The sequence below is a fragment of the Campylobacter sp. genome, assembly GCF_052170435.1.
Classification (GTDB): Bacteria; Campylobacterota; Campylobacteria; order Campylobacterales; family Campylobacteraceae; genus Campylobacter_A.
In genome coordinates this window covers 1-44375 of sequence record NZ_JBQNAN010000018.1, presented here as the reverse complement: position 1 = coordinate 44375, position 44375 = coordinate 1, and the positions used below count along the sequence as shown (strand labels likewise).

Below are 44375 nucleotides of genomic sequence, written 5' to 3'. Positions count from 1 at the left end.
TTATAATTTTTTCATTTTTGTTAAAATTACCCGCTAGCTTACTTAAGCCGTATTCGTGTAAATTTAAACCTTGCTTATCCAAATCTTTTTTAACTTCGTCGAGAACTACGAGAAAATTATTAAAATCGTAACCTAAATTTGTATAAACGGCAGATACAAAAGCCTTTAACGCCTTTTTAGCTTGTTTTAAATCTTTTGATTTTATGAAATCGTGCTTTGATAATTTAGTGAAACGGTTTTCATCCCAATCGGCAAGTAAATCCCAAAATTTAAGACGCGTTTCATCTTGGTCGCAACGCTGATAAATCATACGATAGCCACTATCTTTAAGGGTATTTGACGAAATACGAGAACGCTCACTATCCGTAAGGTCATACCACTTGCAAATATTTAACCCCGTAGACCAAAACCGGCCGACATTATTTATTAAATATTCAACTTCATCCTTTACATCAATCGGCATTAATTTACGAATACGCAAACGCCCAAACTCCGCCTCGTGCCTAAAAACACACATATCGCGATTAAAATCAAAACCATTTAATTCCCACTTAGTAAAAACAAGAGTTGAGATATTTTTTTGCTCGATCTGCTTTATCTTGTCGTATACGCGAAACATATCAGGATTTTTACCGAAGCTCATACCCTCAAAACGATTGAAACGCATAAAATTATTAACGTTAATATCAGCTAAATTTATCTTTGATAAATCCGTTTCTTCCTCGCTTACTATAACGCTATCATCGCCCGTTTCTTTAATAGTAGCTTGCGAAAAATGGCTTATTTTCTTTAAAGAACGAAAATTAAAGAAATCAACGGGAGTGTATTTTATTCCCGCAACGTCCGAACAAACGTCAAGACGCAAAATTTTTATTTCGTATTTATCCTCAAAAATATCAAATAAAAACTTCTTAACTTGACTAATGCAAAACTCGTGACCGTATTTTAATAAGTATATTGATCGAAATTGTAACTTTATGTGATAAAGACTATTTGCCTCGAAATCTGCGTCAGAAATGGCAAAGAAAACGTCATCATTTTTTACAAATCCAAAATAAGAGCCGCCTAAGCCTTTACTACTTACGAAAAAATCGCCATAAATTAAGCCAAGATCGGTTTTATAAAACTTTTCGCCGAATGTATTAACGGATTGTGCCGCCTCTTTAGCAGTCTTTACTATTGACACGAAACGCTTAAATTTTGTGAGAAATACGGCTTCATCAGTGCAATTTATACCGAACACTAATGTATCGATACCTTGATGAACGATTTTAGGCTCTGATATTATTTGCATTATTCAGCCTCACTGTTAAATATTTCAAGAAACAATTTATTAAATTTAGACGTATTGCCGTCATCAATCAGAAAACTATCGGCTAAAAACATCAACTTAAAATCATAAATATTTATATGGGCAATGCTTAAAAGATAATCCATATAGTCGCGATATAAAGAAACCGTAAAAATAAAAAAATGCTCATTAGAGCTTATATCAACTTCAACGCCGAACGTATCACGAACCGATCTTATAAAACGACTTGCGAAATTTGTAAAATGCGCAAATTTTACAAAATATGGTAAATCGGAGTTTTTAAATATTTGAGAGTAAGTCATTTTATAAAATCCTTTGTTTGTTATTTAAGGGGGCTTTGTCTAGCTTTGTCACGCCCACACCACCTGAGAGGCGGGGCGCAGGCTAAGCCAAACGCCCTAAAATTCAAGCTTTCGCGCCCTCTAGTTTTAACATTGCCGTCACAAAGATATCAACGGCGGGAACAAATTTATCAAACACGATAACGGGTGTAGTGTTGTAAGCGTCAGCGTATAGCCTAAACTCGATTTTACCGCTAGCGATGTATATCTCGTCCTCGTCTAGCTCGTGAAACTGCGCTTGAGTTATGCGGGTTGTATGCTTGCCGCCGCTATTCATTGCTACGTAAGTTAGATGATAGCTATTGTCCCAACGTTCCGGCTCGCCGAAATCGTTTATAATGTCGTGTCCGTCTTTATCCTTTTTAATCTTGCCCTCTACCTCTTTAAGCTTCTTGACCCTTATCTTTTGCTCGAAAAGGTCTTTTGATTGATTAAGCGCGCGGTAAATTTCTTTTGCGTGCTGCTCTTGCTCGGGTGTGTAAAGTGGTGCTGTAGTTTTTGCCATTGTTAATCCTTTTTTGATTTATTTTCGTGTAGTCTGAATTCAGTATCTGAAAAACCTTGTTGTATGTAGAGCATAGGGGCATTTTTTGAATACCCACAAACGAATTTAAGCTCCTGCGCGTCGTAGTCAATCGACATAACCTCGGCAAACTTATCGCCGTGAAACTGCTTTGAATGCGGGGAACGAATTTCAAGCTTTAACATCTTGATTTACTCCTTTGTTTTTAAATTTTGGTTTATTTCGTTTATTTGGTTTTCAAGCAAATAGCGGTCTTGTATTATCCTTGACACCCTGCTTTCGTCTATGCCGCTATCTTTTATAATATCCTTACGAGATATTTTTTTAAACTTGTTAGCTAGCAAGTTATAGGCACTTAATAGAAATTTAGCCTGCGTGAGTGTGATATAAACTTTCATTTATATAGTTTTCATTTAATGGAAATAGAGATTTTAAATATCTTACAATAGCGCACATTACGGCAACTAGCGCAACTTTTTTATTTTTACCTTTGCTTACTAAAGTTTCGTATCTTTGCTTAAATTTAGCGTTATAGCGGGAACTTACAAGGGCAGTAAGAAATAATACGCGCCTTATTGCAGAACTACCGCGTTTATTTATCTTTGGTGATTTGTGAACCGACGACCCGCTCTCATAAATGCGAGGACTTAAACCGAGAAATGAAATAAATTGCTTTTCAGATTTAGCGCGGTTAAAGTGAAGCTGTGGAAACAAATTTAAGGCTAGGTCAATACCAAAGCCTTTATTCTCTTTGATGATTTGCTCGCAGTTTGGAACAAATGATTTTAAAATTTCAAATGCGATAAGTTTTAATTTTTCTTGTGTTTTTTGGACTTGAACCGTAAGAGATTTTATAATTTCGGATAGCTCCGTATCGGCTACGAAGTCCTGAGATTTTTTAAAATTCTTTAACTGAGTTTGGATTTTAGATAAAAGTAGTATTGTAGAATTATAGCTTTTGATTAGGTTGTATTCGTGATTATAAGTGCTAGGGTTTAAATCGGATTTAAATATACGGCAATATAGAGCCAAGCCGTAAGCGTCTGTTATATCTGATTTTTGTAAGGTTAAATGTTTAAGAAAATATGAAGTCTTAGCGGGGCTTAATGCCGAATATTTGATTTTAAGATCGCTTAACGCAGACTGTAGCGGCAAGTGATAGTTATTCGTATATTCAAAGGCAATAAATATATCATCCTTGATAAACGGGTGAAAATAAGCTTTGATCGTTTCCGTATCGTTAGGCAATGTAACAAATTTAGGTTTCACGTTTTCAACCGAAGTTAAAAAGCAAAAATCAATCTTTTCTTTCGAAACGTCAGCACCGACAAAGAAAACTTTTTTCATCTGATATCCCTTATTTATAAAATGTTTTGGCTTTTTAATTCTTTCTTGTATTCAGTGGCTAAGCACTAAGATTTTTAAACGAATCATATTAAGCCCCCGCTAGCCGCCTAATCTTAGATACGGGAAATACCCTAAGTTTTTCAACAGGGAACTAGCGGAAACATTTTAACGAAGTCTTAACGGCTTTAAGGTTAAGGACTTTTACAAGGTGCAATCATACAAGTTTTGCAAAATGTAAGTAATTTTCGAGTAAAATACGACTTTTAAATCAAGGGATTTTATGAAGAAATTTTCATTAGCTTTACTGCTGGCGGTAAATTTATTTGCCGCCGCGCCTATACAATCTACTGTCCAGGAGCTTAGCTGGCCCAAGGGCGATAGCTTTTTGACGTTTTTAGAAAAAAACTCCATCCCGCTAAAGCTTTATTATGATTTGGACTCGGAGGATAAAGAGTTCCTAGACGAGATTAAGGAAGGCATCTCGTATCAAATTTCAAAAGACGAAAAGGGCGGGATATCTCAGGTGCTGATCCCCGTAAACGAAGAGCTTCAAGCGCAAATTTACAAAGACGACGACGGCGGGTTTAAATTTCAGCTCTCTCCGATCTCATATCAGACCTACGACCGCGTGCTTAGTATGCCCGTTAGCGCAAATCCGTCGCAAGATATCATAGAAACCACCGGCAGCGTAGCGCTGGCGCATGGATTTTATCTAGCGATGAAAGGCGAGGTGGGCGACGGCGAGTTTAAAAGGCTAAAAAAAGGCGACAGACTCGCGATGAGTTACAAGCAAAAAATAAGGTTGGGTCGTACTTTCGGTATGCCTGAAATCGACTGGGCGGCGATAGAGATCAGGGGTAAAAGATACACGGTCTATAGACACCAAAATAAATACTACGACAAAAGCGGCAAGAAAAGCGATAAATTTCTGCTCACTAGGCCTATCTCAAACGCCCGCATCACGTCGCCGTTTACGCCCAAGCGCTTTCATCCGATACTAAAGCGCTATAAGGCTCATCTTGGCGTTGATTACGGCGCTCCTAAAGGCACTCCGATAAAGGCTGCGGGCGAGGGCACGGTCAAATTCGTCGGTACCAAAAGCGGCTACGGCAAGGTCGTGATCCTAAAGCATGCCGGCGCCTACGAGACGCTGTACGCGCACACGAACGGCTTTGCTAAAGGTATAAAAACCGGCGTCAAGGTCAAGCAAGGCCAGCTCATCGCCTATGTGGGCAACACGGGCATGAGTACGGGCTCGCACCTACATTTTGGCGTCTATAAAAACGGCACTGCGGTAAATCCTGAAACCGAGATAAAGGTGGCTAAAAGCGTATTTTTCTCAAAAGAAGAAAGAGAGTTTAAAAACCGCGTAGAGCGGCTAGAGCCTGAGATAAAAAAGGCTCTTGGCAAGGATAGAATCCCTGAAAAAGAGTATAGATTTGACGCGGCGATGGACTGGGAGCACCCGATCGCAGAGCCAAAAAGCGAGGCAAATTCGACTTTGGCGAACGATGATTTGAATTTAACGGCGCAGCCGAGTGCCGCGGACGCAAATTTGACGACAGCGGACGCAAATTTGACCAGCGAGCTTGCAAGCGGCAGCGGCGATGCAAATTTGACTGACTCAAATTTAACTAAAACAGAGTCAAATTTGGCCGCGCAGCCAACGGCCGAAAGCAACTCCTCTGGAACCAAAACGGACGCAAACGAAACCGCAAATTTAGCCGCGGCAAAGAGCGCAAAACCAGAGTCAAATTTGACCTCCGCAAAAGCCGCAAACAAGGCGACAAACAAAACCGAGCCGAAAAAATCAAGTAAAGAGACGAAAAAGTCAGAGTCAAATTCGTCCGCTAAAAATAACAAAGACAAATCAAAACAGACGGATAAGAAAAAGGACAAAACAAATAAAGAAACCAAAGCCGAGTCCAAAAAGAAAAAAGACGTAAACGCCAGCAAAGACAAGTCTAAAAAGCAAAAAGACGCCGCCGATAAAAAGGCCAAATCAAAAGGCAAAACCGCCGAGTCAAGCGACAAAAAGAAGTAAATGATGGAAGAAAACGAGCAATTAAACGAAGCCAAAGAGCTGCTAGACTCGCACCTAAACGAGACGATCGATAAGGAACTAAGCCCCGCCGACCTCGCCCAGCACCTAAAAACGCTCAAAAAGCACGATGAGGAGCTTTTTGGCGAATACCTCGAAAAGCTCGACCCCGAGATCCTGGGCGACGTAGCGATCGAGATGCCCGATCACATGCTAAAGGACGTGATCGAGCAGATACCCAGCGACAAAATCATCGAGGCGATCGAGGAGCTAGAGAGCGACGACGCCGCCGAGCTTTTGGAGTATATCGAGGAGATCGACGAACAAAAAGCAAAAGAGCTCTTTGACGGCCTAGACAAGGACGATCAGGAGGAGATTTTACGTATCCGCAGCTACGACGAGGGCGAGGCGGGCGCGTTTATGCAGACGGAGCTTTTTAGCGCGCATATCGACGAGAAGCTAAAAACTGCGGTAGAGCGGCTAAGACGCGAAAAAGAAGAGGGCAAGCTAGAAAACGTCTCGCAGCTTTTTATCACCGATAAAAAGGGTGTTTTGCTCCATGCGGTGCCGCTTGAGGATCTGATACTATTTGACTTTAACCAAACCTTAAGAGAGATCATCGCAAAGAGCGAAGAGGACAAGTATAAACCCAACGTAGCCGTCGATAACGAGCCTATCGAGACGGTCGTAGAAACGGTCGAAAACTACGATATGAACTCGATCGCGGTCGTCGATAGCAAGGGCTATTTGCTCGGTCGTATCACCACCGACGATATCCACGACTTTATAAAAGAAAGCGCCACGGAGCAAATTTATAACCTAGCCGGCGTCGACGACGAAGCCGAGGAAGAGGATACGAGCCTGGTTAAGGCTACCCGCGCGAGAGCGATTTGGCTGCTTATAAATTTATTTACGGCGCTAATCAGCTCATCGATCATCGGGCTTTTTGACGAGACGATAGCTAGCTACGTAGCGCTTGCGGTACTGATGCCCATAGTCGCCTCTATGGGCGGAAACACCGGCACCCAAGCGCTTACGGTTACCGTGCGCCGACTAACTCTGGGAGAAATCGAGTTTAAAAACGCCGCAAATGCGCTAAAACGCGAGGTCGGCATCGCGCTTATAAACGGACTAACCTTTGCGTTTTTGATGGGCGTTATCGCTTCTTTGTGGTTTAACCGCCCGATGCTTGGCGTCGTTATCGGCGCTTCGATGTTGATAAATTTATTTTTCGCCGGATTTTTCGGTACTTTGATACCGCTAACCTTAAAGAAATTTGACATCGATCCCGCCGTCGGCTCGGCCGTGTTGCTTACCACCGTTACCGACACGGTCGGCTTTTTTAGCTTTTTAGGACTGGCAAAATGGATACTTCTGTAAAAAATATCAAAATAGAAAATTTAACCTCCCCGCGCTACGTAAAGCCGTATCAAATTTCCTTTGATCTGTGCGAAAAGTCCGTCAGATGGGAGTGTATCAAGGCTCACGACAGCGTCTCGGTGCTGCTTTATCACGAGGATAAGGACGCGTTTTTGCTAGTTAAGCAGTTTCGCCCCGCCGTTTGGTTTAACTTGCAAGACGGACGCGAGCTAAATTTGACGCAAAAGGGCGACGAGGGCTATACATACGAGCTTTGCGCGGGTCTGATGGATAAAGGCAAGAGCGAGGAGCAGACCGTCATCGAGGAGATCGCCGAGGAGACGGGCTTTGCCGTGAGCAAGGTAGAGCGCATAACATCCACTCGCGGCGCGCTGGGCTTTGGCGGAGCGAAGCAGACGATGTTTTTTGCCGTGATAAACGACGCGATGAAGATCGGCGAGGGCGGCGGCATAGACGGCGAAAATATCGAGCCGGTTTATGTTCCGCTTGAGCGGGCGCGGGAGTTTATGTTTGACGAAACCAAAACCAAGGCCACGGGGCTAATGTTTGCTTTTATGTGGTTTTTCGATAGAATGGGCAGATAGTTTGCGTCAAATTTTAGATTTCGCGAAAAATAATCAAATTTAAGGAAAACAAATGCTGAAGAAAATCGTTTGCGCCGCTTTTTTGGCGTCCGCGGCTTTTGCCGCCGTGCCTGCTTTCGAGGAGGCGAGCGCGGAGCTAGCTCAAAACAACTACGACAACGCCTTAAAGCTCTTTGAGAAGTCTTGCTACGAGGAGAAAAATATCGTAGGCTGCTATGCCGCGGGATTTATAAACATTAACGCCTATTCGCAAAACTCTAGCGAGGCAAAAGGCTTCGAGCAGTTTTCAAAAGCTTGCGATGCGGGCGATATGGACGGATGCAAATCTCTGGGCGACATCTACGAAAACGGACAGGCCGGACAGGAAACCGACTATAAAAAAGCGATGAAATTTCACGAAAAAGCTTGCGAGGGCAAAGTGGGCGCCGCGTGCGCGAGAGTGGCCGGATACTACGACTACAATAGTGGGGGTACCGAGCAAAATTTAGCCAAAGCGTCTAAATTTTACGAAACCGCGTGCAAGTACGAGGACGCAAGCGGCTGCCACGCGCTAGCTGATATGTACGAAAGGGGCGAGGGCGTGAAAAAAGACGCGACGAAGGCGATGGATTTTTACGGGTTAGCTTGCGACTACGGCTCTAGGGGAGCTTGCGCCGATTTTAGAAAACTTTATAAAAACAAAAAATAAGGAGCCGCTATGTTTAAGAAAATTTATCTTGTTTTGATTTTAGCCGGATTGGCGGCCGCGCAGACGAATTTTGAAATCGCTACTAAAAAATACCTACAAGATATGGGCGATAAAAACGTACTCAAACTCTACGAAAAGTCGTGCCACGAGGATAAAAACGCCGTAGGCTGCTACATAGCCGCGCAGTTAAAAGCATATCAAACATACGACCTAAAAGACGATGACGAGCATATGCGAATAAACGGCGAAGTTTTTGACCTTTATAAAAGCGCTTGCGATCTTGGCTACGCTAAAGCTTGCTCGGCGGCGGGCGATTTTTACGACTCTACGCCGTCAAACGATAATTTCGTCGTAGAGCCAGACGACACGGAAAAATCAGCTGAATTTTACGAAAAGGCATGCGAGAGCAAAGACGGGGAGGCTTGCCTAAAGATAGCTAAACAGCACGACAACGCCTCAAAATTCGCCGATGCGCTAAAATACTATAAACTAGCCTGCGAAGCGAGAGAGGCCGAGGGCTGCTACAACGCGGCGGACATCTACGAGTCAGGCGACGGAACGCCTAAAAATAGCGCCGAGGCGGCGAAATATTACGGTCTTGCTTGCGAAAACGGTCTTGGTCGCGGCTGCGCCAAATCTAAAAAATTTAGCAAATAGGAGGATGCGTTGAGAAAGATTGTTTTAGCCGCGATCTTGGCGGCGGCGGCTTTTGGCGGGAACTTTGAACAAGCCACGAAAATTTATCTAAAAAAATCGGACTTCGAAAACGGCGCGCGACTGTTTGAAAAATCTTGTAACGACGATAAAAATGCCGCCGGCTGCTATATGGCGGCGTTTTTAGGCGAGCAGGGGCTCTCGCATGACGACGATGGCGGCGGCGAAAAGACCTTTGCGCTATATAAAAAGGCCTGCGATATGGGCGACATGGACGGCTGCACGGCCGTAGCCGCGGTGTACGAGGGTACCATACTGTGGCAAATCTCTCAGATAGACTACGAAAAGGCGGCGGGGCTTTATGAAAAAGCCTGCGAGGGCGGAGTCGGCGAGGCGTGCTATAGGGCGGCTGCTCATCACAGCGGCGAATACGGCGGCACGAAAGACCCGCAAAAAGTCCGCAAATACTACTCGCTAGCCTGCGAGCACAAAGATTCGCAAGGCTGCTATATGCTTGCGCAAGGATACGAAAAGAGCGAAAATGACATGAAAAAAGCGATGGATATCTACGGGACCTCTTGCGACTACGGATATACGGAAGGCTGCGTTAAATTTAGAGAACTCGTTAAAAAGGCGAAGTAAGATTTCGCGCCTCGCTCGCTTTCGGTTGCGGTGAGGGGCGTAAAACGCGGCGAGCGAACTCTGCTCGCCGTTGTTTTTGATTTATGGACGGGCGTTGATTCGGCTTTCGGCTTTGCGTAGCGCCCGCTTCTAAAACTTCTATCATTTAAAATTTACTATTTTGGCTTTGCTCGGGCGTCTTTTTAAGCGTACCGCGTAACTGCCGCTAAAATATTTCCTTGAATCTGTCTTGGTTAAATGTGTCGCCGTCTCGCTCGCTAAAATCAAATTTGGCCAAATTTAACGCTCTGCAGTTTAAAATTAACGGCGAAATAGCGTGTCAAATTTGACGTTAAACTAAATTTCCAGCCTCTAAATCCAAGCCGCAAATTCAAGGAACAAAGTGCAAAATCAAATCAGGCAACGATGTCGTTAGATTTGGCGACTGCAAGGCGGCTTCCAAATTTACCGCCCGGTAAATCGTAAATTTAACCGCCTAGTCAAGCGACCAAATTTAGCCGAGCAGCAGCTCAAATTTGACGCGCCGAGCAAACGGGTTCTGGCTTTAAATTTGCGAACTTATTTTGCTCAAATTCGGTGTCAAATTTACCGCCGCGCTTAGCTCAAATTTACCTAAAATAGCCCCTTGAGAAGCCCTTTTATCGCATCTTTTTTGGCGTCTTTTTTCGCATCGCCCGTGGTGCCGTTTTCGTCGTCCTTGCCGAATTTCTTATCCAAAAATCTATCCAGCTCTTTGACCGCCTTACCCTTTAGGTAGTCTGAGCCGATCGTGTATTTCGGGTTGTCGCTAGTGCCCGTGACGGTGATGTCGATGTCGGTTTTTTCGTAGTTCATTTTTATCGGCACATTTACGGCCTTGGTTGCCATATCGTATTTGCCGCTAGTTACCCAGACGCGGCTTCTAGTCGCGTTCATATCGGCGTTAAAGTCGATGAGGTTTTTGTTTATCGTGCCTTTTATTTTGCTGTTTTTATAGATTTCGCTCGTGATGTCGCGCCCCGTGAAGGTTCTTACCTGCTCGGTAAAATCGGTCTTTGCGAGCTTGCCTTCGTCTACGATGACGTCAAATTTACCTTTTTGCGAGACGAGATTATAGTCCATCGTCATATCGCCAGTGCCGTCATAGACGTGCGAGAGACCCAGAAAGTCGGTAAGGCCTTTGGCGGTAAAGCTTTTTAAATTTGCGTTTAGGATGTCGTCTTTTAAGACCGCTTTAAGATCGCCGTTAAAGAGCCGCGAATTTACATTCGCACTTAGCTTTTCGCCCGTTTTAGTCGCGTCGCCGATAACTAGCAAAGGCCCGTAAAGCGGCCTTCCGACCAAAAACTCGATCTCTTTTAGCTCCCTTATGCTAAGCTCAAAATCCGCCTTTGCAGAGCCGCTTTCAAGCTCGTAGTCGCCTTTTAGATTTTTTAGCGCGATTAGGTTTTTGTTCGCGTTTGAGACGAGGTTTGCTACCGCGTCAAATTTAGCCTTGCCGCCGTTTATAGCGACGTCTGCATTGGCGTCAAATTTCGTGCCGCTTGGGAAGCGTTTATCCAGCTCCTTTGCTACGACGGCGCTGTTTACGATACCGTTTTTGACGTTAAATTTAGCCGTACCGCTGAGATTTTTGGGATCCAGTCCGTTTAGATTGACGGAACCGTCGATCACGGCGTCGGCGTAGTTTGGCAGCGCAGCCAGCGTAAATGCGTCTTTGAGCGAAAGCGCGCTTAAATTTGCCGTGAGTTTTTCGTTTTTTAGGATCGCATCTATCTTGCCGCCTAGCGCGTTTGCGTTTAGATCTAGCTCGCTAAGCGCGCCCTTTGCGAGTTTTGCCGCGCCTTTGACGTCCACTTTGCCCGATAGTTTTTTGCCGATTAGCTCTTCAAATTTACCCAGATCATCGATGCCCGCGTCAAATTTGACGTCCGCGTTTTTGTCGTCCAGTCCGTAAACGCCGCTTAGGCTCTTTAGTTTTAGAAGCTCGGAGTTTAGCGAGGCGTTAAATTTGGCTTTCGAGCTTGCCACGTCGGCGTTTGCGTTTAGTTCAAAGGCTAGAGGTTTGCTTAAATTTATCTCCTTTGCGACCTGTTTTAGCTCGGCCGGATTTAGCCGCGCGTTTTTGGTGGCGAGCTTAACCGAGCCCGAGATATTTTGCGTGTTGTGCACGTTGTTTAGCACCGCTTCGCCGCTGATCGTTCCGCCGATAAATGCCGGGAAAGCGGCAATTTTAACCAGTTCGTCAAGCTTTAGCGAGCTGATTTTGGCTATGAGTTTGCCGCCGTTTAGCACCGCATTGACGTTACCGCCAAATCCCTCGATCTTAACGTCGAAGTTTTTTAGCTCGCCGGCGGTGGCGATGACGTTGCCGTTTGCTTTAAACGCGCCGCTAAGCTTTTGCTTTATGACAGGCTCAAATTTGGCTAGATCGTCCACGATGAGCTTGACGTCGCTGCTTAGGGTATTTGAGTTTGGATCGTAGATCGTCTTGTCGCTGCCGATCGTCGCTAGCGGCGTGATCACCGCACTTTTGGCGTTTACGATGCCGTCTTTGACGTCGGCTAGGACTTTGCCGTTTGCGGCGAAATTTGACGGCAGAGTGACGTTAAAATCCTTTGCGATTAGCGCGTTGTCTGTTTTAACGTCCAAGATATCGATATTTGCGGTGCCGTTTGGCTTGCCGCCGCTTTCTACTATATTTGCGACGGCGGAGATTTTACCGTGCGCATAGATAGGCTGACCGGCTAGCGCTAGAGCTTTTTCGACCTGTAAATTTTTAGCGTCTAGCTTTAAAGAAAGCGGCTTGTAGTCCTTTAAATTTGCGTCGAAGCTGACGTTTGAGCCTAGCATTTGGCCTACTCCGCTAGCGGTAAAATCGCTAAATTTGCCCTTTGCGATGCCTGAGATTTTCATAGCTTCGTTTAGCTTGACGCCCAGGCTTTTTAGATCGCTAACGGCGACGTCGTATTTTAGATCAAGGCTTTGAGAGAAAATCGAAAGCCCGCCGTTTACGTTTGCCGCGATCTCGCCGTTTACGTTCGCTACGATATCTACGCTCGTCGGACGGATCTGAAATTTGTCAAATTTGACGTCAAATCCGCTTTTTTCTTTGATCAAATTTTGGACATACGGTTTAACCAAACCGTTGCCAAAATCCGTAAAGGCCGCAACGTAAACCGCGATAAGCAAAGCAAAAACCAGTCCGAGCAGAGCGCCTAAAATTTTCATCGTCTATCCTTTTAGATTTAGTTTAATTTTATTATGAAACTTGAGCCGATTATACTAAGACTTATTAAGAATTTTAGCTAAATCATTGACAAATTCTAAAAATTTGACTATAATTTCATCACTCAAAACAAAAGAGTGCTAAAAAAGTAAAATCAAACCATAAAGGATGAATCATGAATTTTCAACCGTTAGGCAAACGAGTCTTAGTCGAGCGTCTCGAGGACGTCAAAACGACCGCTTCGGGCATCATTATACCCGATAATGCAAAAGAAAAACCTTTAAGCGGCAAGGTTTTGGCGGTATCAAGCGAGGTAGAAGGCGTGAGCGTGGGCGATAGCGTGGTTTTCGCTAAATACGGCGGCACCGAGGTCGTGCTTGATGGTAAAACATATTTGGTTTTAAAAATCGAAGATGTTTTAGGCGTTTTAAAATAATCTAAATTTAAAGGAAAAAAGATGGCAAAAGAGATATTTTTTTCAGACGAGGCTAGAAATAGACTATACGAAGGCGTTAGAAAACTAAACGACGCGGTAAAAGTAACGATGGGGCCTCGCGGCAGAAACGTGCTAGTGCAAAAGAGCTTCGGCGCTCCTGCGATCACTAAAGACGGCGTGAGCGTAGCTAAAGAGGTCGAGCTAAAAGACGCTCTAGAAAACATGGGCGCAGGCCTAGTAAAAGAAGTCGCTAGCAAAACAAACGATGAAGCGGGCGACGGCACGACTACGGCTACGGTTTTGGCGCACTCCATCTTTAAAGAGGGCTTAAGAAACATCACCGCAGGAGCAAATCCTGTCGAAGTAAAACGCGGTATGGATAAAGAGGCCGCAGCTATAATCGCCGAACTAAAAAGCCTATCGCGCAAAGTAACCGATAAAAAAGAGATCGCGCAAGTAGCGACTATCTCGGCAAACTCAGACTCTGCTATCGGCGGACTGATCGCTGACGCGATGGAAAAAGTCGGCAAAGACGGCGTAATAACCGTAGAGGAAGCAAAATCAATCCACGACGAGCTAAACGTGGTTGAGGGTATGCAGTTTGACCGCGGATATCTAAGCCCGTACTTCATCACAAACGCCGAAAAGATGCAGGTCGAGCTAAGCAATCCGTTTATCTTGCTGTTTGACAAGAAGATTACAAATTTAAAAGATTTGCTACCTGTGCTCGAGCAGATCCAAAAAACAGGTAAACCGCTGCTAATCATCGCTGAAGATATCGAGGGCGAGGCGCTTGCAACGCTAGTGGTAAACAAGCTTCGCGGCGTGCTAAACATCTCTGCGGTTAAGGCTCCGGGCTTTGGCGATCGCAGAAAAGCGATGCTTGAGGATATTGCGATACTAACCGGCGGCGAAGTAGTGAGCGAAGAGCTAGGCAGAACGCTAGAAAGCGCGACTCTAAGCGACCTTGGTCAAGCTTCAAGCGTCATCATCGATAAAGATAACACGACTATCGTAAACGGTGCAGGCGAGAAATCGGCAATCGACGCTAGAATCATCCAAATAAAAGCTCAAATAGCGGAAACTACGAGCGACTACGACAAAGAAAAACTACAAGAGCGCCTAGCTAAGCTAAGCGGCGGCGTAGCGGTTATCAAGGTGGGCGCTGCTACCGAGACCGAGATGAAAGAGAAAAAAGACCGCGTGGACGACGCTCTAAGCGCGACTAAAGCGGCCGTAGAAGAGGGCATCGTGATCGGCGGCGGCGCTGCGTTTATCAAAGCTAGCGCAAAAGTAGATCTAAAACTAAGCGGCGACGAAGCTATAGGCGCTGATATCGTAAGACGCGCTCTAACCGCTCCACTCCGCCAGATCGCTGAAAACGCGGGATTTGACGCGGGCGTAGTAGCAAACTCCGTAAGCGTTAGCAAAGACGATAACTACGGCTTTAACGCAGCTACTGGCGAGTACGTGGATATGTTTAAGGCAGGTATCATTGACCCGGTCAAGGTCGAGCGCGTGGCTCTACAAAACGCGGTCAGCGTGGCGAGCCTGCTTCTAACCACGGAAGCTACTATAAGCGAGCTAAAAGAGGATAAACCGATGCCTGCGATGCCTGATATGAGCGGAATGGGTGGCATGGGCGGAATGATGTAATACGCCTTTATCTGCGGGAGGCCTTGGCTTTCCGCAGGTTTTTCTTCAAAATTTCATTATTAATTTTACAAGTAAAAATCTACAAAATATTTAAAAATATTCTTAGACACTACGGTAATTAAGATTTAAAAACCTTGACCTATGGGCTCAAATTTAGCGGTTTACTTTGCTAGAGTTGAGGAGAAAATTTACCATTTTTGTTTTAAGAAGTAAAAGCAAAATTTACTTATTGTCTATTCTGGACGCTTAAATTTTGCCTCTCATTATAACGTGCTTAAAAATAAAATTTAGTCATATGTGAAGTATTGCAGCGATAGATTATGTGGTTTTTTAAATTTGTTTAGTATTCTAAATTTTAAAATGATATAGAAAGAAAAAGTCGGAATTTCTTCCGACTTTGGGCTTTACAGTTTGCCGCCTTCGACGACGAGAGATTCTGGATTTACGCTATCGCCATAGATCGGTTTTAGCGTAGCGTCATAGTTCTTGTGGAAGAAATTTTCCTTGCCTAGTTCCACGATCTCGTTATTTAGCCACTCAAGTAGCGCTTTGTTGCCTTTTTTGACCGCAGGCGCGATGACGTCGACCTCGCCTAGGGCTTCGATACCGACGGTAAAGCCTGGATTTTCTTTAGCCCACGCAAAAAGCAGCGCGTTATCGTGCGCTAGCGCCGCGCCTCTTTTATCGACCAGGGCGGCGAAGGTTTCCGTGTTTTGGTCGTATTTTATAAGCTCGATGTCGGGGTGATTTTTCGTGAAATACGCATCCGCGGTCGTGCCTTTATTGACGATTAGTTTTTTGCCTTTTAGCTCGTCCACGCTTTTTATGACCGCGCCGTCCGGGCTAACTACGCCTAGCGACACCTTCATATACGGAAGCGCAAAATCAACGACTCTAGCGCGCTCAGGGGTTTTGGTGAAATTTGCCAAAGTGATGTCGACCTTGTCGGCTACTAGCACTTCTACGCGGCCCGCTGCCTCTACGAGCTCAAATTTTACCTTGCTCTCGTCGCCTAGCAGATCCTTTGCGATGCGTTTGGCGAAGTATATGTCGTAGCCTTGGTTTTTGCCCTCTTTATCGACGTAGCCAAATGGCGGTTTGTCGCTAAAAACGCCCACGCGCACGTATCCGCGCTCTTTGATTTTAGCCAAAGCGTCCGCTTCGGCAGCCTGCAAATTAGCCTGACCCGTTAGAAAGACGGCGGCGAATGTTGCCAAAAATGAAAACAGAAGTTTTCTCATTCTTTCTCCTTTAAAATAAAGTGCGCAAAATATACAAAAGCTTGACTAAAATGCGACTAAATTTGTACTTTTTCGGACGACGGGCGCAGAGAATAATCAAATTTTGTATAAAAACGTAACGCTAAATTTAAAATAGAGTGTAAAATTTACTCAAAATAAATTTACAAATTTAATTTTAGATTTAAGAAACGGCTAGAGGATTAAATTTGCGCGGGTTATTTTGAGTAAATTTGAGTTAAAGTAAAATGATAAATTAAGTTATTTAAATTTGACGAAAAGCTTTCAAATTTAGCCTAAAAACGTCAAATTTAAAACCCCTAAAACGAAAATAAATTTAAAAACTTCTTCGCACGTTCGCTTTTTGGATGCGTGAAAAACGCCTCGGGCTCGCTCTCCTCGACGATTTTACCTTCATCCATAAATACTATACGATTTGCCACCGAGCGAGCAAAGCCCATCTCGTGAGTCACGATTAGCATCGTCATGCCCTCTTTGGCGAGGTTTATGACGACGTCTAGCACCTCGCGCACGATCTCTGGATCCAGCGAGGCCGTTATCTCGTCAAATAGCATGATCTCGGGCCTCATGCAAAGCGCGCGTACGATAGCGATGCGTTGCTTTTGCCCGCCGCTAAGCTCCTTTGGATAGGCGTATTTTTTGTGTTTTAGGCCTACTTTTTCCAGCCACGCCTCGGCCTCTTTTTCGACCTCTTCGCGGCTTCTTTTTTGTGCTTTTACCGGGCCTAGCACGATATTTTCGATGACGTTCATATGGTCAAACAGCTCGTAGTTTTGAAAAACCATACCCACTTTTTGGCGGATTTTGATCCAGTCTTTGTAGTCTTTATCGATCTTTTCGCCGGCTATCTCTATCTGCCCGCCGTCAAAGGGCTCAAGGCCGTTTATGCAGCGCAGGGTCGTGCTTTTGCCACATCCTGACGGCCCTAGGATCACGACTACTTCGCCGTTTTTGACGCTAAGGTCTATGCCTTTTAGCACCTGCAAGTCGCCGTAAGATTTGCTTAAATTTGAGAGTTTTAAAATTTCGCTCATTTGGTTCCTTATGCCCATCTGTTTTCAAGTATCTTGGATAGTTTTGAGATAGGATAGCAGACGAGAAAATATAATAAAAATATAAAGCCGTATATCCAAAACGGCACGGTCGGGTTGGCGGTTAGGCTCGCCGCCTCGATCGTTTGCTGTCCGACTTTTAGCAGGTCGGGTACGCCGATGAGGGCGACGATCGGGGTGGTTTTGATGATACGGCTTAGCAAATTTACGCCCGCGGGCACCAGGCGGCGCGTGGCTAGCGGGATCACGACGTAAAGATAAATTTGAGTCTTGCAAAGCGCTAGAGCCGCCGCGCTCTCAAACTGATGCCTCGGTATCGAGACGATCGCGCCGCGCACGATATCCATCATCTCAAATACGCCCCACAAGCTAAATACGATGAGCGAGGCGTTAAATTTGGAAATATCGAGCCCAAATGCCTTGCTTGCGCCGTAGTAAAACAAAAATAACCAGACGATTTGAGGCATTATACGTACGATTTCGAGGCAAATTTTGAGCACGAAAAAGATAAATTTGTTTTTCGAGCTCATCAGCACGCCCAAAAACGTGCCTAAAACAAGAGAGATGGCGATCGAGATGGCTGAAATCTGCACGCTCATCCACAGCCCCTCGAAAATCAGCCGCTTTAAGACCAGCGGGTCGAATAAAATACTAACTCCGTCCAACTCTCATCCTTTTTTCAAGCCAAAATAACACCAAAGATATCGGCAAAATGATAATCAAATAGCTAACGACGAGCATAAAAAGCGCCTCGTCGGTCATGTAGTAAAGCCCGATGATATCCTTTGTCGCGTAAACTAGATCGGGTAGGGCGATGATGCTGATGACCGAGGTTTCTTTGATGAGAAAGATGACGTTGGCCGCGATCGAGGGGATCGAAACGCTAAAAGCCTGAGGCAAGATAACGTAGCGTAAAATTTGCCCCTGCGTGAGCGCGACGCTAAGCGCGGCCTCGATCTGCGTCTTTTTTACAGCCTCAAAGCCAAGCCTAAAGCTTTCAGCCATATAGCTGCCGCCCAGAAACGCAAGTCCCGCGACCGCGCAGGTAAAGGCGCTCAAATTTAGCCCAAATTTGCTAAGTCCGTAGTAGAGGAAAAAAAGCTGTATAAGCAGCGGCGTGTTTCTAGAAACCTCGATGTAGCCGTTTACGATAGGCATCAGGATCTTGACCTTGTAAAATTTAACCAGCGTGCAAAATATGCCGATAACAAGCGAGAGCAAGATGCCGTAAAGCGAGAGCTTGACGGTGAAAATGCCCGCTTTTACGAACATCGGCGTAAATTCTTTTATAAACTCAAAATCCATAAATTTTTTAGCTTCTTTTTGATAATTTCGCGAGATTGTAGCGAAAGCAAACTAAATTTAAAACTAATTTTGTATGATTTATTTTAAAATTTAAGCTTGCAAAAGGTATCATAACCCCTAAATTTTGATAGAAATTATTTAAATAAAGGACGAATTTGAGAGCGTTTGCAGAGTGGGAAAAACAAGAGCTGATATTTTTATCGCTTCCGCACGAAAACACCGACTGGAAGCCGTATCTGGATGAAATTTTAGACGCTTACGAGAGGCTCGTGGCAGCTATCGTGCCGTTTCAAAAGGTCGTTTTGATCTGCCCTAATGAGAGGATTTTTGCGGAGCGATTTGCTAAATTTGATAACGTAGAGTTCGTAAAAATCGACACCGACGATACGTGGATACGCGACTACGGTATGATAGACGTAGAGGATGGCGCTAAAATCGTCAGCTATGATTTTAAATTTAACGCTTGGGGCGGTAAATTTGAAAGCTCGAAAGATAACGCCGTAAATTTGGAGCTAGCTAAGCGTTTTAAAAGCGATTTGCGAAGTATCGATCTCGTGCTTGAGGGCGGCAGTATCGATTTTAACGGCCACGGCACGCTACTAACGACTGAAAAGTGCCTACTAAACGACAACCGCAACGCCCATCTAAGCAAAGAGCAGATCGAGGCGCGGCTTAGGGAACTTTTTGGCCTTCGGCGCGTAGTGTGGCTTAAAAACGGCTTTATAAAGGGCGACGACACTGATAGCCACGTCGATACTCTGGCGCGCTTTATCGCTGCTGATACCATAGCATACGCCTCCTGCGATGACCCTGCCGACGAGCATTTCGAAGAGCTTGCCGCGATGAAAAAAGAGCTTGAAAATACGGGCTTTAAGCTCGTGCCGTTACCACTTCCGAAGGCCAAATTTTATGGTGGCAAGAGGCTTGGGTGCACGTATGCGAATTTTATCTTTATAAACGGCGCCGTTATCGTTCCGACGTACAATGATGACAACGATAAAATCGCGCTTGATCGACTAGCTCGGGAGCTGCCGAACCATAAGATAATCGGCGTGGATTCGCTCGTTTTCGTACGTCAAAACGGCTCGCTGCATTGTTCTTCGCAGAATAGATTTGTAGGCGCAAGAAGCGAAAGCGAAATCTAAATGCAATTAAACAATGCCGACATAAAAAGGCAAAATGAAATTTTAGGCCGCAGAGCCGTGATAGTCGCGGGCGCGACGGCGTTTACACTAGCCGTGGTTAAATTTGCCGCGGGTTTGATCGGCGGTTCGGTGGCGGTGCTTAGTTCGGCGATCGATTCGATGCTTGACCTGCTAGTTTCCGCGCTAAATTTCTTCGCCATCCGTAAATCCCAAGCCGCGCCCGATGCTAAATTTAACTTCGGCTACGCCAAGCTAGAAGCGCTTGCGGCGATGTTTGAGGGCGTTTTGATCGTAGGTGCGGGTGCGTTTATACTTTACGAGAGCGTGCGTAAGCTACAAACGGAGCAAGTGCCTGTAGATACGGCTTTTTCGCTCTATGCGATGGCGCTATCGGTCGCGGTTACTGGGCTACTGGTCGCCTACCTCTCCCGCGTCGCTCGCCGCACGAGAAATTTGATAGTTAGAGCCGATGCGCTGCACTATAAAAGCGACCTTTTTAGCAACCTAGCCGTTATCGCCTCGCTTATCTTGGTCGAATTTACGGGATTTGCCGCGATAGACGCCGTTTTTGGTATAGTGATTAGCGGCTACATCGCCGTTAGCGCGATAAATTTGATGAAAGAAAGCGTAGGCGTGCTACTTGACCGCGCGTTAGATCCCGAGATGACGGCGCAAATCGAAGAGATAATCCGCTCGCGCCCTCAGATAGCAAGCTATCACGGCCTAGCTACCAGAAAGAGCGCAAACATCTGCTACGTCGCTGTTCATCTAGTCTTTAACCGCGAAATTTCGCTTTACGACGCGCACAAAATTTCAGACGAGATAGAAGCCGCTATCAGGGCTAAATACGGCGAGTTTGAATGGCAGATCACGACGCACCTTGATCCGTGCGACGATCAAAACGGCTCGTGCGAATGCTAAATCAAAGGAAAAATATGAAAATTTTATTCGTTTGCCACGGAAATATCTGCCGCTCGACTATGGCGCAGTCGGTTATGCAAAATTTAGCCGAGAATGCCGGTCTAGCCGGGCGTCTTAGTATCGACTCGCGCGCCACGCACGAGGACGAGATAGGCGAGCCGCCATACTACGAAACCGTGCGGGTTTTGAAACAAAACAGCGTACCCGTGACTCCTCATAAAGCGACCTTGATAACGCAAAAAGATTTTGATAGCAGCGATCTTATCTTGATAATGGACGATGAAAATTTAAGGACTTTGAAGCGTAAATTCGGTGCTGAGGCTAAATTTGACGAAAAAGTAAAATTCCTGCTCGAATTTAGCGAGGCCTCAAGCGGCAAAATAATCGCCGATCCATACTACACCCGCGATTTTGAGCGGTGCTACGAGGACGTTTCTAGCTCTTGCGCAGGGCTGCTTGAAAGGCTGAAGCAAATTTTATGAGTCGGCTGGAGCGGTAAATTTAGCTTGTAGGCCGTTCAAGCCCTATTTTATCCCCGCTTTGATATAATTTTGAAATTTTAAATCGTAAGGAAAAATATGAAAGTAGCGCTAATCCAACAAAAATTTCACGGCACTAAAGATGCGACCGTGCAAAGGACGCTCGAGCTCGTGCGCGAAGCTAGCGGCGGCGGGGCGGAGCTCGTCGTGCTTCAGGAGCTACACCAGACGCAGTATTTTTGCCAGAGCGAGGAGACGAGGTTTTTTGATCTTGCCGAGGGCTGGGAAAACGACGTCAAATTTTGGGGCGAGGTAGCGCGGCAAAACGGCGTCGTGCTCGTTACTTCGCTCTTTGAAAAACGCGCGGACGGCCTATATCACAACACCGCATTCGTCTTCGAAAAAGACGGCAGCGTCGCGGGCAAATACCGCAAAATGCACATCCCCGACGACCCCGGCTTTTACGAGAAATTTTACTTTACTCCCGGCGACATCGGCTTTGAGCCCATCGATACGAGCGTAGGCAGGCTCGGACTTTTGGTGTGCTGGGATCAGTGGTATCCCGAGGCTGCGCGCCTCATGGCTCTGCGCGGCGCGAAGCTACTCATCTATCCGACCGCGATCGGCTGGTTCGAGAGCGACGAGGAAGAGGAAAAATCGCGTCAGCTAGAGGCGTGGGTCGCCGTGCAGCGCGGGCATGCGGTCGCAAACGGCCTGCCCGTGATCGCCGTAAACCGCGTGGGCTTTGAAAAGGACGAGAGTGGTGTGATGGACGGGATTAAATTTTGGGGCAACAGCTTTGTTTTCGGAGCGCAGGGCGAGGAGCTTTTCCGCGCCGATAGCCAGAGCGAGCAGTGTCGTATCGTCGAGATCGATATGACCAGAAGCGAAGAAGTGCGCAGGACTTGGCCGTTTTTGAGAGACCGAAGGATAGATGCGTACGCAAATTTAACAAAAAGATTTATTGATTAAGGCTCGTCTTTTTGCCCTATACTTCGTTGCTTTTAAATTTGGCTCGGTCATTACCTATATGGTAACTCCCGTCGCCAAATTTAAAAGCGCCTCGTCTAGCTCAAAAATACTTCGTCTTAACTTTTTCTATTCAAATTTGAACCCAAATTTGCAAATTTGGCTCGCCGAGACCCACACCCTGAAAATGCTAAATTTAAAGCCCCTATAAAAAGAAATCAAAGCTGTAACCTCAAATTTAACTAATCCAAATTTAGCGTCTTAAAGGTGCAAGTCTCGGCCGGTAAAATTTAAAAAATTATTCAAATTTGACCACGCCCAAACGGTACGCGAAAACACCCCTACTTAAAGCCAAATTTAGCCTTTCTTAGTAAAATACCGCCCAAGAGTTGCGGGACAACTATTATTTATACAAGGCATTTCATGCAAAGACGCGATTTTTTAAGAAGCACTGCGATTTTAGGCGCCGTTATGGCAACTCCGAGCACCGTTTTTGGAGGGAGCAAGGCTGTGGGCAACAAGAGGGTTTTTGACGTAACTCTAAATCACGAAATTTTAGAGGCAGGCAAGAAAACCAGGCTGTGGATACCGCTGCCGTTCATCAGAGAATATCAAAGCGTGAGCGACATCAAATTTGACGGCAACTTCGCTAATCCGTCGGTGAACTACGACGCGATCCCGACGCTTTACGTGGACTACGCCGAGGTGGCAAAACCGACGCTTAGCGTTAAATTTAGAGTCGAGACCTTCGAACGAAACACCGACTTTAGTAAGGTTAAATTTAACCCGAACGAAAAGCTAAGTCCTGAGACGGAGTTTTATCTAAAACCTACTCAGCACATCCCAAATGACGGCATCGTAAAGCAAAAAGCCGAAGAAATAACTAAAGGCGTAAAAGGCGATCTGGAGCGCGCAAAAGCGATCTACACGTGGGTGGCAAACACCATGCAGCGCGACAACAGCGTCCTAGGCTGCGGCACGGGCGACGTAAAAGCGATACTTGAAAGCGGCAAGCTGGTGGGCAAATGCACCGACATAAACTCCGTATTTGTGGGGCTTTGCAGAGCCGTAGGCATACCTGCACGCGAGATTTTCGGTATCAGGGTAGGGCAGAGTAGATTTTCAAACGAGATGGGAAAAGCCGATGAAAAGGGCCTTGCGGCGATCTCTGGCGGTCAGCACTGCAGAGCGGAATTTTACCTAAAAGGCTACGGCTGGATCCCTGTAGATCCCGCAGATGTTGCAAAGGTACGCCTAGGCGAGAAGCTAAGCAACGACGATAGCAAGCTTGCTAAAGTGCGCGAGTTTTTGTTTGGCAACTGGGAGATGTGCTGGATCGGCTTTAACGACGCGCGCGACTTTGTCCTATCGCCGAAACCTGCGGAATTTCCGCTAAATAACTTCGGCTATCCTTACGGCGAAGTTGATGACAACGTGCTAAATTACTATTCTCCGAAAGAATTTAGCTACGACTACAAGTCGCAAGAGGTCAAATGAAGGGCTTTTGGCTAGCTCTGGCGTCGGTCGCGAGCGCGCTGGCGGCGACTCTTTGTTGCCTGCCCGCGCTTTTGTTTTTGATTTTCGGCGCTTCATTTAGCCTGCTTAGCTCGGAAGCGATAGAGAGCCTAACCGAGCTAAGGCCTTATTTTACTGCACTTGCCGCGATCTGCTTTGCAGCGAGCGCGTTTTATTTTTTCAAAAAGCCAAAATCCTGCGACCTCGCAAATCGCCGTAAAAAGTGGATCTTGATCTACGTTTTTTTAGCTGTTTTTGTGATTATTCTGCTATCATACCCCGAAGTTTTAGGAAAAATTTATGAATAAAATTCTATCTATTTTACTGCTTGCAAGCGTGGCGTTTGCAAATCAAAATTTTGTTATCAAAGTCGAGGGGATGCACTGTCCGCTGTGTACGGCGATGGTGCGAAAAGCCCTGCTGAAGGTGGGCGGCGTTATCAGCGCTAAGGCTAGCCTGCACGATAAAACCGCCCGCGTCGAGACGAAAGACGGCGTGAGCGAGAAACAGCTGCTAGATGCGGTGGCAACGACGGGCTACACGGGCGAGATAGTTAAGTAAATTTAAGGAGCAAACATGCAAAAAAACGAGGTTATGAACGATTTTAAGAAGCTGTGCGAGATACCGCACTGCAGCTGCGAAACGGAGCAGATGAGGGAGTTTTTGGCGGATTTTGCGCGCTCTCAGGGCTTTAGCGTGAACGTCGATCAGGCGGGCAATATCCACGCCGTAAAGGGCGAGCCTAAAATTTGCCTGCAAAGCCACTACGATATGGTTTGTGTGGGCGCGGCGCCGAATCTAGAGCTCATCGAAGAGGACGGCATCCTAAGGGCGAAAAACTCGACTCTGGGCGCTGATGATGGCATCGGCGTAGCGATGATGATGGGCGCGATGCGGGAGTTTGCAAATTTAGAGTGCCTCTTTACCAACGACGAAGAGGTCGGGCTCGTGGGCGCAAACGCCTTTAAGGGTAAAATTTTATCGCCCAATTTGCTAAATTTAGACAGCGAAGAGGACGACCGCGTAACGCTGGGATGCGCCGGCGGCATAAACGTAAGCGCAAAAATCGGCGCGCAGACCGTCAAAAAGAGCGGTAAAATTTACGAGATCGGAGTAGCCGAGCTTAGCGGCGGACACTCTGGCAATGAGATACATAAAAATATCCCAAACGCGACCAAGCTGCTAGCGAAATTCCTCGCTGAGGAGGGCTGCGAGCTCATCAGCCTGGACTTTGGCGAGAGGAGCAACTCGATCCCCGCAAACGCCGTTTGCAAGGCGCTGTGCGCGCATGAACCGAAGCAGCGCGGCCTGGCGTGGGTAAAGAGCCTGGGTGAGGGCGAAGCGGACGTGCTGGTAAATAGCGGTAAAATTTTGGCGCTCATCAACTCATTCGCTCAGGGCGTGCGCAGCTACGACACGCAGCTTGGCATGGTAAACGAAAGCATAAATCTCTCGACCGTCAAGCAAAAGGGCGAAGTGATTGAATTTGATTTTTTCGGGCGCGCGATGAAGCGAGAGGGGCTAGAAAATCTTGGCTTTGAGACCGCTACGCTAGCTAGCGCGCTGGGCTTTGAGGTTAGAGTAACCGACCGCTCGGCGAACTGGGCACCGTGCATCAGCGACTTCGCGCATCTGGTGCTTGAGGAGCTGCAAAAACAAAAGCCTCAGGCTAAATTTGCCGCCGTGCACGCAGGCCTTGAGTGTGGCGTACTGGTCGCAAAACAGCCCGAGCTGCAAGCCTGCTCCATAGGCCCAAACATCCACTCGCCGCACTCGGTAAACGAGCACTGCGAGATAGCGTCGGTGGAGATGATGGCGGAAGTCGTAAGAAATATAATCGCTAGATTGCAGTAAATTTAGCGGCTCGTCTTTTTGTCCTATACTTCGTTGGATTCAAATTTTACTCGGTCACTACCGACTAGGTAGCTCCCGTCGTAAAATTTAAATCCGCCTCGTCTAGAACAAAAATACTTCGCCTTTAAATTTTCGGCGGCTTGTCTCGCGAGTGCTTTTATAGAAACCCCGCCTGCGGCGTCGCTACGTTGTTTTTGAATTGGTTTGAAATTTTAAGTCTGCAGCAGACTACCTTTGCTTCGCTTTGCTGCAACTGCAAGCAGAGGTCTAGCCTTGACTTAAAATTTCTACACAACATTCAAATCCATCTCAAAAATACTTCACCTTGGCTTCTTGCATTCAAATTTAATTTAAAATTTGTAGCGTTTTTATAAAATGTAGTTCATAATAAACACAGCTACCAAGAATCAAATTTTAAAATTCCGTCAAATTTAAGTGCGTAAATTTAAGCCCGCGTTCTTGAGTTAAAATTTTACGAAAAATTCTTATCCTTGCTGCTACACAGCTCGTTTAAAAAGCACTCTTTGCAGTTTGGCTTTATCGCTTTACAGGTGTAGCGACCAAAAAGCACCATCGCTTGATGAAGCGTGTTTAGCTGCGTTTTAAAGGCTTTGGTTAGATCAAGCTCGACGGCTTCGGGCGTCTTGCCCCGGCTAAGGCCAAGCCTATGCGCCACGCGAAAGACGTGCGTATCCACCGCCATCAAATTTGATCCAAAATGCTCGATCAGCACGACGTGAGCGGTCTTTTGACCCACGCCTGCTAGACTCATCAGTTCTTTTTCGGTCGTCGGTATCTCGCCGTCAAATTCGCTCATCACGCTCTTTGCCATTTTGATCAAATTTTCGGCCTTGTTGTTAAAAAAGCTACAGGAGCTTATGAGCGCCTTTACGCTAGCTAGATTTGCCTGCGCTAGGCTCGCGACGTCCGGGTATGCCTCAAAAAGCGAGGGCGTGATCAAATTTACGCGCCTATCGGTGCACTGCGCACTTAACATCACGCACACGAGCAGCTCGTAGAGGTTCTGAAATCTAAGCTCGCTGCCCGCGTCTTTAAAATTTTCTAAAAATAAATTTTTGATAGCGTTTATATCTTTTTTCGTTCTCATAGCGCCGATTTTAGCCGTTTTTATTTAAATTTTCGATGAATTATAACTTATATTTAATGACTTTCCTGCTATAATCACCCTCGCAAAAATCTAAATTTAAGGAACAAAGATGAATAAAATTTTATTCGCATCTCTTAGTTTGGCTGCGGCTCTAAGCCTAAACGCGGCGGAGTACGCCACCGTAAACGGAACTGCCATAACCGATAAAGACGTGGCTTTCACGCTTGCTGCTATGCCTGGCGTAACTTTAGAGCAACTACCTAAAGACACTCAAAAAAAAGTGATCGATGAGACTATCAACAGAAAACTACTTCTAGACGAGGCTAAAAAGAGCGGACTAGAGAAGACTGACGAATACAAAGCTGCGCTTGAAGAGCTAAAAAATAACCTCGCGCTTGATCTTTGGATGAAGAGAATTTTCGACAATATCAAAGTTAGCGAAGGCGAAATCAGCGACTTTTATAACAAAAATAAAGCCGAATTTGCCGTGCCTGCACAAGTAAGAGCCAAACATATCCTAGTGGCTACTGAAAAAGACGCAAACGACATAATAGCTGCGCTAAAAGGTCTAAAAGGCGACGAGCTGGTTAAAAAATTCGAAGAGCTAGCAAAATCTAAATCTACCGATCAAGGCTCTGCGGCTAACGGCGGCGAACTAGGTTGGTTTGGCCAATCTCAAATGGTAAAACCTTTCGCGGACGCTGCATTTGCGCTTAAAAAAGGTGAAGTAACTCAAAAGCCTGTTAAATCAAATTTCGGCTACCACGTAATCCTAAAAGAGGATAGCAAGGCTGCCGGTACCGTAGGTCTAAACGAGGTTAAACCTCAAATCGAGGGCAACCTAAAGATGGAGAAATTTAGAAACGATATCAGAAAAAGAGGCGACGAGCTTCGCGCAAAAGCTAAAGTAGAATATAAATAAGGTCGATAAAATGGGTGTTTTAGACGTAGTAAAGGCCGGCGTTTTAAGCGGCGATGACGTAACTAGGCTATATAAATACGCAAAGGAACATGGTTTTGCCATACCTGCGGTAAACGTGGTCGGAAGCGACTCGGTAAATGCTGTTTTAGAGGCGGCGAAGACGGCTAACTCACCCGTTATCATCCAGTTTAGTAACGGCGGAGCCGGCTTTTACGCCGGCAAAGCCTGCGGTAATGCCGACGTACTAGGAGCGGTAGCGGGTGCGCAGCACGTGCACTTACTAGCCAAGGCTTACGGCGTGCCGGTGATCCTTCACACCGATCACGCGGCTAGAAAACTACTGCCGTGGATCGACGAGCTGGTTAAATTTAGCCGCGAATACAAAAAAGCTCACGGCGTGCCGCTTTTTAGCTCACATATGCTTGATCTTAGCGAAGAGAGCCTCAATGAAAATTTAAGCACTTGCGAGAAGTATCTAAAAGAGCTTAGCGAGCTTGGCATCAGTCTAGAAATCGAGCTTGGCGTAACCGGCGGCGAAGAGGATGGCGTGGATAATACGGGCGTTGATAACGCGCTTTTGTATACGCAGCCTGAAGACGTCGCGCAGGCATACGAGCGACTAAGTAAAATCAGCGATAGATTTAGCATAGCGGCAAGCTTTGGCAACGTTCACGGCGTGTATAAGCCGGGCAACGTCGTGTTGCGACCTGAAATTTTGAAAAACTCGCAAGCATATGTCGCGGATAAATTTCAAACTACAACCGATAAACCAGTAAATTTCGTATTTCACGGCGGTAGCGGTAGCGAGCTGCAAGATATCAAAGACGCCGTCAGCTACGGCGTTGTAAAAATGAACATCGACACCGACACGCAGTGGGCGTTTTGGGACGGCGTGAGAGCGTACGAGCTAAAAAACAGAGCCTATCTACAAGGTCAAATCGGCAACCCCGAAGGCGACGATAAACCGAACAAAAAATACTACGATCCGCGCAAATGGCTACGAAGCGGCGAGGAGTCGATGGTAAAACGCCTACTAACCGCATTTGAAGATTTAAACTGCTTAAATAGAAATTAAGGCTCACGATGGAACCCAAAAAAGAAGCGAGAAGCGATAATTTCACCGATTTGGCGCTACCTGAAGTAAAAAGCAGGCGGTCTTTTTTCGTATATGCGAAAATCGTATTTTTGCCGACGGCGATTTATCTCGTCGCGCTTCTTGGGTATTTTGGATACATAAATTTCCAAATCGGCCTACACACGGTTATTATGATGGGCGTTATTTGGGTGATTTCGCTAATCTTTGCTAAAAATAGCGCCGAACTTGCTTGCTGCTATTTTGAGCAAAGCGGAGCTGATTTCAAGCGAAATTTAAAAGAATACATCATCAAACATCTTTTGGTTATCGGCAAAGATACGAAATCAAACGCCGGTTTTGATGAATTTGTCGCCTATTACACAAGAAATTTACGTAACGAAAATTTTGCTTCTGTGGGCGCTGGCATCTTTCCGATGCTGGGTATTTTAGGAACGTTTATCAGTATCGCGGTTTCTATGCCGGAGTTTAACTCATCAAATACGATGGAGCTTGAGGCTGAAATTTCGACCCTTCTTAGCGGCGTGGCGACTGCGTTTTACGTCTCTATCTACGGTATTTTTTTAGCGCTTTGGTGGATATTTTTTGAAAAATACGGAACGAGCAAATTTGAAACGCTGGTGCGAAGACAAAAAAACGCTACGAGCGACTTTTTTTGGACGAAAGAGGAGCTTGATAGAAGGTATTTGCAAGAGAATTTAAGACACTTTGAGAAGATCGGAGTGATATTTGAGCACGTTAGTAACGCTGAGTTCTTTGAGGAGTTGGATAAGACTATCGAGGCTAAATTTAAAACTTTTACAAATATCTTGAAAAATGAAGAGGAGGCCGTCAAACTAAGCGGCGAGCACATCAAACAAACGATGAATACGCTGCTAAAATCCTCAAAAGATCAAAAAGATTTGATCAAGGTCCATGCCGAAATCTTAAACGTTATCAATAAATTTAACGGCAACATCAAAGACATGCAGTTAAAATTTGCCGAGCAGTACAACCGTCTATACGACGTGGGCGGCGAGCGCATGGCAAGGCTCGAAAAGAGCGTGGGCGAGCTTGAGTATAACATCAAAATTTTTAGCGAGTCGCTTTCTAAATTTAGCGGCGAAATTTTAGAAAAACAAAAGCTAGCGATGGAGGGCTTTAAAGAGAGCCTGATCGAGGGCGTGCAGGCGTTTAAAAAGGCTTTTGACGCCGAAGCCGGCGAAGTTTACGAGGATAATAGCGCGCTCATTGAAGGGCTAAGGCAAGACATCGACGAACTCGACAAAGAGGCAAACGAAGTCTTGCAAACCATCGAAAAGGCGAGTATGCTAGATGAAAACGCGTAGCGAGGGCAAAAGCGGCGACCAGACCTTTTGGATATCGTATGCGGACCTGATGGCCGGGCTGATGTTTGTTTTTATGCTCATCATCGGCGCCGTCGTCGTAAAATACGTCCTTAGCCAAAGCGATCTAGCAAAACTGCAAAAAGATTTGAGCGAGCGCGAAAAGCAAATCGTCTCATCTCAAAGCGAGCTTGTGCGCAAAGAAAACGTCATAAAAGAAATTTTTTCAAATTTGGACCGCGCAAAGAGCGAAAATAAAGAGCTTTCCGATATAAACAGACTCGTAAACGAGATGCTTGAAGGCGTCAAAAAAGAGAAAAACGAACTCACGAATCTAACCCAAACCTACGAGATAAATCTAAACGACGCAAACAAAACTATCGCGGATTTGCAAGATAGAGTGGTGCAGCTTGGGCAAATTTTAGCGCAAAAAGACGAGGCGCTAAATGAACTAAACGCAAAATACGGCGATGAAATCTCAAAATTTGCCGCGCTGGAAGAGGATTTTAATAAAACAAAAGACAAGATCAAAGACATCAGCTCGCTTCGCTCAAACGTCATATCAAATTTACGCGCCAAGCTCGGAAACAAGGTCAGTATAGATCCTAGCTCGGGCGTCGTATCGCTGCCTGAGTCTATACTTTTTGACACGGGCTCGTACGAGCTAAGGGACGAAGCAAAAGCGCGCCTAAAAGAAATTTTGCAGACTTATTTCGAGGCGATTTTAAACAACGAAGAGATCGCAAAACACATCGATAGGATCGTGATCGAGGGGCATACGAACTCCGTAGGCAGCTATATGTACAACCTTGATCTGTCGCAAAAGCGCGCGTATTCGGTGCTGGATTTTATCTACTCGTGGAACAAGGACAAGCGCCTAGAGCACTATCTCATCGCTAGCGGGCGCAGTTTTAGCGATCTGGTGATGAAAAACGGCAAAGAAGACCCCGACGCCTCAAGGCGCATCGAGATCAAATTTTCGATCTCGGACAAAGAGTCGATGAAAGAGATGCAAGATCTCTTGGAGCGGCAAAATCAAAAGTATTCAAAAGACTAAATTTAACGGACTCGAGTTTTACGTACTTCGCGACGATCTGATGGACGGCGAATTTAACGGCAATAAAGCTAGAAAGCTAGAGTATTTCTTGCACGCTGGTCTTGGCGGTATAAAGCGCGTCGTTAGCTACGGCTCTAGCCAGTCAAACGCGATGTATAGCCTAAGCGTTTTTGCAAAGATGAAAGGCCTCGAGTTTCACTACGTAGTTTCAAATTTAAACTCAAATTTAGCGGCAAATCCGATCGGAAATTTTAAATTCGCCCTTGAAAACGGGACGAAAATATATGTAGATAAAGATAGACGGGCGCGAGCTAGGGCTTTAGCCTATGAGCTAGCCGGGCTAAAAGAGAGTGAGATTTGCGGCGGCGAGATGTTAAATTTAACGGACAATCGCAGCCAAAACGGGTCAAATTTAAAAGACGCCGGCGGGTTAAATTTGAGCAAATTTGACGAACAAATGGAGCTCGCGGGCGTAAAATCCAGCAAATGCATAAGCCATAAAAGCTCAAATTTTGAAAAATCCGCAGATCAAACAAGCTCAAATTTACCCGCCGCGCAGGATTGCTTCATCGGCGATTCGCTTTTTATAAACGAGGGCGTTTGGCAGCCGCAGGCGGAGACGGGCTTTATCTCGCAGGCTAGGCAGATAGAGCGCTGGGCGGATGCGGAGGGTAAAACCGTGGATATATTTTTGCCCTCAGGTACCGGCACGTCCGCGGCGTTTTTGGCTAAGCACGTCAAATTTGACGTTTTTACCTGTCCTTGCGTGGGCGACGTGGACTACCTAAAAAGCGAGATCGAGGCGTTGACGCCAAACTCGAAGGCGCGCATTTTGCAGCCGCCCAAAAAATATCATTTCGGCGATCTAAAGCTGGAGCTTTATCAAATTTGGCGCGAAGTATGCGAGCAAACGGGGATAGAATTTGAGCTTATTTACGATCCTGTGGGCTTTTTAACGATTGTGGCAAACCTGGGCGCGTTTAAAAACGAGATTTTATACATCCATCAAGGCGGCGCGCTCGGAAATATCAGTCAAAAACTAAGATACGAAAGAAAATTTAAGGAGACGAGATGAAGTTTTTACTCACTAGTAACGAAAATTTTAAGGACTATTTCGCGGCTTTGGTAAACCGCTCAAACGGCGATATGAGCGCGGTTATGCCCGCCGTTTCGCAGATACTTGAGGACGTGCGCGCTAGAGGCGACGAGGCGCTCTTTGAGCAGATAGAGAAATTTGACCGCTGGAAATCTGACGCAAATAGCCTAAAAATCGGTACCGACGAGATGCAAAAGGCCTACGACGGTATAGATAGCTGTCTGCGAAACGCGCTAAATTTAGCCTTTGATCGTATCAAAAGCTACCACGAAAAAAGCCTGCCTAAAACATGGATGGAGCACGATGAGCACGGCGTTTTGCTAGGTGCAAAATATACCCCGCTAGACCGCGCCGGACTATATATCCCCGGAGGCAAGGCTGCCTATCCTAGCTCGCTTCTCATGAACGCCGTACCGGCTCTGGTCGCTGGTGTAGGAGAGATCGCGGTCTGCACGCCTGCCGTCGGAGGCAAGGTAAACGCGCTGCTGCTAGCCGCCATGCATGTCTGCGGTATAAAGGAAGCCTATAAAGTCGGCGGCGCCTCGGCGGTAGCGGCGATGGCCTACGGCACGCAAACGATCAAAAAAACCGACGTCATCACGGGTCCCGGCAATATATACGTCGCGACGGCTAAAAAGCTCGTCTACGGCGAAGTAAATATCGATATGATCGCCGGTCCTAGCGAGATCTGCGTCATCGCCGACGAGAGCGCCGACCCTCGCCACATCGCCGTGGATCTGCTCTCGCAGGCTGAGCACGACGAGATGGCTAGCGCCGTACTCATAACGCCTAATCAAGCCTTCGGCGCGGCCGTGCAAAGGCATATCAACGAAGAGATCAAGACTCTAGCTAGGCAGCCGATCGCGCAGGTTAGCATCGATAAAAAAGGCGCTATCATCGTAGCTAGCGACCTTGATGAGTGCGTGAGGCTGGCTAACGAGCTAGCGCCCGAGCACCTGGAGATCGCGACAAACGACGCGATGGAGCTAGCTAGGCAGATCAGGCACGCCGGAGCGATATTTATCGGACACTTCACTCCTGAAGCGATGGGCGACTATCTAGCCGGGCCGAACCATACGCTACCTACGGGCGGTAGCGCGAGATTTTACTCGCCGCTCGGGGTTGAAAATTTCATGAAGCGCACCTCGCTCATCTCGCTAAACGCAAAAGGCATAAGCGAGCTGGGAAATGCGTGCATGAAGCTAGCCGATGCCGAGGGGCTGGGGGCGCATAAGCGTTCGGTCGCGGTTAGGCTCGAAGCTCTTAAATAAATTGCGGCGTTATCTCTTGGACGCTTTTTGAAGGGCTAGTAAAAATAAATACTCACGGACAACCAGTCCGCTCCGTTTTATTTTTACGTCGCGACTTCAAAAATCATCTCAAGATATAACGCATTTTTGTTTAAAGTCGGTTTTGCCCGTCGATGGACTTCGCGTCAAAAGGCTCATACGGCGCTGTTTATGAAAGCGACGATAAGACTTATTGTATCGGCGCTATGGTGCGGGCACGCGACAAACCCGTAGCGGAGGCAGTTAGCGAGCACAACAATAGCTATAAAAATTTATGGTTTTTGATATTTTTGATAGTTTTTGGCATTGCTTTTTCGGTTTTGGCTTCTTATACAAAGGCTAAGGAAAGGTTATAAGAAATTTTATGAAAATGAGTAAGAAAAAGTGGGTGATATTACTTGTCGCGGCTTTTGTAGCGCCATATTTGATACTTATTTTTTTCTACTACGTAGCACAGAGTCAGAACAAATTTGAAAATATCGATAGAAGCGGCTTTTACCGCTCGCCCGAGGGTGAAATTTACGCTGAAATCGCGCATAGCGGTAGGTATTTGCTAAAGGGCGCGGATAAAGATAGCTTTCGCGTCTTAAATTTGCCCCATCTTTACTACTACTCAAACGTTGGCGCCGATAAAAACAACGTCTACTGCTCGACAAAGATCTTGCAAGGTCTTGATCCTAAAAGCGTTCGTCTGCTTGGCAACGGCTATCTAACCGATGACAAGATAAGCTACTTTTGCAGCGCAAAAAGCGAGAAAAAGCCCGGATTTAACGAGTTTGTCGCCGTTATGAAAAGCGTTGCTAATCTTTTTATAAAAAGCTATGATGACAGCTCTTATTTTTATAAAAACGTACGAGTCGGTAGCGTAAATTTAGAGCCTATTTTTGACATGGGCTTTGCAAAAGACGGCAACACGCTTTATTATAAGGGCGAAAAGCTAGACGCAAACGCTAGCGGGTTAAAATTTATAAAAACTACAAAAGAGCAAAAAACGGACTATTTCACAGACGGCAAAAGCGTATTTTTGGATGGGGTGAAGCTTGACGTGAGCTACACGGACGAGATGCGGGAGATAGCGACCGATCTTTCCCGTGAGACGCACTATCTTTTTGAGCCAAAGAGCGGAGCTGTCTTTGCAAACGGGCATAAATTTAGCGAGCAGGCGATGCCTTTTACGCCTATTTATAACGAGGGCGACTCATATATCTTTTGGCCTATTTTTGCGGGCAAAGACGGGGTTTACTTTTGGGACAGGAGTAAAAGCGAGCTTGAAAAGATTTCAAATTTTAAGCCCAAAGGCGAAATTTACAGATTTTACTCCGATCTATTTGCCGATGATGAGAGCATCTACTTCTTGCAAAATAGCGAAGAGTGGACGCGTTCTAGACACGGCAGGCAAGTTAGCGCGCGCTTGGTTGGGCTTTATAGGCTAGCTAGCAAAAGCGAACTTCGCAAGATCGGCGACGTAAACGGCGGCGAATACGGCGCAGTCTTTGCGGATAATAACAAGAGCTATTTTGTAGGTAGCTACTACGACGGGTTTTATATGGAGGAGGGCGTTTACGAGATAGCAGACCTTAGAGCTGTTGAAATTTTAACCAGACCGCCGTACTTTCAGGGTAAAAAGCTAGAGGCAAAAGATATTTACGAGCTTATAAAAACCGGCGCGCTAGTACCTGCTAGCGGCGAGGAGGCGGCGCTATCTCGCATTGAGGTAGAGAAGCCGACCGTTATACTTTATATCGCATTTGGTATCGTTTTTATCCTCGCGATCATCTTTGGCGTTTCAAAAGCCAGAGGCGCAAAGAGGGATTACGGATAAATTTAACGTAAATTTTTTAAAGCGCCTTTTTTAGGTGTTTTACTCCTTAAATTTAGTCCAAAATTTAAGGAACAAATTTGACCCATTTACTCTTTTTTGTTATTTTGAAATGAAGCTGAAATTTACAAAAAAAGGAGAAAAATGATCAAATTTCAAAGGTCAAAATTTAACAATTCGGTGTTTATCCCATCGCTTGTTGTAATATTTTTAATAACGGCATTTGCAGCGATATTTCCAAATTTCTCAAATGAGTTTTTTAAAGGTATGCAAAACTACATCGCGGCGAAATTTGGCTGGTTTTACATCCTGGCCGTCGCCGTCATACTTCTAAGTATCATTATCCTTGGCTTTAGCAAGCTTGGCGAGATTAAGCTCGGAGCCGATCACGTAAAGCCGGAGCACAAAAATATCTCATGGTTTTCTATGCTTTTTGCCGCCGGCATGGGCATAGGTCTGGTATTTTTTGGTGTGGCCGAGCCGCTCATGCACTATCTAAACCCGCCGGTCGGCGACGCACAAACTATCGCAGCGCAAAAGCTTGCTATGAACATTACCTTCTTTCACTGGGGTATGGGCGCATGGTCGGTCTATGCTATCGTGGCGCTAATCCTTGCCTTTTTCTCGTATAGACACGGCTTGCCGCTCACGCTTAGATCGGCGTTTTATCCGATCATCGGCGATAAAATTTACGGCAAGATAGGTAACGCTATCGACACATTTGCCGTCGTGGCGACGCTTTTTGGCGTAGCGACCTCGCTAGGATACGGCGTACTTCAGGTAAATGCTGGCCTTACGCACGTTTTTGGCCTGCCGACTATGCACATCACGCTTCTTATCGTGCTTTGCCTGGCTGCGACCGTTTCAGCGGCAAGCGGCGTGGATAAGGGCATCAAAATATTATCAAACGCAAACATCGCGCTAGCTATATGTTTTATGTTTTTGATACTATTTTTGGGCGATACGACGCAGCTTTTAAAGTCGTTTGTACAAAACAGCGGCGACTACGTCTCGACTCTGATCTCAAACACCTTTAATCTCTACGCCTACGAGAGGCAAAATGAGAGCTGGCTTGGCGGTTGGACGCTGCTGTACTGGGCTTGGTGGCTCTCTTGGTCGCCGTTTGTGGGGCTTTTTATCGCCAAAATTTCAAAGGGTAGGACGATAAGAGAATTCGTCATAGGCGTGCTTCTCGTGCCAACCGGCTTTACTTTTGCTTGGATGAGCTTTTTTGGTAACTCGGCGATCGCGCTTGTGCAAGGCGGCTTTAGCGAGCTTGCGACCACGGTAAATTCCGACTCGGCTTCGGCGCTTTTTATGTTTTTGGAGAAATTTAGCTTTTCAGGCGTGCTAAGCACGATCGCAGTCTTTATGATCGTCATATTTTTCGTCACTTCAGCAGACTCTGCGGCGATCGTGATGAACATGCTTTGCTCAAACGGCAAGGACGATACGCCGGTTTGGCAAAAGGTCTTTTGGGGTGTTACAGTGGGCGTCGTGGCGGCATTTTTGATGCTAGCCGGCGGCCTTGGCTCGCTTCAAGCTCTCACGATCACTACGGCGTTACCGTTTGCGATCGTGCTACTTGGCGCCATTTACGGGCTATTTAAGGCGCTGCGAGTCGATGTAACCAAAAAAGAGACAAATAACTTTAACAACATGCCTCTTGGCGATCTTTCAAAGCCGTGGCAAGAGCGACTAAGCGCTATCATCACGCTACCAAGCAAAAAAGACGGCAGTAAATTTCTAAACGAAGTCGTGCTAAAAGCCTTTAACGAGCTAAAGGAGGAATTTGCCAAAAACGGCCTTGAGGCAAATGTCGCAAAGGCTGAAAATTTCGTAAATTTAAACGTAGGACTTGGCGACGAGATGGACTTTAGATACGGCGTCTATCTCACCAAAAGCCAGAGCCCGGACTACACCAGAGAGCTTGAGGGCGACGATCTTTACTACAGGGCCGAGGTATATCTAAAAGAGGGCGGTCAGGACTACGACGTGCTTGGTTGGAGCGAGGCCACGCTGATAAACGACGTCATCGAGCAGTACCGCAAACATATGCAGTTCTTGCATGTCGTTAGAAAATAATAATTTGGCGTAAATTTATAGAAATTTACGCCTTTAAATTTATGCCAAGTAGCCTTTTTCTAATAATATTTACAAATTTTAATCCAGATTTGTTTTAAATTTCAAAGATGGTTCTAAAAACTTTAAATAAAATTTTTATATAATCTCTCTTTTTCACAAAGGTATACATATGGATAGAAAATCGTGGAGTTCAAAGCTCACATACATTTTAGCCGTTGCAGGAGCTACGGTCGGTTTTGGCGCGACGTGGCGCTTCCCGTATCTGGTCGGGCAAAACGGCGGCGGCGCCTACGTACTCGTGTTTTGTATCGCGATGATCGTGATCGGTATACCGATGATTTTGGCTGAAAACGCGATCGGCAGACGCCTAAAATGCAATGCCGTGGACGCATTCGGCGGTAAAAATATAAATCCGGCGTGGAAAATCGTGGGCTGGATGGGGCTGCTTGGGGCATTTGGCATCATGGCCTACTACATGGTTATCGGCGGCTGGGTGCTAAACTACATCGCGCAGATCGCATTTGGTATGCTCGATCTCTCGCAGGTGCTTAGTTTTGAGGCCACCAGCGCGTTTTATGAGCAAAATATCGTGAGCGATCCGCTGGCTATCAGCTTTGCGACGCTCGTGTTCGTGCTCGTAAACTACGCGATCTTGGTGCAGGGCGCCGTCGGCGGGATAGAACGCTCGGCGAAGTACCTCATGCCGCTACTTTTCGTACTGATGATCGTGATGATCGTAAAAAACTTGACCTTAGATGGCGTGGCACAGGGGGTCAAATTTTACCTCACGCCCGATTTTTCAAAGATAAGCTTAAAGCTTTTCGTCGATGTTTTGGGACAGGTATTTTTTGCGCTCTCGCTGGGTTTTGGCGTGATGATTACGCTTTCAAGCTTTGTTAAAAAGGACGAAGGGCTGGTTAAAATCTCGATCATCACGGGCATCCTAAACACCCTCATCGCCGTGCTTGCGGGCTTTATGATATTTCCGTCGCTTTTTAGCTATGGCGTATCGCCCGATAGCGGCCCAAGCCTCGTGTTTAAGAGCTTGCCGATCGTTTTTTCGCATATGCCTTTTGGCGGATTTTTTGCGGTGGCTTTTTTTGCGCTGCTGATGATCGCCGCGCTCACGACCTCGCTGCCGATCTACGAGGTCATCATCACGACGCTTCAGGAAAAATTTAAAATCAGGCGCAAAAGCGCGATTTTGCTGGTGCTTGGCACGATATTTATATTTGGAAATTTACCGTCCTTGATGGCTACGAACCTGCTTGCGGACGTTAAAATTTTCGGTAAAAATATCTTTGACGCATACGACGCCATCAGCGCTACGATATTTTTCGTGCTGACTTCGCTAGGATGCGCGATATTTGTCGGCTGGGTGCTAAAAGACGAAGCCAAACGCGAGATAATGCAGGGCAGCGAAAAATACGCAAAACTCGTAAATATCTGGTTTTGGTATATCAAATTCGTCGTGCCGTTTATCATTTTGGTGCTTTTTATCAGCTCGTTTTACGATAATTTTTTAAAGTAAATTTGATGGTAAGTCTCGTAAATTTAGCTAACGGCGACCGCCTAAATTTGCGCGTAGAGAGTCAAATTTTACTCAGCGAGAGCGTCAAAAACGGCAAAACGAGGCAGACGCAAAAGGAGTTTGCCAGCATAGACGAGGCGCAAAAAGCCTGCGCGAAAAAAGAGTGGGAAAGCCTAAAGAAAGGCTACGTCCTGCAAAACGCGGGCGCCAAAGCGGGCGAGGCTAGTTTGCACGTCTATATCGGCGGCGGATATACGGGCGCGCTGGCCTTTGCGGGCGCGGAAGGCGAGCTTTTCGTCTATAAATGCGGCGGCTATAAAGAGGGCGGCACGCTGGATGATTTTCTCATCAGGCTGAACGCGAGCGGCGCCGTAAAGCAGCAGATCGTCCTGCCAAAGCCGCTTGCATGGCGGGCTGAGCCCGCGGGCGAGGTTTTGCTTTTGGATCTGGATCATTTTATCTTTAAATTTGATCCCGCAACGGGCGAATTTAGCGATCTTTCTCAATGGCTGAGCTTTAAAAACAGCAAAGAATTTACGAGCTTTGTTTGCGCTACGAAAGATACGGTGGCGTTTGCGATGTTTGGTCAAATTTTTACTTTGCGCGGCGACGAGATTTCGCCTCTGGCCGAGTATAAATCCGAAATGAAAAATTATACGCCGATCTTGTGTGCCGCGATTAGCGATGAGGGCATGCGGCTGGCGCTTCACTGCAAGCAAAACGAGATCAAAATTTTAAGCACGATAAACGGCGAAATTTTAAACGAGATCGGAGGCGATTTCGGCATTTTTGATAAAATTTGCTTTTTGGCGGACGGCTCGGTGTTAGGCAAGGAGCGCTACGCAGGCAAGCTAATTTGCCTTGACGCTGCAAACGGCGAACGGCTTAAGCCTGCGTGGCTGCACGGCGAATGCGCCGAGGCGGACGAGCTTTGCGTTAGCGCGGACGGTTCGCGGCTTGCATTAATCAGCTACGACAAGGCTCACATCATCGATCTAAAAAGCGGAAATTTGCGGCTTAGCTTTGAGCTCTCGCACGTTGTGAAGCGCTGCGAGGCGAAATTTGAGCGCATAAACGGCGAGGAATTTTTGGCCGTGCGCACCGACTACGGTTGCTTTAGTCTTTATAAAATTTAAGGGAAGATATGTTTTATTTTTTACTCGGTATTTACTTTTTTTACGTCGCCGCAAAGGCGATTTTGGCGATTTTGCAGATAGGCTTTATCCGCGCAGAGGCTAAAAAGCCGGCCGTCGTACTAGAGCAGAATGAATACGAAACCGCCGCCGCCGCAGCGATAACGAATCAAAAATTTGAGATAGCAAGCCTTTTTTATCACGCAGCGATATTTATGATGTGGGCGTGCTGGGGGCTGGGCGAGCTGTATGAAAGCGCCTATAAAACGGGAGAATTGCGAGATCATATCATCTTTGTGATGAGCTTTATGATCATCTCGTCGTTGCTGGAGCTACCGCTAAACATCTACGAAACCTTTGTCAAAGATAAAAGGCTCGGCTTTTCAAACGTAACGCCTAAAATTTTCGCGCTCGATCTGCTTAAAACGCTCGTGCTAACGCTGGTGTTTGGCACGCTATTTGTGTGGCTGGTGTTGCTTTGCATTAGATTTTTGGGCGATTTTTGGTGGTTTTGGGCGTTTTTGCTGAGCTTTGGCGTCGCGCTCGTGATAAATCTTATCTACCCGACGCTCATCGCGCCTATCTTTAACAAAATGCAGCCGCTAGAAGAGGGCGAGTTAAAAAGTCGTATAGAAGGGCTTTTAGCGCGGTGCGGGTTTAAAAGTAGCGGCGTTTTTACGATAGACGCTAGCAAGCGCGACAACCGCTTAAACGCCTATTTTGGCGGCCTTGGCGCGACTAAACGCGTGGTGCTTTTTGACACGCTCGTTAAAAAACTAAGCTTAGAGGAGATAATCGCCGTTTTGGGGCATGAGCTGGGACACTTTAAGCACAAAGATATCCTAAAAATGATCGCTCTAAGCGCGGTTATGCTTTTTGCGATGTTTTTTATATTTGGCAACATCCCTGACGCGGCGTACGGCGCTCTAGGGCTTAGCCCGGTAGGCGGCGGAGTGATCGTGTTTTTACTGCTTTTTTCACCGATTTTTGGGTTTTTATTTTCGCCTATTAGCTCGTATTTTAGCCGCGCGAACGAATTTGGCGCCGATAAATTCGCTGGCGAAATCTCAAACAAAGCCGACATGATAAGCGCGCTAAAAAAGCTAGGCTCCGAAAATAAGGCCTTCCCGAAGGCTCATCCGCTCTACGCCTTTTTCTATCACTCGCACCCGAGCCTTTTTGAGCGTATAAACGAGCTCGAAAATGACGGTAAATGACGCGCTAAAAGCCGCCGCCTCGCAGATAGCTCCAGCGTGCGAGATAAGCGGCGCAAATCCGGCGCGCGTAGCCAAGGCGCTTTTAACGAAGCATCTTGGCGTAAAAATCGAGTGGATATTTTTAAATTTAACCAGCGAGCTTGATGATGCGGACGGATATTTCGCGCTCGCAAAGCGTTTTGCAAATCACGAGCCGCTAGAATATATCACGGGCGAGGCAGGCTTTTACGGGCTTAGCTTTAACGCAAAAAAGGGCGTCTTGATCCCGCGTCCGGAGACTGAAATTTTAGTCGAAAAATCGCTTGAAATTTTATCAAATTTACCCGCGCTAAAGGGGCCGCCTCTAGTTGCCGAGATAGGCGCGGGAAGCGGGATAATCAGCATCTGCCTGGCACTAAACTCAAACGCTAAAATCATAGCCTCCGATATCAGCGACGAGGCGTTAAATTTGGCTAGGCAAAACGCGGCGAAATTTGGCGTAGAGGATGGGATAGAGTTCGTAAAATGCGCGTATTTGGATCAAATTTACGGGCGATTTGACCTGCTCGTTTCAAATCCGCCTTATATCGCACATGACTACGAGCTTGATAAATTCGTACTAAACGAGCCGCACGAGGCGCTGTTTGGCGGCGCGGCGGGCGACGAGATCTTAAAAAACATTATCCTCGTCGCTAAAAATCGCGATGTAAAATACCTAGCCTGCGAGATGGGCTACGACCAAAAAGAAAGCATGCAAAGCGCGCTTAAATTTAACAGGTTCGAGGCAGAGTTTTACAAGGATTTAGCCGGATTTGACCGCGGATTCGTCGCGCGAAATATATTTGCGAATTTTTAAATTTGCACGCGATTTGGGCTTTTGCGATAAACCAAATTTGACCGAGCTTGCGTCAAATTTATAGCTTGCAAATTTCCGCCCTTCTAACTCAAATTTAGCGGATTTTAAATGCTATAACCCTAAAATGCGTGCAGTAAATCAAAAAAAGGAAAATTATGAAAAGCGTTTATTTTTTGCTTCTTGGCGCGCTCATCGGCACGGAGCTCGCTCTGGGCGCTCTGGTTGCACCCACGATTTTTTATCCGCAGAGCATTCTGGGTGGCGGCGTGCTTACGCATTTTCAAAGCGGTAAACTGATGGCTACGATATTTGTTAAATTTAACTACGCCTTGCTAGCCGTTAGCGTCCTGATCGCGCTTTGTGAGCTTGCCTCGTTTAGATCTAGCGTCAAATTCGCCGCTAAATTTAGCATGGGTATGCTTTGCGCGATAAATTTAGCCCTCGCACTCTCGTTCGTATTTTACTTCACGCCTTTCATCATGGACGCGCAGGCTGCGGGCGAGGCGGCGACGCAGACGGCCGAGTTTGCGCAGATGCACGCGGCTAGCGAGTGGACGATGAAGCTGATGCTGTTTGCGCAGCTTGCTTTGTTTTTTATCAAATTTAAAACCGCCCAAAAATGAGCGCAAAGCCCGATATCCAAATTTTAACCGATTTTCTCTCTGATTACACGACGGCGATGGTGAGCGCTGGCACCTACACTGCGCGCGTCGAAAAGTGCGTAGACCGCGTGGCTAGGTGCTACGGATACGACGTTAGCGTGACGATTTTCGTGAAGTATTTTACCATTAGCGTCATGGACTCGGCCGACAACTCCCTGCGCAGAACCTACGTGAAAAAGATCCCGCTAGGGCAGGTGAGCTTTAGCCGCATTTCCGAGCTTTCGTCGCTTAGCTGGCGGATCTTGGATGAAAATTTGAACCTTGATGAAGCCAAAGAGCAGTTTGAGGGCGTCATGCGTATAGGCGCAAACAAATTTGCCAGCTCGCTTGTCTTGATCAGCTTTGCAAATGCGGCGTTTTGCAAGCTTTTTGGCGGCGATATGGGCTCGGTGGCTTGCGTGTTTTTTGCGACTTTGGTCGGCTATAGCCTCAAATTTGCGCTTGCTAAAATGGGCGTAAATTTAAAAATCCAGTACGTCCTAGTCTCGTTCGTCGTCTCGTTTATCGCCTATCTTGGCGTATTTTACGGCTTTACGCACACTAGCGACGTGGCGATCGGCTCGTCGATACTCTTTTTGATGCCGGGCGTTTTTCTCATAAACTCGGTCTTTGATATCCTAAACGACAACACGCTTGTAGGCATCAGTAGAGCCGTGAGCACGGGCATCCTGATACTTTGCATAGCAGTGGGCGTCTATATCACGCTCTCGCTTAGCAATGCGGAGATTTTACATGTTTGAGCTTTTTACTGCAACTCTTATAGACGGCGCTTTTGCGGCGGTGGCGGGGCTTGGCTTTGCCTACGCTAGCTCGCCGCCTAAAAGGACTCTCGCATTTTGTGCGCTGCTTGCGGCATTTGCGCACGCTAGCCGCTTTTGGATCATGCAGATGGGATTTTTTAACATCAGCGTTGCCACTCTCATAGTCTCTTTTTTGAGCGGGATTTTAGGTATGCTCTTTGCCAAACGGCTCAAAGTGCCCGCCGAGATCATCGCGTTTCCCGCACTTTTGCCGATGGTGCCCGGAGTTTACGCGTATAAAGGCATTTTGGCGCTGTTTTCGTTTCTAAACGAGCCCGATATCGCTAAGAAAAACGAATATCTAATCATATTTTTCGATAACGCGATCACGACTACGACGGTCTCGCTAGCGCTTGGCGTGGGCGTTTCGGTGGTGCTTATTTTGTTTTACGATCAGTCCTTGATGATAACTAGAGGCGCTAAGTGCGATCTAGCGACGAAAAAGCCCGGCGAAAAGTAAAATTTGTGCGGCGTCTTTTAAGCGTCTTTAAATAAGCTAGAAAATTTCGCCCTGCGACAGACTGCACGCCTAGTCTTGGGACAAAATTTTCGTCGCAGCATTTAAATCCGTCTTAAAATACTTCCGCTAATTGTTTTGTTAAAATTTGGCAATCCGTCAAATTTGGATCAAATTTAGCTCTCGAAACGGGGGCTAAATTTGATAGCCTTTCTTATCTTTACCCTAAATTTTTTCTCAAATTTGCCGATATAGCTTAAAACTCGTTTTAAAGGATTAAAATGATAAGCGGCTCAAATTTAAATATTTCTACGGCAAATTTCAAGTCAAATTTAACTCCTGCAGATAAAACCGCTAAGACGAACCTGGCGAACGAGCAAACGCAAGTTTCAAAAAGCAAAGAAGGCGTAAAAAGGCAAATTCAGATATATCAAAGCAGACCTATCAAGGAACTTGCGGACGAAGTTATCAAGGTGGACGAGAGCGAGGAAGGCTGGATAACTAAAGCCATAAACCAAATCGATGACATATTGTCTAAGAAATATACGCCTGAGCAGATAAAAACCCTGCGAGCCAAAGATCCCGAGACCATGGACGAGGCAAAAGATTTGGTGTTACAGCTTTATGCGAATACT

Annotated in this window: 43 protein-coding genes and 1 pseudogene; 33 read left to right on the top strand and 11 right to left on the bottom strand. The window is 46.2% G+C overall.

Annotated features, from left to right (window positions below):
- The 5 genes from ACTTJF_RS07895 to ACTTJF_RS07875 all read right to left on the bottom strand — a co-directional run.
- Positions 1 to 1294, bottom strand: a 1294-nt coding sequence (locus tag ACTTJF_RS07895; RefSeq protein ID WP_442551479.1) for a hypothetical protein, incomplete at its 3' end; no start/stop codon positions are given.
- The gene (locus ACTTJF_RS07890; RefSeq protein ID WP_442551478.1) at positions 1294 to 1614 is read right to left on the bottom strand and encodes a hypothetical protein; all 321 of its coding nucleotides are present in this window, start codon (positions 1612 to 1614) and stop codon (positions 1294 to 1296) included. The genes ACTTJF_RS07895 and ACTTJF_RS07890, both read right to left, overlap by 1 nt.
- Positions 1615 to 1717: 103 nt before the next feature.
- Positions 1718 to 2158: a hypothetical protein gene (locus ACTTJF_RS07885; protein ID WP_442551477.1), complete on the bottom strand. Its 441-nt coding sequence runs from the start codon at positions 2156 to 2158 to the stop codon at positions 1718 to 1720.
- Between the two features lie 2 nt (positions 2159 to 2160).
- Positions 2161 to 2361: a hypothetical protein gene (locus ACTTJF_RS07880; protein WP_442551476.1), complete on the bottom strand. Its 201-nt coding sequence runs from the start codon at positions 2359 to 2361 to the stop codon at positions 2161 to 2163.
- A 181-nt stretch (positions 2362 to 2542) separates the two neighbouring features.
- On the bottom strand, positions 2543 to 3523 hold the full coding sequence (locus ACTTJF_RS07875; protein WP_442551475.1) for an IS110 family transposase: 981 nt from the start codon (positions 3521 to 3523) through the stop codon (positions 2543 to 2545).
- Between the two features lie 280 nt (positions 3524 to 3803).
- Between ACTTJF_RS07875 and ACTTJF_RS07870 the strand changes: the two genes are divergently transcribed.
- From ACTTJF_RS07870 to ACTTJF_RS07845, 6 genes are read left to right on the top strand one after another with little or no spacing between them, the layout of a single operon-like run.
- The gene (locus ACTTJF_RS07870; protein ID WP_442551474.1) at positions 3804 to 5567 is read left to right on the top strand and encodes a peptidoglycan DD-metalloendopeptidase family protein; all 1764 of its coding nucleotides are present in this window, start codon (positions 3804 to 3806) and stop codon (positions 5565 to 5567) included.
- A 3-nt stretch (positions 5568 to 5570) separates the two neighbouring features.
- Positions 5571 to 6944 carry a magnesium transporter gene (gene mgtE / locus ACTTJF_RS07865; RefSeq protein ID WP_442551480.1) on the top strand — a complete coding sequence of 458 codons (1374 nt, stop codon included), beginning with the start codon at positions 5571 to 5573 and terminating at the stop codon, positions 6942 to 6944.
- Positions 6929 to 7528, top strand: a complete 600-nt coding sequence (locus ACTTJF_RS07860; RefSeq protein WP_122873697.1) for an NUDIX domain-containing protein — start codon at positions 6929 to 6931, stop codon at positions 7526 to 7528. Before mgtE ends, ACTTJF_RS07860 begins: the two co-directional genes overlap by 16 nt.
- Before the next feature lie 52 nt (positions 7529 to 7580).
- Positions 7581 to 8216 (top strand): tetratricopeptide repeat protein, encoded by a 636-nt coding sequence (locus tag ACTTJF_RS07855; protein ID WP_442551473.1) that lies wholly within the window; start codon positions 7581 to 7583, stop codon positions 8214 to 8216.
- 9 nt (positions 8217 to 8225) lie between these two features.
- A complete protein-coding gene (locus tag ACTTJF_RS07850) occupies positions 8226 to 8873 on the top strand; it encodes a tetratricopeptide repeat protein (RefSeq protein WP_442551472.1) in 648 nt (215 codons plus the stop codon).
- Positions 8874 to 8882: 9 nt separating this feature from the next.
- Complete coding sequence (locus tag ACTTJF_RS07845) at positions 8883 to 9512, top strand: tetratricopeptide repeat protein (protein WP_442551471.1); 630 nt, start codon at positions 8883 to 8885, stop codon at positions 9510 to 9512.
- Between the two features lie 612 nt (positions 9513 to 10124).
- Here ACTTJF_RS07845 and ACTTJF_RS07840 read toward each other — a convergent pair.
- On the bottom strand, positions 10125 to 12722 hold the full coding sequence (locus ACTTJF_RS07840; protein WP_442551470.1) for a hypothetical protein: 2598 nt from the start codon (positions 12720 to 12722) through the stop codon (positions 10125 to 10127).
- Between the two features lie 173 nt (positions 12723 to 12895).
- Between ACTTJF_RS07840 and groES the strand changes: the two genes are divergently transcribed.
- Together groES and groL are read left to right on the top strand one after the other, a co-directional pair.
- Positions 12896 to 13156: a co-chaperone GroES gene (gene groES / locus ACTTJF_RS07835; protein WP_002946739.1), complete on the top strand. Its 261-nt coding sequence runs from the start codon at positions 12896 to 12898 to the stop codon at positions 13154 to 13156.
- A 21-nt stretch (positions 13157 to 13177) separates the two neighbouring features.
- Positions 13178 to 14812, top strand: a complete 1635-nt coding sequence (gene groL / locus ACTTJF_RS07830) for a chaperonin GroEL (RefSeq protein ID WP_314089690.1) — start codon at positions 13178 to 13180, stop codon at positions 14810 to 14812.
- A gap of 404 nt (positions 14813 to 15216) precedes the next feature.
- Here the strand turns inward: groL and ACTTJF_RS07825 are convergent, their stop codons facing one another.
- From ACTTJF_RS07825 to ACTTJF_RS07810, 4 genes are all read right to left on the bottom strand, one after another.
- The gene (locus tag ACTTJF_RS07825) at positions 15217 to 16053 is read right to left on the bottom strand and encodes a cysteine ABC transporter substrate-binding protein (protein ID WP_122863555.1); all 837 of its coding nucleotides are present in this window, start codon (positions 16051 to 16053) and stop codon (positions 15217 to 15219) included.
- A gap of 317 nt (positions 16054 to 16370) precedes the next feature.
- Entirely contained in the window at positions 16371 to 17105 is a 735-nt protein-coding gene (locus ACTTJF_RS07820; protein ID WP_002950871.1) for an amino acid ABC transporter ATP-binding protein, read from the bottom strand.
- 8 nt (positions 17106 to 17113) lie between these two features.
- Complete coding sequence (locus ACTTJF_RS07815; RefSeq protein WP_442551469.1) at positions 17114 to 17788, bottom strand: amino acid ABC transporter permease; 675 nt, start codon at positions 17786 to 17788, stop codon at positions 17114 to 17116.
- Positions 17775 to 18428, bottom strand: coding sequence for an amino acid ABC transporter permease (locus tag ACTTJF_RS07810; RefSeq protein WP_002946746.1), 654 nt, complete (start codon positions 18426 to 18428; stop codon positions 17775 to 17777). Before ACTTJF_RS07810 ends, ACTTJF_RS07815 begins: the two co-directional genes overlap by 14 nt.
- 155 nt (positions 18429 to 18583) lie before the next feature.
- Between ACTTJF_RS07810 and ACTTJF_RS07805 the strand changes: the two genes are divergently transcribed.
- From ACTTJF_RS07805 to ACTTJF_RS07770, 8 genes are all read left to right on the top strand, one after another.
- Positions 18584 to 19573 (top strand): agmatine deiminase family protein, encoded by a 990-nt coding sequence (locus ACTTJF_RS07805; RefSeq protein WP_442551468.1) that lies wholly within the window; start codon positions 18584 to 18586, stop codon positions 19571 to 19573.
- Complete coding sequence (locus tag ACTTJF_RS07800; protein WP_442551467.1) at positions 19574 to 20494, top strand: cation diffusion facilitator family transporter; 921 nt, start codon at positions 19574 to 19576, stop codon at positions 20492 to 20494.
- Between the two features lie 14 nt (positions 20495 to 20508).
- A complete protein-coding gene (locus ACTTJF_RS07795) occupies positions 20509 to 20976 on the top strand; it encodes a low molecular weight protein-tyrosine-phosphatase (protein ID WP_442551466.1) in 468 nt (155 codons plus the stop codon).
- Positions 20977 to 21072: 96 nt separating this feature from the next.
- Positions 21073 to 21945, top strand: coding sequence for a carbon-nitrogen hydrolase (locus ACTTJF_RS07790; RefSeq protein ID WP_442551465.1), 873 nt, complete (start codon positions 21073 to 21075; stop codon positions 21943 to 21945).
- Between the two features lie 420 nt (positions 21946 to 22365).
- Positions 22366 to 23439, top strand: coding sequence for a transglutaminase-like domain-containing protein (locus tag ACTTJF_RS07785; protein ID WP_442551464.1), 1074 nt, complete (start codon positions 22366 to 22368; stop codon positions 23437 to 23439).
- Positions 23436 to 23765 (top strand): aryl sulfotransferase, encoded by a 330-nt coding sequence (locus ACTTJF_RS07780; protein WP_442551463.1) that lies wholly within the window; start codon positions 23436 to 23438, stop codon positions 23763 to 23765. The genes ACTTJF_RS07785 and ACTTJF_RS07780 overlap by 4 nt, the downstream gene beginning before the upstream one ends.
- Complete coding sequence (locus ACTTJF_RS07775; protein ID WP_442551462.1) at positions 23758 to 24018, top strand: cation transporter; 261 nt, start codon at positions 23758 to 23760, stop codon at positions 24016 to 24018. Before ACTTJF_RS07780 ends, ACTTJF_RS07775 begins: the two co-directional genes overlap by 8 nt.
- A gap of 15 nt (positions 24019 to 24033) precedes the next feature.
- Positions 24034 to 25311, top strand: coding sequence for a M20/M25/M40 family metallo-hydrolase (locus ACTTJF_RS07770; RefSeq protein WP_442551461.1), 1278 nt, complete (start codon positions 24034 to 24036; stop codon positions 25309 to 25311).
- A gap of 472 nt (positions 25312 to 25783) precedes the next feature.
- On the opposite strand, the gene nth is transcribed toward ACTTJF_RS07770, so the two are convergent.
- Entirely contained in the window at positions 25784 to 26419 is a 636-nt protein-coding gene (nth, locus tag ACTTJF_RS07765; RefSeq protein WP_442551460.1) for an endonuclease III, read from the bottom strand.
- A gap of 109 nt (positions 26420 to 26528) precedes the next feature.
- Here nth and ACTTJF_RS07760 point away from each other — a divergent pair, with 109 nt between their 5' ends.
- From ACTTJF_RS07760 to ACTTJF_RS07680, 17 genes and pseudogenes are all read left to right on the top strand, one after another.
- Entirely contained in the window at positions 26529 to 27341 is an 813-nt protein-coding gene (locus tag ACTTJF_RS07760; protein ID WP_442551459.1) for a peptidylprolyl isomerase, read from the top strand.
- Between the two features lie 10 nt (positions 27342 to 27351).
- Entirely contained in the window at positions 27352 to 28416 is a 1065-nt protein-coding gene (gene fbaA, locus ACTTJF_RS07755; RefSeq protein ID WP_442551458.1) for a class II fructose-bisphosphate aldolase, read from the top strand.
- 8 nt (positions 28417 to 28424) lie between these two features.
- Positions 28425 to 29762: a MotA/TolQ/ExbB proton channel family protein gene (locus ACTTJF_RS07750; RefSeq protein WP_442551457.1), complete on the top strand. Its 1338-nt coding sequence runs from the start codon at positions 28425 to 28427 to the stop codon at positions 29760 to 29762.
- A complete protein-coding gene (locus ACTTJF_RS07745) occupies positions 29749 to 30816 on the top strand; it encodes an OmpA family protein (protein WP_442551456.1) in 1068 nt (355 codons plus the stop codon). The genes ACTTJF_RS07750 and ACTTJF_RS07745 overlap by 14 nt, the downstream gene beginning before the upstream one ends.
- 40 nt (positions 30817 to 30856) lie before the next feature.
- Positions 30857 to 31891: a 1-aminocyclopropane-1-carboxylate deaminase gene (locus ACTTJF_RS07740; protein WP_442551455.1), complete on the top strand. Its 1035-nt coding sequence runs from the start codon at positions 30857 to 30859 to the stop codon at positions 31889 to 31891.
- Positions 31888 to 33183 (top strand): histidinol dehydrogenase, encoded by a 1296-nt coding sequence (gene hisD, locus ACTTJF_RS07735; protein ID WP_442551454.1) that lies wholly within the window; start codon positions 31888 to 31890, stop codon positions 33181 to 33183. The genes ACTTJF_RS07740 and hisD overlap by 4 nt, the downstream gene beginning before the upstream one ends.
- Before the next feature lie 152 nt (positions 33184 to 33335).
- On the top strand, positions 33336 to 33557 hold the full coding sequence (locus ACTTJF_RS07730) for a hypothetical protein (protein WP_442551453.1): 222 nt from the start codon (positions 33336 to 33338) through the stop codon (positions 33555 to 33557).
- A gap of 8 nt (positions 33558 to 33565) precedes the next feature.
- On the top strand, positions 33566 to 35023 hold the full coding sequence (locus ACTTJF_RS07725; protein WP_442551452.1) for a DKNYY domain-containing protein: 1458 nt from the start codon (positions 33566 to 33568) through the stop codon (positions 35021 to 35023).
- Between the two features lie 141 nt (positions 35024 to 35164).
- A complete protein-coding gene (locus ACTTJF_RS07720; protein WP_442551451.1) occupies positions 35165 to 37105 on the top strand; it encodes a BCCT family transporter in 1941 nt (646 codons plus the stop codon).
- Between the two features lie 169 nt (positions 37106 to 37274).
- A complete protein-coding gene (locus ACTTJF_RS07715; protein ID WP_442551450.1) occupies positions 37275 to 38636 on the top strand; it encodes a sodium-dependent transporter in 1362 nt (453 codons plus the stop codon).
- A gap of 5 nt (positions 38637 to 38641) precedes the next feature.
- Complete coding sequence (locus ACTTJF_RS07710; protein WP_442551449.1) at positions 38642 to 39772, top strand: hypothetical protein; 1131 nt, start codon at positions 38642 to 38644, stop codon at positions 39770 to 39772.
- A gap of 8 nt (positions 39773 to 39780) precedes the next feature.
- On the top strand, positions 39781 to 40986 hold the full coding sequence (locus ACTTJF_RS07705; protein WP_442551448.1) for a M48 family metallopeptidase: 1206 nt from the start codon (positions 39781 to 39783) through the stop codon (positions 40984 to 40986).
- Entirely contained in the window at positions 40973 to 41821 is an 849-nt protein-coding gene (gene prmC, locus ACTTJF_RS07700; RefSeq protein WP_442551447.1) for a peptide chain release factor N(5)-glutamine methyltransferase, read from the top strand. The genes ACTTJF_RS07705 and prmC overlap by 14 nt, the downstream gene beginning before the upstream one ends.
- A 155-nt stretch (positions 41822 to 41976) precedes the next feature.
- The gene (locus ACTTJF_RS07695; protein WP_442551446.1) at positions 41977 to 42444 is read left to right on the top strand and encodes a DUF4149 domain-containing protein; all 468 of its coding nucleotides are present in this window, start codon (positions 41977 to 41979) and stop codon (positions 42442 to 42444) included.
- Entirely contained in the window at positions 42441 to 43223 is a 783-nt protein-coding gene (locus tag ACTTJF_RS07690; RefSeq protein WP_442551445.1) for a threonine/serine exporter family protein, read from the top strand. The genes ACTTJF_RS07695 and ACTTJF_RS07690 overlap by 4 nt, the downstream gene beginning before the upstream one ends.
- Entirely contained in the window at positions 43216 to 43743 is a 528-nt protein-coding gene (locus tag ACTTJF_RS07685) for a threonine/serine exporter family protein (protein ID WP_442551444.1), read from the top strand. The genes ACTTJF_RS07690 and ACTTJF_RS07685 overlap by 8 nt, the downstream gene beginning before the upstream one ends.
- 278 nt (positions 43744 to 44021) lie before the next feature.
- Positions 44022 to 44375, top strand: a pseudogene (locus tag ACTTJF_RS07680) (hypothetical protein); the annotation flags it as partial.

Excerpts from the sequence above, each read along its gene's own strand:
- ACTTJF_RS07890 (WP_442551478.1), bottom strand. The coding sequence starts at position 1,614 with ATGACTTACTCTCAAATATTTAAAAACTCCGATTTACCATATTTTGTA.
- ACTTJF_RS07885 (WP_442551477.1), bottom strand. The coding sequence starts at position 2,158 with ATGGCAAAAACTACAGCACCACTTTACACACCCGAGCAAGAGCAGCAC.
- ACTTJF_RS07880 (WP_442551476.1), bottom strand. The coding sequence starts at position 2,361 with ATGTTAAAGCTTGAAATTCGTTCCCCGCATTCAAAGCAGTTTCACGGC.
- ACTTJF_RS07875 (WP_442551475.1), bottom strand. The coding sequence starts at position 3,523 with ATGAAAAAAGTTTTCTTTGTCGGTGCTGACGTTTCGAAAGAAAAGATT.
- ACTTJF_RS07870 (WP_442551474.1), top strand. The coding sequence starts at position 3,804 with ATGAAGAAATTTTCATTAGCTTTACTGCTGGCGGTAAATTTATTTGCC.
- mgtE (WP_442551480.1), top strand. The coding sequence starts at position 5,571 with ATGGAAGAAAACGAGCAATTAAACGAAGCCAAAGAGCTGCTAGACTCG.
- ACTTJF_RS07860 (WP_122873697.1), top strand. The coding sequence starts at position 6,929 with ATGGATACTTCTGTAAAAAATATCAAAATAGAAAATTTAACCTCCCCG.
- ACTTJF_RS07855 (WP_442551473.1), top strand. The coding sequence starts at position 7,581 with ATGCTGAAGAAAATCGTTTGCGCCGCTTTTTTGGCGTCCGCGGCTTTT.
- ACTTJF_RS07850 (WP_442551472.1), top strand. The coding sequence starts at position 8,226 with ATGTTTAAGAAAATTTATCTTGTTTTGATTTTAGCCGGATTGGCGGCC.
- ACTTJF_RS07840 (WP_442551470.1), bottom strand. The coding sequence starts at position 12,722 with ATGAAAATTTTAGGCGCTCTGCTCGGACTGGTTTTTGCTTTGCTTATC.
- groES (WP_002946739.1), top strand. The coding sequence starts at position 12,896 with ATGAATTTTCAACCGTTAGGCAAACGAGTCTTAGTCGAGCGTCTCGAG.
- groL (WP_314089690.1), top strand. The coding sequence starts at position 13,178 with ATGGCAAAAGAGATATTTTTTTCAGACGAGGCTAGAAATAGACTATAC.
- ACTTJF_RS07825 (WP_122863555.1), bottom strand. The coding sequence starts at position 16,053 with ATGAGAAAACTTCTGTTTTCATTTTTGGCAACATTCGCCGCCGTCTTT.
- ACTTJF_RS07820 (WP_002950871.1), bottom strand. The coding sequence starts at position 17,105 with ATGAGCGAAATTTTAAAACTCTCAAATTTAAGCAAATCTTACGGCGAC.
- ACTTJF_RS07810 (WP_002946746.1), bottom strand. The coding sequence starts at position 18,428 with ATGGATTTTGAGTTTATAAAAGAATTTACGCCGATGTTCGTAAAAGCG.
- ACTTJF_RS07800 (WP_442551467.1), top strand. The coding sequence starts at position 19,574 with ATGCAATTAAACAATGCCGACATAAAAAGGCAAAATGAAATTTTAGGC.
- ACTTJF_RS07795 (WP_442551466.1), top strand. The coding sequence starts at position 20,509 with ATGAAAATTTTATTCGTTTGCCACGGAAATATCTGCCGCTCGACTATG.
- ACTTJF_RS07790 (WP_442551465.1), top strand. The coding sequence starts at position 21,073 with ATGAAAGTAGCGCTAATCCAACAAAAATTTCACGGCACTAAAGATGCG.
- ACTTJF_RS07785 (WP_442551464.1), top strand. The coding sequence starts at position 22,366 with ATGCAAAGACGCGATTTTTTAAGAAGCACTGCGATTTTAGGCGCCGTT.
- ACTTJF_RS07780 (WP_442551463.1), top strand. The coding sequence starts at position 23,436 with ATGAAGGGCTTTTGGCTAGCTCTGGCGTCGGTCGCGAGCGCGCTGGCG.
- ACTTJF_RS07775 (WP_442551462.1), top strand. The coding sequence starts at position 23,758 with ATGAATAAAATTCTATCTATTTTACTGCTTGCAAGCGTGGCGTTTGCA.
- ACTTJF_RS07770 (WP_442551461.1), top strand. The coding sequence starts at position 24,034 with ATGCAAAAAAACGAGGTTATGAACGATTTTAAGAAGCTGTGCGAGATA.
- nth (WP_442551460.1), bottom strand. The coding sequence starts at position 26,419 with ATGAGAACGAAAAAAGATATAAACGCTATCAAAAATTTATTTTTAGAA.
- ACTTJF_RS07760 (WP_442551459.1), top strand. The coding sequence starts at position 26,529 with ATGAATAAAATTTTATTCGCATCTCTTAGTTTGGCTGCGGCTCTAAGC.
- fbaA (WP_442551458.1), top strand. The coding sequence starts at position 27,352 with ATGGGTGTTTTAGACGTAGTAAAGGCCGGCGTTTTAAGCGGCGATGAC.
- ACTTJF_RS07750 (WP_442551457.1), top strand. The coding sequence starts at position 28,425 with ATGGAACCCAAAAAAGAAGCGAGAAGCGATAATTTCACCGATTTGGCG.
- ACTTJF_RS07745 (WP_442551456.1), top strand. The coding sequence starts at position 29,749 with ATGAAAACGCGTAGCGAGGGCAAAAGCGGCGACCAGACCTTTTGGATA.
- ACTTJF_RS07740 (WP_442551455.1), top strand. The coding sequence starts at position 30,857 with ATGGACGGCGAATTTAACGGCAATAAAGCTAGAAAGCTAGAGTATTTC.
- hisD (WP_442551454.1), top strand. The coding sequence starts at position 31,888 with ATGAAGTTTTTACTCACTAGTAACGAAAATTTTAAGGACTATTTCGCG.
- ACTTJF_RS07730 (WP_442551453.1), top strand. The coding sequence starts at position 33,336 with ATGGACTTCGCGTCAAAAGGCTCATACGGCGCTGTTTATGAAAGCGAC.
- ACTTJF_RS07725 (WP_442551452.1), top strand. The coding sequence starts at position 33,566 with ATGAAAATGAGTAAGAAAAAGTGGGTGATATTACTTGTCGCGGCTTTT.
- ACTTJF_RS07720 (WP_442551451.1), top strand. The coding sequence starts at position 35,165 with ATGATCAAATTTCAAAGGTCAAAATTTAACAATTCGGTGTTTATCCCA.
- ACTTJF_RS07715 (WP_442551450.1), top strand. The coding sequence starts at position 37,275 with ATGGATAGAAAATCGTGGAGTTCAAAGCTCACATACATTTTAGCCGTT.
- ACTTJF_RS07710 (WP_442551449.1), top strand. The coding sequence starts at position 38,642 with ATGGTAAGTCTCGTAAATTTAGCTAACGGCGACCGCCTAAATTTGCGC.
- ACTTJF_RS07705 (WP_442551448.1), top strand. The coding sequence starts at position 39,781 with ATGTTTTATTTTTTACTCGGTATTTACTTTTTTTACGTCGCCGCAAAG.
- prmC (WP_442551447.1), top strand. The coding sequence starts at position 40,973 with ATGACGGTAAATGACGCGCTAAAAGCCGCCGCCTCGCAGATAGCTCCA.
- ACTTJF_RS07695 (WP_442551446.1), top strand. The coding sequence starts at position 41,977 with ATGAAAAGCGTTTATTTTTTGCTTCTTGGCGCGCTCATCGGCACGGAG.
- ACTTJF_RS07690 (WP_442551445.1), top strand. The coding sequence starts at position 42,441 with ATGAGCGCAAAGCCCGATATCCAAATTTTAACCGATTTTCTCTCTGAT.
- ACTTJF_RS07685 (WP_442551444.1), top strand. The coding sequence starts at position 43,216 with ATGTTTGAGCTTTTTACTGCAACTCTTATAGACGGCGCTTTTGCGGCG.